The following is a 57,671-nucleotide window of genomic DNA, read 5'->3' as shown; positions in this document are numbered from 1 at the left end:
CTCGAAATCCTGCCGGCTCAGCTTCAGTTGCGACTGCGCGCGCTCGAGCGTGCCTTGCGCGGCCGTCACCGCCGCCTGGTACGGGCGCGGATCGATGACGAACAGCAGGTCGCCTTTTTTCACGGTCGCGCCGTCCTGGAACGCGACGCGTGCGAGATAGCCGCTCACGCGCGGGCGCACGTCGACCGTGTCGACCGCTTCGAAGCGGCCCGTGTAGACGTCGACGTCGTTCACGTCGCGCGCGACGGGCGCGCTGACGATCACGTTCGGCTTCGGGGCCGGCGCGGTGTCGTCCGACCGGCAGCCCGTCAACGCGAGCAATGCGGCGAGCGGAAGGGCGGCCAGCACGGCCGGTCGCGCGAAGCGCTTCAATCCTGGGTAGCTGTTCATGTTGTTCGGGGTATCGAATGACGCGCACGGCGCCGGATGGTGCGCAGTATCGTGCGTGGCGAGCGATGGATAAACGGACGCGGCGTCATAAGAACTTGTACTGCGCAGTCACGAATCGCGCGGTGCGGCGACGATGCGCGCGGCAGGGGCGTGATGCGGGAAGCGGCGCGACGACGCGCGGCCCGAATGCCGGTTCAGGCGATTCGGGCCGGCGATGCGGAGGGGACGGACGAGCGAGGGCGCGTGGCGGGCAAGGTGCTCGCGCGCGTCGACGCCGCTCAATGACCGCGATAGATCGAGTCGAGGCCGTTGGTCGTCAGTGCGCGGCCGGATGCGCTGGTGCCGGTGCCTTCGCTGCCGTAGCCGGTCGTGTCGGCTGCCGGTGCGGTGTTCGATGCCGCTTGCGCGACGGCGTTTTCACGCACGCGCTTTTCGGCGGCGAGGATCGCGACCGGATACTGGTTGTGGTCCAGTGCCGGCGTATAGCCGACGGCCGCGAGGCGGCCCATTTCGGCTTTCACTTCGGCGCGGGTCAGCGGGCGGTCATGCTGCTGCGCGAACGAAACGGCCGGCGTGGCGATGATCAGTGCGGCAAGCGTGGAAGAAACGAGCGTTTTCATCAGGGGTACCTATCGGGTCGAGTGAACCGCAACCACGTCGTCGTCGTTGCGAGTGCTGTCAATATAGGTATCCCGACGCCGCGAAAAAACGGGCCGCCGGCGAAATCATTTTTGACCTGAAATCACGAATCGGCGGTCGATGCAAACGATCGAGCCCGCACACGGCGGCCGGCCGGTCACGCGCGTCCCATGATCCGCGTGCCGAGCGAGATGCCGAGCGCGGACAGCGACGCATTGGCCGCGAGCTGAACGGCCTCCCAGCGCGACAGCGCGGCGTCGAACGCGTTGGCGGGCACGCCGCCGCGCAGCGCCTCGGCAAGACCGACCGCGTTCTCCGCCGCTTTCGCGACACCGGCGGCCGTATGCGGCCGCACGAGGCAGGCCGCGTCGCCGAGCAGCACGGCGCGGCCGAACGCCATGCGCTCGACCGCGAGATCGAGGATCGCCTGGGCGAACGGCGCCTGTGTCGCGTCGACGAGCGCGGCGAGCGTCGGTGCGAGCATCCGGCGGCCGGCGTTCACGAGTTCGAGCCGGTTGTCGTCGCGCATCGCGCCGGGCGGCAGCGAGCCGTCGCGCTGCGTGCCGTCCTGGCCGAGAAACAGCGACGGCAGGCGATCCTGCGCGAGCCGCCGGTACCAGACCCAGTTCACGCGCCGCTTGCCGGGCGCGATCGCGCCGTCGCGGCCGGGCACCAGATAGGTCAGGAACAGATGGGCGTCGCCTTGCTGGAACGTGAAGCGGTCGCGCAGCACCTGCAGCACCGGGTCGGGAAGCAGGTGCTCGTCGACGAGCCCGCGCCACGCGACATACCCCGCGTACGCGGGCCGCGCATCGGGCAGCAGCTGCGCGCGCACGGCCGAGCGGCCGCCGTCGGCGCCGACCAGCAGGTCGGCCTGCTCGACGCGGCCGTCCGAGAAGTGCGCGATCACGCGCGCACCGTCCTGCTCGAACCGGTCGAACGCGACGCCGGCGTGCAGGACGTCGGCGGGCAGCGCGCGCTTCAGCGCCGTGTAGATCACGTTCCAGGCGGTCTGCGTCTGTGGCATGTAGAAGCGCTGCACGATACGGTCGTGTTCGTCGACGTAGATCCGGTCGCCCGAATCGACGCCCGCGTCGCGCGGCACAGGCACGCCGCCGAACGCGAACGCGCGCTCGATCGGCGGCTGCAGCACGATGCCGCCGCCGCGACTGTCGAGATCGTTCGGCGATTGCTCGAACACCTTGACGCGCCAGCCGGCCGCCCGCAGCGCGGTTGCCGTGAACAGTCCGCCTACCGATCCGCCGACGACGATCGCCGACGGGCCCGAAACGTCGCTCATGATTGCTTTCCCCCGATGATTCGCCGCACGCGGCGGTTCAACCTTCCCAGTGCGCGAGGAAGTCGAGCAGCAACGCGTTCACGCGCTCCGGCTGCTCCTCCTGCGGCAGGTGTCCGCACTGCGCGATCGGCTCGGCGCGCAGGTTCGTCGCCATGCTTTCCCATACGGACTTCATGTCGAACAGCTTGCCGACCGCGTAGAAATCCTCGCCCCAGATGGCCATCGTCGGGCAGGCGATCGGGACGTCGGCGTCGACGAGATCCTGCTTCACGTCTTCCGCGTTCGCGCGATAGTCGGCCAGCGCGCCGCGCACGGCGCCCGGGCGCCGGTACGCACGCACGTACGTGTCGAACGCGTCGCCGGAGATCGCGTGCGGGTTGTAGCACCAGTCGGAGAAGAAGTGGCTCAGCCACTCGGCTTCCTTGCCGGCGATCAGTGCCTCGGGCAGGTCCGGCACCTGATGGAACAGGAAGAACCAGTACGCGCGCGCGGTTTGCGCGGTCATGTTCTGCGCGACGATGCGCGTCGGCACGTTGTCCATCACGACGAGCCGGTCGACGCGCTCGGGGAAGTCCTTCGAGAAGCGCGTGGCGACACGCGCGCCGCGATCGTGGCCGACGAGCGCGATGCGGCCGATGCCGAGCGCATCGAGCAGCCCGGCTACGTCGCGCGCCATGTTGCGCTTGTCGTAGCCGGCGGCAGGCTTGTCGGTTTCGCCGTAGCCGCGCAGGTCGGGCGCGATCACGCGGTAGCGCCGCGCGAGCGCCGGGATCTGGAAGCGCCACGCGAAGCTGGTTTCCGGGAAGCCGTGCAGCAGCACGACGACGGGCCCGCTGCCGGCATCGATGTAGTGCTGGCGGATGCCGTTCGCGGTGACGGTGTGATGCGTGATCGAAGGCGCGTCGTGGGTCATCGGGTGGTCCCTGTCCGGTTCGGTGTGCGCGCAGCCGGAGGCGGGCGCAGATGCCGTTCGAGGATAGGCGAAGCGATCGGCGCGCCGGATAAATTGTTCTGAAATCGTCTGGCGGCGCGCGCCGGCCCGGATTACGCGCGCCGGCGGCGCCGGCCGCCCGCGCCGGATGCGAGCTGCTTCAGCGTAGCGGGAGTGCCGTGGAGAAACGCATCGACCAGCCGTTCGATTTCGGTGTCGAGATCGTCGGGCACCGGCAGGCCATAGACCCACTTGCGGACGCCGAAATAGAAGATGCTCGCGTGCAGGCTCCAGACCAGTTCGATTTCCGCGTTGCGCTGTGCCTCGGTCGCCGGCGTCGCGATGTCGTACTCGTGCCGCAACTCGCGCAGCACCGGCAGGAACACGCGTTCGCGCAGCCGCGACAGGTAGCGCGTGTTGAAACCCTCGCGGCTGAGGCCCGCGAAGATGAAGGTGCGGATCCATTCGCGCCGCAGGATGGTTTGCGCGTACGCGCGATAGAACGTGACGAGCCGTTCCTGCAGCGGGACCGTGCGGTCCGCGATCAGTTTTTCCCAGTCGGAGTTCCACGTGTAGATCTCGTCGTACACGCGGTCGATCAGCGCTTCCTTGCTCGGGAAGTACCGGTACAAGAGCGGCTGGGTGACGCCGATTTGCCGCGCGAGTTCGCGCGTGCTGCCGGAAAAGCCGTGCGTCGCGAAGTGCTCGATCGCCTTCTCGACGATCTGCCGCTCGCGCGCTTCCGGCGCGAGCCGGCGGCCCGGCGTGACGGCGTTGCCGTCGGCGTCCGTCCCGCGCTCGCGGGCCGGCGTGCTGCGTTTTCTTTCGGTCATGCATCGGCTCCTGATGGCGCGCTTAAGCTATCGATCGAAAAATAACACGATCGGACCGTGCGGGCCGATCGCTGCGCCGCGGTCGCTGCGATGCGGGAGCGTTTGCCTAAGCGTACCGCGTCGCGTCGACCCCGCAGTCCGGCCGGGCGTCCGGGCGGCATATTCAGGAAAATTCAGGGCCGCCGCCATGACATTAAGACGTTCCTTAACTAGTCTTGCTTCCGAACCGCCGTTGGGACCGGACGCCAGTCGGCGCACCGGGCCGTGCGGCGCAACCGGAGCGGAACATGCGTGATCAGATCTCGCCGGACGCAGGCAGCACGTGCGCCGGCGCAACCGTCGCCATCCAGGAGGCCGGGGCATGCCGACGCAGCCGGTAACCGCGGCCGTGGCGCCCGACCACGTGCGCGGCGAGGACGTGTTTCTCGCGTCGATCGCCGGCTACGTCGACACGCTCGGCTTCGTCGCGCTGTTCGGCCTGTTTACCGCGCACGTCACCGGCAACTTCATCCTGATCGGCTCGGGGCTCGCCGGCGTCGGGCAAGGGCTCGTGATCAAGTGGCTCGCATTCCCGGCCTTCATCGCCGGCATCGTCGGCGCGCGCGTGCTCGACCACCGGATGCGATCGCTCGGCCACGGCCCGCGCGCGCGTTCGCTGTATGCACTGCAGGCCGTGCTGCTGGCCGGGTTCATGCTGGCCGGCGTGATGGCGTCGCCGATCGCGGACGCCGACGCGCCGCGCACGATCCTCTGCGGCCTGCTCGGCGCCGCGGCGATGGGTGTCCAGAACGCGCACGGCCGGCTGACGGCACGCTCGGTCGTCGCCAACACGGTGATGACGGGCAACGTCACGCAGGCGGTGATCGATGCGTTCGACTGGCTCGTGCCGCTTGCCGCGCCGGCCGAACGCGAAGCCGCGCGCGTGCGGCTGCGGCGCACGCTGCCGCCGGTCGCGGGCTTCGCGCTCGGGGCCGGCGCGGGGGCCGCGGCCTATGTGTCCGCCGCGTTCTGGGCGCTGGCGTTGCCGCTCGCGGCCTTGTGCTTCCTCGCCTACCGATCCGGCCGGCCCGACGACGGGCCGGCGTCACGCTGAATCCGCGCGCGGCGTATGGCCGCGCTTGTCATTTTCAAGGAGATTTCGATGATTGCACTGAAGTTGCGACAGGTATTGCGGATGATGGCCGCATCGACGGCCATGTTCGGCGCATTGCTGGCGAGCGCGCCGGCCCACGCGGACGAGACGCGCCTGCTCGATACCTCGTCAGGGAAGGTGCCGGCCGTCGCGGTCGGCCCGCAATACGACACGACGCACGTGTGCGTCGCGCCGGAAGACTTCGACCGCTTCACCGACAGCTTCGTCGCGACGTTCGGCGGCAAGAAGTCGCAGCAGGGCGTGTTCCAGGTCACGCCGACGCCGAGCCAGACGATGTCGCAGCTCGTGCTGACGCCGGTCGGCACGATCTCGGTGTTCGGCTTCAAGACGCCGATCCCGTATCCGTTCTGCGAGGAGCGCACCGGCTATCTCGTCACCGACATGGACGTCGCGATGAAATCGGCGCGCGCGCACGGCGCGGACGTGGTCGTCGACACGTTCCCCGATCCGATCGGCCGCGACGCGATCATCCGCTGGCCGGGCGGCGTGAACATGCAGCTGTACTGGCACACCCAGGCGCCGCACTACGACCCGCTGCAGACGGTGCCGGAGAACCGCGTGTACGTGTCGCCGGAAAGCGCGAGCAAGCTGGTGCACGACTTCGTCGCGTTCTCGCGCGGCAAGGTCGTGTCCGACGTGCGCAAGGCGCCGGGCATCGAGATCGGCCGGCCGAACGACACGTATCGCCGCATCCGCATCGAGTCGGGCTTCGGCAAGATGACGGTGCTGGCGACCGACGGCCGTCTGCCGTATCCGTTCGGGCGCGAAATGACGGGCTACGAAGTGCCGGACCTCGCCGCCACGCTGGAGAAGGCCAAGGCCGCCGGCGTGACCGTGCTGGTGCCGCCCTTCACGTCGGACGGGCGCGATGCGGCGCTCGTGCAGTTCCCGGGCGGATATGTCGCCGAGATCCACGCGCGGTCGAAATAATGGCGCATCGGGCGATGAGGCGGGCGTGGCGGGGCGTGCTGCCGGCCGCCGTGCTGGCGGGCGGCGTCGCGACGTACGCCGGGACGGCGGCCGCCGCCGAGGATACCGCGGCGCCGGCGCCGGCGCCGGCCTCGGCCGCCGGCACGACGTGCACCGCGAAGCGGCCCGCGGTGCTGTTCAACCGCTGGCAGGAAGACTGGTCGGTGCTCGCGAATCCGTGCGTGCCGCGCAAGCCGCTCGACGGGCTGAAGTACATCCCGCTCGGCGGCGACCCGTCGACCTACCTGTCGCTCGGCGCGAACCTGCGCGAGCGTTTCGAGCTGAACAACGCGCCGCTGTTCGGGCTCGGCGCCGCGCACGACGACAACTACGTGATCCAGCGCGCGACGGTGCACGCGGATCTGCGCTATGCCGGGCATTTCCAGGCGTTCGTCCAGTTCGTCGATGCGCGGCCGTTCGGCAAGGACACGGTCGGTACGGTGGACAAGGATCAGCTCGACATCGAGCAGGCGTTCGTCGCGTATGTCGATCAGCTGGGCGGCGGCACGTTCAAGGCGCGTGTCGGCCGGCAGGAGATGGCGTTCGACCTGCAGCGGTTCGTGTCGGTGCGGGACGGCCCGAACGTGCGCCAGGCATTCGACGCGCTGTGGGCGGATTACGAAATCGGCAAGTGGCGGCTGATCGGCTATGTGACGCGCCCGGTGCAATATCGCAACGACGCGGTGTTCGACGACGTGTCGAACCGTCACCTGAGATTCGACGGCGTGCGCGTCGAGCACAGCGGCGTGGGACCCGGCGAACTGTCGGCCTACTGGTCACGCTATACGCGCGACAACGCGCGCTATCTCGCCGGCGCCGGCACCGAGCGGCGCGACGTGTTCGACATGCGCTACGCGGGCAAGTCTTCCGGGTTCGACTGGGACGCCGAAGCGATGCTGCAGACCGGCCACATCGGCCAGGACACGATCGGCGCATGGGCCTTTGGCGCGCTCGGTGGCTACACGTTCGCGACAGCGCCGGGCACGCCGCGCATCGGCATCCAGGTCGACGGCGCGTCGGGCGACAAGCATCCCGGCGACGGGCGCATGGGCACGTTCAATCCGCTGTTCCCGAACGGCTATTACTTCACGCTCGCCGGCTACACCGGCTACAGCAACCTGATTCACGTGAAGCCGTCGCTGACGTTCAAGCCGGCCGGCAACGTGACGGTGCTGACCGCGGTCGGTTTCCAGTGGCGCCAGACGACCGCCGATGCGATCTACGGGCAGGGGATGCAGGCGGTTCCCGGTACGGCCGGCAAGGGCGGCGCGCGCACGGGCATGTATGCGCAGGCGCGCGTCGACTGGCTCGTCAATGCGAACGTGGCGCTGGCGGTCGAGGCCGTGCATTTCCAGGTCGCCGATTCGATTCGCGCGCTCGGCGCGCGCAATGCCGACTACGTCGGCATGGAGGCGAAGTTCGGCTGGTAACGCGGCAAGCCGCGCCGCGTCGCGCGGCTCACGGCTGCGCGCGTGCGAGCGCCTCGACGAAATCGATGAACGCGGTGACGCGCTTCGAGCCGCGCTGATTCGGCAGGTACAGCGCGGTCACGACCGAGCGCGCCGCATCGGGCGTGACGTCGTACGCTTCGAACAGCCTGCGCAGGCGGCCCGACTGGACATCGGCATCGACGAGCCAGTCGGGCAGCAGCGCGATGCCGGCGCCGTCGAGCACGGCCTCGCGCAACACTTCACTGTGATTCGATTTCAGGCGCCCGGCGACCAGCACCCGCGTCGTGCCGTGCGCATCGGCGAACGACCACGCCTGCTGGTCGCCGCCGAAGTGAAAGCGCACGCACGCGTGATCGACCAGTTCGCCCGGCGTTGCCGGCGTGCCGTGCGCGTCGAGATAGTCGTGGCTCGCGACGACATAGCGCTGGAACGTCGCGAGCTGCCGTGCGACGACCTCCGCGGAAGGCGCCGCTTCGCCGAGCCGGATCGCGACGTCGATCCGGCCGGCGACGAGATCGACGCGTTCGTCGGTGAGCTGCAGGTCGAGATCGAGTTTCGGATGGCGCGCGAGGAAGGCCGCGACATGCGGCGCGATGCGTCGCACGCCGTACGCGACCGGCACCGACACGCGCAGCGGCCCGGACGGCTCGTCGCCGCGATCGGCGACGAGCGCGTCCGCTTCCGCGAGTTCCTCGAGCAGCCGCTTCGCGCGCGCGTAGTACATGGAGCCGGCATCGGACAGCGTGACCTGGCGCGTGGTGCGGTTCAGCAACGCGGTGCCGAGCGACGCCTCGAGCGCATCCACCGCGCGCACGACCGACGAGGCCGCGAGATCGAGACGGCGTCCCGCGCTCGAGAAGCCGCCGGCTTCCGCCACTTCCACGAACGCGCGCAGCGCGGAGAATTTGTCCATGTCGTCGCCTTTGTGCATGCCGCAACGATCCGTTGCGCGCCGTTCGCATTCTATCGCCGGCCGGCAAGCGCTATCGTTGAAACTGCAATCAACAGGAGAGCGCAATGAATTCCGTCGAAGTCACGGTCACCTACGACCTCATCTGCCCGTGGTGCTGGATCGCCGAGCGCAGGCTCGCGGAGGCGATCGACGCAGCGGGGCTGACCGGTGACGTGAAGGTCAGGTTCGTGCCGTTCGAACTGAACCCGGCGATGCCGGCCGCAGGCATCGATCGCAAGGCATACCGCAGCGCGAAATTCGGCAGCTGGGCGCGCTCGCAGGCACTCGACGCGCAGGTGGCCGAGGCCGGCCGCGCGGCGGGCCTGGTGTTCGATCACGCGCGGATCGCGCGTACGCCGAACACCCGGCTCGCGCACCGGCTCGTCTGGTTCGCGCAGCAGCGCGGCAGTGCGGCGGCGCTCGTCGATGCATTGTTCGCCGCATACTTCCGCGACGGCCGCGACATCGGCGATGCGGACGTGCTCGTGGAGATCGCGGCCGGCGCCGGCTTGCCGGGCGATACGGTGCGGGCGTTCCTCGCATCCGGCGAGGGGCTTGACGCGGTGATCGCGCTCGAGACCGATGCGGTGCGCGCAGGCATTGCGTCGGTGCCGTCGACGCGCATCGGATCCACCGTCATCAGCGGCGCGCAACCGGCCGCCGTGTTTCTCGAGGCGTTGCTCGCCGCGCATCACGCGGCCGCCTGACCTGCGGCCGCCGCCGCCGGGGCCGTCGCACCCCGGTCTTCAGAACGTTTCATGTCCGGCTCAGGATTATTGCGCGGGCGGCCGGTACGCTCGACGTCGTGCGGATGTCGCTTGCCGGACCGGCAGGCGCCGCGCGACGTCGATACGCAACCGGGGAAATCGGACATGAACAGGCTCAACCGGCGCATGCATGCGCTGCGCGCGGGCGCCATGCTGCTCGTCGCATGGTGCGTCGGCCTTCTCGCATCGGCCGCGTTCGCCGCCGAGCCGGGCGGCGGCACTCAGCCGCCGGGCTTCTACCGGCAGAAGCTCGGCGACCTGACGATCGTCGCGCTGTCCGACGGTACGCATCCGTTTCCGGTCGATACGGTTTTTCGCGATGTGTCGAAGGACGAGATCCGGCGCGATCTCGATCGGGCCTTTCTCGAGCCGCCGGTGCAAGGGTCGATCAATGCGTTCCTGGTCGATACGGGATCGAAGCGGATTCTCGTCGATACGGGCGCCGGCGTGCTGTACGGCGACTGCTGCGGAAAGCTGCTCGGCAACCTGCGCGCGGCAGGCTACGCGCCCGCGCAGATCGACGAGGTGCTGCTCACGCACCTGCACAAGGATCATGTCGGCGGCATCGTGACGGACGGGCGGATGACCTTTCCGAACGCGGTCGTCCGGGTGAACGAGATCGAGGCGGATTACTGGCTCGACCCGGACCACAAGGCGCAGGCGCCGGCGTTCCTCGCCTCGTTTTTCGATGCGGCGGCCGCGTCGGTCGCGCCATATGTCGCGGCCGGCCGTTTCAGGACGTTTCGTGGCGAAGCGACGCTCGCGCCCGGCGTCCGCGCGGTGCCGATGCCCGGCCATACGCCGGGCCATACGGCCTATCTGATCGAGAGCGGCGATGCGGGACTGCTCGCATGGGGCGACATCGTGCACGTCGCGGCGATCCAGCTGCAGGATCCGGATGCGACCGTCCAGTACGACAGCGATGCCGATGCGGCGCGCCGCACGCGGCACGACGTGCTCGGGCGCGTGGTCGACCGGCGCTATCTGGTCGGCGCCGCGCACATCGCGTTTCCCGGGCTCGGGCACTTGCGCAGGGACGGGGAGCGGTACGACTGGGTGCCGGTCAACTACGACGCGACGCCGCTGCGCTGACCGAATGACGTGCGCGACGGTGTCAGCGCGTCATGCCGCGCCGCCATGCGCCGGGCGGATGGCCGACGATGCGCGCGAAGATGCGGTTCAGGTGGCTCTGGTCGGCGAAACCGCAGACGGCCGCGATTTCCGCGAGCGTCATGTCGGTCGTCTCGATCAGCTGGCGGGCACGGATCACGCGCTGCTCGAGCAGCCACTGATGCGGCGTGCGCCCCGTCGTGCGCGAGAACGCGCGGATGAAATAGCCGCGCGACAGATCGCATTCGCTCGCGACTTCCTCGATCGATACGCCGAGGTTCGCCTTTTCCATCAGCAGTTCCTTCGCGAGCGCCGTCTTGGCCGGCGACAGCAGGCCCTTGCGCTGCAGGTCGCGCGCCTGTGCATTGCCGTAGCGGCTGGCGAGATGCGCGCCGATCGCGACTCCCATCTGCTCGACGAACAGCGTATTGAGCGCGCCCGGCACGTCGAGGCTGTCGGCGACCGCGTGCGCGAGATGGCCGAGCACCGGGTCCTGCACGTCGGGCGCGCAGGTCAGGCCACCGATCGCCGTGCCGTCGTGTTCGCGGCCGAGGCGGTCGAGATAGCTGTGCGACAGCTCGATCAGCACGAAATCGAACTTGCCGTACAGGTCGGCGCGGAAATTCCGGGAAAAGTCGCGAATGTAGATCGAGTCGTGCTGGAACCGCCGCTCGGATTTGCCGGCGCCGCTGTAGATCGTGCGGCGATGCCCGCCGTTCAGCGATACGCCGATCAGGAAGCCGCGATCGCTGGCGGCCATCTCGATGCGCTCGAACTGTTCGTCGCGCATGCACTTGCGGTGGAGCGTCACGCCGCCGGCCGACCGCTCGATATCCTTGGACAACAGGCTCGACATGCATCCGAGCGTATCTTTCGGCACCGCCGCGGGCACTGCGGCGAAAGGATCTGACATGACGGAACGTCCTTCAATGGGGTACGGCATACGAGCAGTTTTACGTGCAAGTTTATACGGCACACACATCCGGCTCAGCATAACTTGAATAAATGTCCGCTTGCTGACGAAAAAATCGCCGTCCGGCCGAGCGCCGGCGCCGACGCTCGACCTGCTGGCGGAAGCGACACGTCGAACGATATCGCCCCATTTATATCCGCGCGGCCCGCGTATCCGCCGCGGGCCGAGGCGGCGGGCGCCAGTGCATTTTCGTTCAAGATTTTTATTGATATGGCGTTTAGACTCGGGCCACTTTTTGAGACTTTGCGCCCGCCTGCCGTGCAGGCCGGCGCGGACTCCCGCCCCGGTGAACCGCGTGTTCACATGGCGGTCATCGTGGGGAACCTGGAGGCGGCCATGATCCAGATCGGGAATTTGTCGGTGGATTTCGAGCAGCGCGACATACGCGACCATGGTGCGTCGTTGCGTATCGGCGCGCGTGCGCTCGACATACTGGAAGTATTGCATCGCGCGAACGGCTCCCTCGTCTCGAAGGACGACATCATGGACGCGGTGTGGCCGGGCCTGATCGTCGAGGAGAACCGGCTGCAGGTGCACGTCGCGACGTTGCGCAAGGCGCTGGGCCCGAACCGCGACCTGATCAAGACGGTGCCGGGCCGCGGCTACCTGCTGATCGCGCATCCGCCGGTCGCGCACGCGGTGGCGCCGCGCGCATCCGAGGTTGCGCCCGAGGTTGGGCCCGAGGCGGCCGCGGTACCCCATCCGGCGCCGCTCGTCGGGCGTCAGACCGAGATCGGGCAGATCGTCGACATGCTCGAGCGGGCATCGGTCGTCACGCTGGTGGGCGCGGGCGGCATCGGCAAGACGAGCCTGGCCGAGCGCGTCGCGCATGAACTGCGCGGCCGCGCCGGCGAGCGCGTGCTGTTCGTGGAACTGGCGCGCGCGGCGACGCGCGACGACGTGCTGCGCGCGATCGGCGCGGAACTCGGGCTCGACGCGGATGGCGTGCCGGCCGTCGAACGGATCGGCGAGGCCTTCGCCGCGTCGCGCGGCCTGCTCGTGCTCGACAACGCGGAGCACGTCGTCGACCTGGCGGCCGACCTCGTCGAAACGCTGACGTCGCACGCCGCGCCGCTGCGCGTGCTCGTGACGAGCCGCGAGCCGCTGCATATCTCGGTCGAGGCCGTGTTTCGCGTGAGTCCGCTGGCGGTGCCGGACGCCGATGCGGGCGTCGACGAGATCGCGCGCCATTCGGCCGTCGAGCTGTTCCTCGCGCGGGTTCGCGCGGCCACGCCCGATTGCGCGGTCGATGCGGCCGGCATGCGGCTGATCGGCGACATCTGCCGGCGCCTCGACGGGCTGCCGCTCGCGATCGAGCTGGCCGCCGCGCGGGTCGCGACGCTCGGGCTCGAGGTCGTCGCGGCGCGTCTCGACGACCGGCTGAACCTGCTGACGGGCGGGCTGCGCTCGGCGTTGCCGCGCCACCAGACGCTGCGCGCCACGTTCGACTGGAGCTACGTGCTGCTGGATGCGGCCGCGCGGTCGCTGTTTCGCCGGATGGCCTGCTTCGTCGGCCCGTTTACGTTCGATGCCGCGCGTGATGTCGCGATGGACCCGGGCATGCCGTCCGCCGAAATGATCGCGCTGCTCGGCGAGCTGGTCGCGAAGTCGCTGGTGACCGTCGAGTTCAACGGCGCGCAGGCGCGCTACCGGCTGACCGAATCGACCCGCGCGTACGCGCTCGAAAAACTGCACAACGAAGGCGAGTTCGACACGGTCGCCGCACGTCATGCGCGCTACGAACGCGAGCAGGCGGATGCCGCGATGGCGGCCCAGGCCCAGGCCGCGCATGCGGCCAGCCTGGGTGCCGGCGCGGGCATCGCGCCGCTGCGCGAACTCGCGGTGGCCGGGCCGCCGGCCGCGGAAATCGACGCGCTGGCGCATGCGTTGCTCGAGCCGGCGCGCATGCGCGAAAGTTCGATCCCGGCGAGGCGCGCGCTCGACACGCTCGATGCCGGCGCCCACGGCGCCCACGGCGCCGTCGACGCGGCACGCGAGATGCGCCTGCGCGCGGCCTACGCGGCGGCGCTGCTGCATACCGACGGCGATACGCATACGGCCGCCGCGACGTGGGACAGGACGCTCGGTCTCGCCGGCCGGATCGGCGACGAGGCGTTCGACGCGCGCGCGCTGGTCGGGCTGTGGAACACGATGCTGACGCGCTCCGACATTCATGAATCGCTGCGCTACGCGACGCGCTTCGAGCGGGCCGCGGAGCGGCGCGGCGACCGGCCGCAGCGGCTGCTGGCGGACGCGATGGTCGCGACCTCGCTGCATTACTTCGGCGAGCATGCGCAGGCGCGCGAGCGGCTGGAGGCAGCGACGGCCGAGCTGGCCGTCGCCGGCGAGCCGCCCTGTGCGCAGGCGGCGCTGGGCATCGACGTCGCGACGCTCGGCCGGACGATGCTCACGCGGCTCGTCTGGCTGCAGGGCGATGCGGAATATGCGATGCGGCTGGCCGCGCAGGCGGTCGAATCCGCGCGCCGCAGCGGCTCGGCGCCGGCATTGTGCGTCGTGCTCGGCGCCGCGGCCGTGCCGATGGCGTTGTCCTACGGCGATCACGACGCGATTTCCGATTATCTGGCGACGCTGCGCTCGACCGCCGATGCGCACGGGTTCGACATCTGGCGCAGCCATGCCGAGTGTCTCGCCGGGCAGTTCGACATGCAGGCCGGCCATCCCGGCGCCGGGCTCGCGCGGCTCGAGCCCGCGCTGCGGCGCATCGAAGCGAGCGGCTTCCGGCGTCTGCTCGCGCCGCTGGTCGTCGCCTACGCGGAAGGGTTGACGCGCACGGGTCGCGCGGCCGACGCGTGCACGAAGCTCGACGCGGCGCTCGCGCGCTGCCGCGCGCACGGCGAGCATCTGTTCGTGCCGGAACTGCTGCGCGCGAGGGGGCTGGCGACGCTCGAACAGGCCCGCACCGCCGACCCGGATCTCGCGATCGCGTGCGAAGCCGACGGGCACCGTCACCTGCTGATGGCGATTCATGCGGCGAACGGCCAGGGTGCCGCGATGTGGGCGCTGCGCGCGACGCTGGACCTGGCCGATCACCTGATCGAGCGCGGGCGCACCGCGCAGGCGTCGTCGCTGGTGGCCGACCTGTCCGGGCATGTCGACGCGCAATCGCGGGCGTTCGACGTGCGCCGCCTGGCGCGCCTGCAGAACTTCGTTCGCCCGGAGACGGCTGCGTCGACGGGCCTGACGCGCAGGCGACGCGAGGCGGCGGATGCGATGCAGTCGGCGGCGTAACGGCGTGCCGGGCCCGCGCCGGGCGCCGTCGCGTCCGCGCGCCGCGGCGCGGCGGCCTGATCGTGCAATGTTCAAGGGGGAAGGGATGGTCGGTGTATCGTCAAACCGGGTGCATGCCGCGTGCGGCCGCATGCCGGCGTTCGGCGCGAGCAGGGGGGGCTGACGGTGCTCGACACGACGGCATTCGCCGAAGCGGCGGACCTCATCGTCTACAACGGCAAGATCGCGACGCAGGACGCGCGGCAATCGTTCGTGACCGCGCTCGCGGTGAAGGACGGCCGGATCCTCGCGAGCGGCAGCGGCCGCGACGTGCTGCGCCACGCGCGCGACGGCACGCTGCGCATCGACCTGAACGGCCGCACCGTGATCCCGGGCCTGAACGATTCGCACCTGCACATGATCCGCGGCGGCCTGAACTTCAACCTGGAGCTGCGCTGGGACGGCGTGCCGACGTTGGCCGACGCGCTCGGCATGCTGCGCCGCCAGGTGCTGCGCACGCCCGCGCCGCACTGGGTGCGCGTGGTCGGCGGCTGGACCGAATTCCAGTTCGCGGAAAAGCGCGGGCCGACGGTGGCCGAGCTCAACGCGATCGCGCCCGACACGCCGGTCTTCATCCTGCACCTGGGCGACAGCGCGCTGCTGAACGCGGCCGCGCTGCGCGCGATCGGCTACGGCCGCGACACGTCCGATCCGCCCGGCGGCGAGATCCAGCGCGATCGCCTCGGCCGGCCGACCGGCATGCTGATCGCGCGCCCCGACATGGGCATCCTGCATGCGGTGCTCGAGCGCGCGCCGAAGCTCGGCCACGACGACCAGATCAATTCGACGCGGCATTTCATGCGCGAACTGAACCGTTTCGGCGTGACGAGCACGATCGACGCGGGTGGCGATTTCCAGGCCTATCCGGACGACTACGCGGCGGTCATGGCGCTCGCGAAGCGCGGCGAACTGACGGTGCGCATCGCGTACAGCCTGTTCGTGCAGCAGGCGGGGCGCGAGCTCGACGACTACGCGCGGTGGGTGACGCTGGCCAAGCCCGGCGACGGCGACGCGTTCCTGCGGATGAACGGCGCCGGCGAACTGCTGGTGTATTCCGCGGCCGATTTCGGCAATTTTCTCGAACCACGCCCCGACCTGCCCGACGCGCTCGAGGCGGAACTGGCCGCCGTGGTCCGGCTGCTGGTGCGGCACCGCTGGCCGTTCCGGCTGCACGCGACCTACGACGAATCGATCGGCCGCTTCCTGAACGTGCTGGAAGCCGTGAACCGCGAGCTGCCGTTCGACGGGCTGCGCTGGTTCTTCGATCATTGCGAGACGATCTCGGATGCGAACATCGCGCGTATCGCCGCGCTCGGCGGCGGCGTGACGGTCCAGCACCGGATGGCGTTCCAGGGCGAGTACTTCATCGCGCGCTACGGCGCGGAAGCGGCCGCGCGCACGCCGCCGATCCGCGCGATGCTGGCGGCCGGGCTGCCGGTCGGCGCGGGTACCGATGCGACGCGCATCGCGAGCTACAACCCGTTCCTGTCGCTGTACTGGATGGTGTCCGGGCGCACCGTCGGCGGCACGGCGCTTTACCCCGAATGGAACCGGCTCGGCCGGATGGAAGCGCTGCGCCGCTATACGGTCGGCAGCGCGTGGTTTTCGAACGAAGACGATCGCAAGGGCGCGCTGGTGCCCGGCCAGTACGCGGATTTCGCCGTGCTGACGGACGACTACTTCACGATCGACGAGGCGCAGATCAAGACGCTCTCCTCGGTGCTGACCGTCGTCGGCGGCAAGGTCGTGCATGCGGCCGACGAGTTCGAGCCGCTGGCGCCCCCGCCGTTGCCGGTCAGCCCCGCGTGGTCGCCGGTGGTCGAATTCGGCGGTTTCGGCCGGCGTCGTCCCGCGGCGGCGGCGTCGCTGCGCGCGGCGGGCGGCGGCGGCGCGGATGGCGCCCGCGCGGATGCCGGTGCCGTGCGCGGCCCAGCGGCGCGTTTCGCGCGGCGCCTGCAGGTGGCTGCGCGGGAAGTCGTCGAGCAGTGCGAAGCATTCGGTTATCCCGGCGTCGCCTCGTAGGCGGCAGGTCGGCGGGCCGGCGCGTGCGGCCCGATGAACAGACAATTTTCCGCCCCGGCGCGGGGCAGAAGGAGACGAGATGAGTGGAGCGCCGACGTGCGCACCCGCCGATGACGAAGTCGCCGGCGTTCGCATTCCGCGGACGCCGATGGCGATCGAAGCGGCCGAAGCGGCGTGTGCATCGTTGCCGCCGGTGCTGACCGGTCACGCATGCCGGGTGTTCGTCCTGGCGTCGCTTGCCGCGCGCCGTGCCGGCGAGACGCTCGATGCCGATGCGCTGTACGTGGCCGCGATGTACGCGAACATGGGACTGAGCCCCGCCTATTGCCGCTCGAGCGCGCGCTACGAGGTCGACAGCGCCGATGCCGCGCACGCGTTCCTGCTGCGGCATCACACGTCGCAGCGTCAGTGCGACGACGTGTGGCGCGCGATCGCGCTGCATACGACGCCCGGTGTGGCCGCGCGCGTCTCGCCGCTGGCGTGCGCGCTGGCCGAGGCTGTGGCGGCGGACCTGATGGCGAGCGGCTTCGACGCGTATTCGGCGGACGAGCGTCGGGCGCTGCTCGCCGCGTACCCGCGCGACGAAGGGTTCGGCGACGCGTTCCTCGATGCGGTCGCACGTGGCGTCGCGCACCGGCCGGCGTCGACGTTCGGCACGTGGAGCGCCGATGTGCTCGAGCGTGCCGACCCGGATTTTCAGCGGCCGAATTTCTGCGGGCGCGTGCTGGGTGCGCGCTGGAAGGACGTTTGACGGCGTCGTTTCGGGGCCGGTGGCGCGAGCTTGCCGCGGCGGCAGTTTGGCCGCCGCTGCGGTGCTCGGGCGTTCAAACGTTCACGCCCGCCGCGTCATGACGCGCATAGTCGACATAACCCGCGCGGTCGCCGCCATACCAGCCGACCGTCTTCGGCGCGGCGAGCGGCGCCTTCGCCGCGATGCGCTCGACGAGATCGGGGTTCGCGATGTAGGCGCGCGCGAACGCGACGAGATCGGCGTCGCCCGCGTCGATCAGCGCATTCGCGGCCTCCGGCGCGATGCCGCCGTTGACGATCAGCGTGCCGCGATACGCGTTGCGCGTGTTGGCGACGATCCGCGGCAGGTCCGGCTCGCCGCTCCAGCCGTTGGTATCCGCCGCGTGCAGATACGCGACGCCGGCTTCGTCGAGCATGCGGCCGACGTACGCATACGTCGCATCCGGATCCGCGTCGCGCACGTTGTTGTACTTCGCGTACGGCGAGATGCGCACGCCCACCCGGTCGAGCGGCAGCACGCCGCCGACCGCGTCGACGATTTCCTCGAGGAAGCGCGCGCGGTTCGCGACCGAGCCGCCGTAGCGATCGTCGCGGCGGTTCAGCGTCGACGACAGGAACTGGTGCGGCAGGTAGCCGTTGGCCGCGTGAATCTCGACGCCGTCGAAGCCGGCCGCCTTCGCGCGCAGCGCGGCCTGGCGGAATTCCTCGACCGTCGCGGCGACCTCGTCGGTCGTCATCGCGCGCGACGGCGTCGCGTGAATCTTCGTGTAGTAGCCGTTCTGCAACTGCGCCCACACCTGCAGCTGTTCGAGATCGTCGTTGACGCCGGACGGCGACAGCGGCGCTTCGCCGCCGAGCAGCGTCAGCGAGCTGACCCGGCCGCCGTGCCAGAGCTGCGCGAAGATGCGCCCGCCGTTCGCATGAACTGCGTCGGTGACCTGCTTCCAGCCGGCAGCCTGCTCGTCGGTGACGAGCCCGGGCGTCAGTTCGAACGCCGCGGAGGCCGGGCTGACGTTGGTCGCTTCGGTAACGATCAGGCCGGCGGATGCGCGCTGGGCGTAGTACTCGGCCATGAGCGCGGTCGGCTGGCCGCGCGAAGGCGCGCGAGAACGCGTCATCGGCCCCATCACGATACGGTTGGGAAGCGGCAGGCCGCGCAGATCGTAGTTGCCGAGCAGGGTAGACATGATGAATTCCTTTTGCGTGGAGCAGGGCGGCGCCGCGGATCGTGCGGCCGTGGCCGGTGTCGCGGCGGGCCCTGCGGAAAGTCGGAGGTGACGTGCCGGCAGCGTTCCAATGGCGCGAGCGACCCGAGCGGCGTTCGCGCGTGAACCGGTGCCGGCGCCGGTTCAAGCCTGGGCGTGGCGTTGCGCGTGCGGCCGCCCGATCACGAGGTAGTGGGCGAGCGCGACGATCGGGAACGCACCGGCGACGGCGGCGACGAGCGGCCAGCTGCCATGCTCGTACAGCGGGCTCGCGAGCGCGGAGCCGACGGCGCCGCCGACGAAGATGCTCGTCATGTACAGCGCGTTCAGGCGGTTGCGGCTCGCCGCATGCAGCGCGTAGATCTCGCGCTGGCCGAGCACCATGTTCATCTGCACCGCGAAGTCGAGCACGATGCCCGTGACGACGAGGCCGTACAGCCCGGCGCCGTGGACCAGCGCGACCGCGTACGACAGCGCACCCGCGACCAGCGCGATCAGCGTGGCCCGCACCGTATGGCCGGCATCCGCGAGGCGGCCGGCGACGGGCGCCGACGTCGCGCCGATCGCGCCGACCAGCGCGAACAGGCCGATGGCCGATTGCGACAGGCCGTAGTGACGCGTGAGCTCGACCGGCACGGCGGTCCAGAACAGGCTGAACGACGCGAACATCAGGCCCTGGTAGAACGCGCGATGGCGCAGCACCGGCATCGTGCGGACCAGATGCAGCAGCGAGCCGATCAGTTCGAAATAGGTCGCGCGGTGATCGGGCTGGCGCGACGGGATCGTCAGCGCGAGCACGGCCGTCACGAGCGTCATCAGCACGGCGGCGGCGGCGAACACGAAGCGCCAGCCGAACGCGTCGGCCACCACGCTCGACAGCGGGCGCGCGAGCAGGATGCCGAGCAGCAGCCCGCTCATGATCGTGCCGACCACGCGGCCGCGGGAATGATCGGGCGCGAGGTGCGCGGCGAGCGGCACCAGGATCTGCACGGCGACCGAGCTGAAACCGATCAGCAGCGAGATCGCGAGGAACGGCCCGGGCGTATGCACCATCGCCGCCGCCGCAAGGCTCGCGATCGACACGACGGCGGTCGTGATCATCAGCTTGCGGTTCTCGAGCAGGTCGCCGAGCGGCACGATGAAGAACAGGCCGAGCGCGTAGCCGATCTGCGTCAGCGACACGATGAGGCTCGCGGTCGCGCCGGACATGTGCAGGCTCGGCGCGATGAGTTCGGTGATCGGCTGCGCGTAGTACAGGTTCGCGACGATCGCGCCGCAACTGAACGCGAACAGCAGGATGAGGCCCTGCGTGAGCTTGGCCGCGTGCCCGTGGGGCGCGAGCGGGGTGGATTCTGCTGACATGGTCGACTCCTTCGAAAGAGATGTCGGGTGCCCGGTCGTCGGGCGGATGATGCGGTGTGGGTCGCGGCGAACCGGAAGCCGCCGCATTGCCGTCAAGATTATTGATCGATCGATAACAAGGGAATACGGTCGCCGCGCAATCGAGCATTGCGCGGCGCGCAAAGGGGGCGAATCGCGGGCGGCGTCATGCGCGCCCGCCGCGGCAGGGATCGGCCGCGAACCGCATGCCGGTGACGGCGAGCCCGGCCGCGGCGTGCGCGCAGGCGGACGCCAGTGGCGGGGAGCCTGGCCGACGCGAGCGCGCAGGTGGACGCCCGGGGGCGGCCAGATGACCGCACAACGGTTCGCCGTTCGTGTCGGGAAAGTGGTCAGGCGGCGCAGTACCGCGACCGCGCCGCCCTGAGCGGGCCACGGCCGGTCGCGACGTTCGTGGACGGCGGCCTCGCGGCCGACGCAAGGCAGCGTGACGGCGGCGGCCACGTCCGCGATGGATGGAGCCGCCGGCGATCGCGATCTTCATGATGGCCTCTCGTCGCGGGCCTCCGGCGCGGATATCGCGGATCGCGAAGCCCATGAAACAAGTCTGGATCGCGCGGGCTGAATCGTCCTAAAACGCCGCCTTAAATCACTTGATTCATGCGCTGCGCGACGCGGGCGGCCTTCAGCCTCGCTGGCCCTGCAGCGTCGGGATCTGCGCGAACAGGCCGGCGAGCCAGTCGACGAAGACCTTGAGCTTGACGGGCGTGTGCCGGTTGGGCGGATACAGGATCGAGATCGGCCGCGGCGGCGTGTTGAAATCGGTCAGCACCTCGCGCAGGCGTCCCGATTTCAGGTACGGCTCGACCAGGTACAGCGAGGTCTTGATCAGGCCGATCCCCGCGACGCCGCATGCGATGTAGGTGTCGGCGTCGTTGACCGCGACCGTGCCGCACATCTGGATGATGCGCGTTTCGCCGTCGACGACGTAGTCCCACGGCCGCGGCCGGCCCGTATCGGCCGACATGTGGCTGACCGCGATGTGCTGCGCGAGGTCGTCCACCGTATCGGGTGCGCCGCAGCGCTCGAGATACGCGGGGGCCGCGCAGGTGCAGGTGGTGAGGCTGCCGATCCGCTTCGCGACCAGTCCCGAGTCGTCGAGCGCGCCGATGCGCACGACGCAATCGACCCCCTCGCCGACGAGGTCGATCTGCCGGTCCGTCACGCCGAGTTCGACCGAGATGCCCGGGTGGGCGGCGAGGAATTCGGGCAGCGCGGGCACCATGATCTGTTTCGCCATCGCCGGCGGCAGGTTCACCTTCAGGCGGCCGCGCGGCACGTTGCGCGCCTGCGAGACGGCCGCTTCCATGTCGTCGATCTCGCGCAGCACGCCGACGCAGCGTTCGTAATAGGCCTGCCCGTCCTCGGTCAGCGAGATGCGGCGCGTCGTGCGGTTCAGCAGCCGGCAGCCGAGATGCTGTTCGAGCGTGCTCAGCAGCGCGGACACGCGCGGCGTCGTGAGCCCGGTGGTGTCCGACGCGCGCGTGAAGCTGCCCGTCTCGACGATGCGCGTGAACACGCGCATCGAAAGCAAGGTATCCATCGTTCAGAAATCTCCAGCCTGTCGGGTTGCCGGCGCCGGTCCGTGCCGGCGCGGTCGGTTGTGAGGTGCGGCTATGCGTCGATCCGTTTTCTGAGCGAATCGCCGGCGAACGGCATTTCGCGCATGCGCTGGCCGGTCGCGTCGAAGATCGCGTTGGCCAGCGCGCCCGCGGTCGGCCCCATCGACGCCTCGGCCGCGCCGAGGAACGGCGCACCGGGGCGATTGATCAGATGCACCTTGATGCTTTGCGGGGCCGAGCCGAACCGCAGGATCGGATAGCTGCTCCAGTCGAAACTGCGAATGCGCTGCGTATCGTATTGCAGCGCCTCGTACAGTGTCCAGCTGGCGGCCTGCACGATGCCGCCCTCGATCTGGTTGCGGATGCCGTCCGGCGACACGACCTGGCCGGCGTCGACCGCGACTTCCGCGCGATCGAGCGTCACGTGGCCCGTCTCCGGCTCGACCGTGATCTCGATCGCGATCGCGACGTAGGCCATCAGGTTCTTGTACTTGCCGAACGCGAAGCCGACGCCGCGATTGCGCGCGCGCGGCGGCCGCGGCCAGCCGAACCGGGCCGCGGCGAGCTGGATCACCTGCCGCGCGCGAGGGTCCTGCATGTGGCGCAGGCGGAATTCGACCGGATCGACGCCGGCCGCGTGCGCGAGCTCGTCCATGAAGCTCTCGATGGCCCACACGTTGGTGTGCGCGCCGAGCGAGCGCATCGCGGAAGTCTGCAGCGGCATCGTCGGCGAGAAGTTGTTGACGATGTGCATGTTGGGCAGCGCGTACAGCGGGATCGCGTTGCGATCGCCGCCGCCCTCGGGCTGCAGCATCGGCGTCGACGGCGCGGACACGAACGGCGGCTCGAGCATCCGCGCGGGCAGCAGCCGGCCGGCATTGACGATGCGCTCGTTGTGCGAACTGCTCCACAGCGCATAGTTCCAGTCGACGATGCGACCGCCCGCGTCGAGCGACGCGCTGAGCTCGGTGACCATCGCCGGCGTGAAGTGGTCCCACGTATGTTCCTGCTCGCGCATCCATTGCACGCGGATCGGCTTGCCGGGCATCGCCGCCGCGATCAGCGCCGCATGCGCGGCCGCATCGTCCGCGCCGTTGTGCCCGTAGCAGCCGGAACCCTCGGTGTGGATGCAGCGCACGCTCGCCTTCGGCAGCGACAGCATCTCGGCGAGGGCGTCGCGCAGCGGGTAGACGCCCTGCGAGTGGGTCCACACCGTCAGCGTGCCGTTCTCGAGATGCGCGACCGAACACGACGGCCCGATCGAGCCGTGCAGCAGGTAGTTCTTCAGGAACGTGGCGGACAGCGTCTTCGTCGCCGGCGCGGTGGGCGCATGCGTGTTGGCGATTTCGATGCGCTGGGTCGCGATCCGCTTCAGCTCCGTGTGGACCGTCGCGCGATCGGGCAGCGCGCGGCCGCCGGACCAGCGGCAGCTTGCGGCCAGCGCGCGCTGCGCGACGACCGCCTGCCATTCGCCGTGCGCGACGACCGCGAGCATGCTGCCGTTGCGCACGATCCGCACGACGCCCGGCATCTTCAGGATCGCGGCTTCGTCGAACGACTGCAGTGCCGCGTCGTACACCGGCGGCATCACGACGCGCGCGTGCAGCATGCCCGGCAGTTCCATGTCCTGCACGTAGCTGACGCCGCCCGTGACCTTGTTCGGAATGTCGACGCGCGGCAGCGACGTGCCGATCACGGTGAACGTGGCCGGGGGCTTCAGCGGCGAGGTCGGCGTTGCGTTGCGGTGCAGGTCGACGGTGCGCACCGCGTCGCCGTAGCGCATCGTGCGGCCGTCCGGCGCCGTGATGACGGCATCGGCGACGGTGAGCGTGCGCGGATCGACGCCGAACTGCTTCGCCGCGCCGTCGACCAGCAGCCCGCGCACCTGCGCGGCGGCGTTCAGCAGCGCGGAGCCGCTGTCCGCCATCGTGTGGCTGCCGGCCGTCAGGCCCTCGTCCGGCGACGCGCCGGTGTCGGCGGTCAGGAACGTGATCAGCGAGGGCTTCATGTTCAGCTCCTCGGCGGCTACCTGCAGCAACGCGGTGCGCACGCCGGTGCCGAGCTCGACCTTGCCGGTAAACACGGTGACCTTGCCGTCGGGCGCGATCTTGATCCACGCGTCGAGCAGCGGGTTGGTCTTGAGGCTGCCGGCCAGCGTTTCGGTGGCCTTGGCGACGTGGACGGCGGCGCCTTCGTCCGCGATCACGACTTCGGCGGCCGCGCGCGCGGCCGGCGCGAGGCTGAACGCGACGAAGAGCGCGCCGGAGACCATGAAGTGCCGGCGGCCTTCGTCGATGTCGTCGGGTGCGTTCATCAGATTCCCTTGCTGATCATGACCGGCGCGGCGGACGGTTCCGGCTCCGGCAGGCCCGCGACCTGGCGCACGGCGGCCAGGATCCGCATGTGGGTGCCGCAACGGCACAGGTTCGGTTCCATGTGGGTGCGCAGCTCGCGTTCGGTCGGTTTCGGGTTGCGTTCGAGCAGCGCCTGCGCACGCATGATCATGCCCGCGATGCAGTAGCCGCACTGCGCCGCCTGATGGTCGATGAACGCCTGTTGAAGCTTGCCCGGATGGTCGGCCGTGCCGAGGCTTTCGACGGTTCTGACGCGGCGCTCGCCGAGCGCGGCGACCGGAATCAGGCACGAGAACATCGGCTTGTCGTCGACGATCACGGTACATGCGCCGCATTGCCCGAGGCCGCAGCCGAATTTCGCGCCGTGCAGGTGCAGGTCGTTGCGCAGCGCGTACAGCAGCGGCGTCGACGGATCGATGTCGAGCGTGTGCCGCACGCCATTCACGGTGAGGGTGATCATGGTGCGCGGTCCTCCTTTCTGAGCTTCGCGGCGAGGGTGTCGATGCCGCTCCATGCGGGGCGATCGGAATACGTCTCGCGCAGGTAGGCGGCGAGATCCGCGATCTGCGCGTCGTCGTACTGGTCGAGGTAGGACGGCATGTAGTTCAGCGTGTCCTCGCCATGCCAGCCGATGCCGTTGAACATCATCTGGATCGCGTTGCGCGGCGTGTCGGCATGGACGGCCGTGCTGAACGCGAGCGTCGGCCGCTCGCCGATCGATTGCATCGGCGAGGCCGGCCCGTGACACTGCGCGCACGACGCCTGGAACAGCACCGCGCCGCGCTGCGCGGCCGGCGTCGTCGGGCCGTGTTCCGCGGTGGCCGTCGTTGCGGGACGCGCGGCGGCCGGCTTCTGGATGGACAGGATGTACGCGGCGATCGCCTCGACGTCTTCCGCCGGCACCGTCGCGAGATCGCGCGTGACCGGCAGCATCGGTCCGGCAGCCGCGCCGTGCTCGCTCGCGCGGCCGGTGCGCAGGTACGTGACCAGTTGCGCTTGCGTCCACGGCCGGGCCGCGTTGCCGAGCGTGTTGAGCGGCGGCGCGTCCCAGCCGTCGACGATGCCGCCGTCGAACGCCTTGCCGGCCTGTTCGCCGCCGATTGCGTTCAGCGGCGAATGGCAGGACGCGCAGTGCCCGAGGCCGTCGACGAGCATCTTGCCGCGATTCCATTGCGCGGATTGCGACGGATCGGGCTGGTACGCGCCCTCGCGCAGGAACAGCACGTTCCAGAACGCGACCAGCGGCCGGAAGTTGAGCGGGAAGATCAGGTCGTTCGCCGGCGTCTTCGTCTGCACCGGTTCGCGCGTCATCAGGTACGCGTATGCGGCCTCGATGTCCTGGTCGGACATCCGCGTGAAATGGATGTACGGAAACGCCGGGTAGAGCGGATGGCCGTCGCGGGCGATGCCGCTGCGCAGCGCGCGCGCGAACGCGGCCTGCGACCAGCGGCCGATGCCCGTGTCGGCATCCGGCGTGATGTTGGTCGCGTAGATCGTGCCGAATGGTGTCGCGAGCGGCAGGCCACCGGCGAACGGCTTGCCGTCCTTCGCGGTGTGGCACACGACGCAGTCGCCGAGCGCGACGACGCGTGCGCCCGCGCGCACGAGCTGCGGATCGAAAGACGTGCGCGCGGGCGGATCGACCGGCGCGATCGACGGCCGGACCATGATGCCGATCGCGACCGCGAGGCCGACGATCGCGACAACCGCCGCGCCGAACCAGAGTCGTTTGTGCTTCATGCGTACTCCCGGCGAGCCGGTTCCGGCGTCATGCGGTCGGCGGGGCAACGGAGCGGACGCCGGCCGTGCGGTTCGCACGCCGCGGCGCGGATCCGCTTGCCGTGACAGACGGGCCAGCGCGCGCGGCTTTGCCGACGCGTGCCGGCGCAGGAAATTGCAGCAGGGGCCGCCGGGTGGCGACGGTGCATCGCCGACCGGTTCGGCCATGACAAGCCGGTCCGGCGGCAGCGATTCGCGGCGGAGATCATGTCGTCGCTCCAGGAGAGGTGTGTCGCGCACGCGGTCCGTGGCCCGCTCGGCGACTGATGGGGGCAGTCTACGCTGGCGGCAGCGCCGTTTCCTGAAACCGCGCTGAAACGTTCTGAACGCAGGCGGCGGGCGGGTTGCGGGGCGCGGCCGCGATCGTCGGCCGTTTCGTCTGCCGTCATCTGCGCGCGATCGGTGCCGGCACCGGCGCAAGCATCGCGTGCGGTTCCTTCGCGCGCTGCGGCGCGTTGTGGACCATCGTGTATGCGTAGTCGACGCCCATCCCGTATGCGCCGGAATGTTCGCGCACGATGTTCATCACGGCATCGTAGGTTTCGTGCCGCGCCCAGTCGCGCTGCCATTCGAGCATCACCTGCTGCCAGGTGACCGGTACCGCGCCGGCCTGGATCATGCGCTGCATCGCGTACTCGTGCGCTTCCTTCGACGTGCCGCCCGATGCGTCGGCGACCATGTAGATCTCGTATTCGCCTTCGTCCATCGCGCACAGCGCGAAGGTGAGATTGCACACCTCCGTCCACAGACCGGCCGCGACCACTTTCTTGCGACCGTTCTTCGCGAGTGCGTCGCGCACCTTCTGGTCGTCCCACGAGTTCATCGACGAACGTTCGAGGACGGGCTGGTTCGGAAAGACGTCGAGCAGTTCCGGGAACGCATAGCCGGAGAAGCTCTCGGTCTCGACCGTCGTTATCGTGGTCGGAATGTCGAAGGCCTTCGCGGCCTTCGCCAGCCCGACCGCGTTGTTCTTCAGCGTCTGCCGGTCGATCGACTGCACGCCCAGTGCCATCTGGGGCTGCAGGTCGATGAACAGCATCTGGCAGTTATGGGGCGTCAGGACATCAAGTTTAGGATTACGCATGATATTGGCCTCGCGGGTCGAATGGAATGCATGACGGCGCCGGAATCGGCTGCGCCGCGCCGGGTCGACGCAGCGGGTTCGCTGAATGAAATCGCGCGCCGACGTGTCAAGCTTAGGAGCGGGAATCGGTCGGCGGAAATAAAACGTTATGAATCGGTGCCGATGCGACGTGCGCGTGCCGACGCGCGAACCGCGCCGGCAGCGCGTCAGGGCGGCGTGCCGAGGCCGAACGAGGCGGCCAGTTGCGGCCCTTTCTCGAGCAACGAGATCACGTCCGCCCGTCGTCGCACCGACCATTGCGCGAGACGCTCGACGACATCGGACGCGTCGGCCGGCAGCGCCTGCGCGAGCGACACCGCATCGCCTGCCGCCTTCGACGTGCCGGAGGCCGTATGCGGGCGCACGGTGCACGCCGCATCGCCGATCAGCACGACGCGGCCATCGACGAAGGCGGGGCTCAGCGCGTCGAAGATCGCCTGGTTGAACGGCGCGCGCGTGGCGAGCACCAGTTGCGACAGGGATGCCGGCAAGCGCGCTTGCGCCAGTTGCCGCAGCGTGCCGACGACCTCGTCGGCCAGCATCCCCGGATGCACCGACGCGTGATGGACGTTGCCGTGACGATCGGTCAGGTGGCGGCGCAGCGCCGCGCGATCGGTTTCGTTGCGATACCACAGCCAGTTGAAACGGCGCGTGCCCGGCGCGAGCGAGCCGTCGAGCGCGGGAATCAGGAAGGCCATGAACAGCTCGCCCGGCGCCTTGTGAAGGGTCATGTTCTCGACCAGCGGCGCGATCGCGGCAACGTCGAAATCGGCTTCGTCGACGATGCCGCGCCACGCGAGATAGCCCGCGAATGACGGCGCGTAGCCGGGAAACAGGTGCGTGCGCAGGGTCGAGCCCGACCCGTCCGCCGCAACCAGCACGTCCGCGCGAACGTGTTCGTCGCCCAGGTGCACGTCGACGCCCGTCGCGTCCTGCGTGAAGCCGGTGACCGTGCGGCCATAGCGGATGCGTCCGCGCGGCAGCGTGTCGCACAGCGCCCGGTAGACGGCGTCCCACGACGAGAACGGCAGCATTTCGGGTTCGTCCCGCGTGACGCTGCCGTCGCGCTCGATCCAGCGACGCCGACGCGTCGGCACGCTGATCATCTGCCGGCAATGACGGCCATGCTGTTCGAGAAACGCCATCATCCGGCGCAGCACGGCCACGCCGCCGCCCTGGCCGCGCAGCGGAGACGGCGCGCGCTCGTAGACCGTCACGTCGTGCCCGATGCAATCGAGCGTCAGCGCGGCCGCGAGACCGGCGATCGAGCCGCCGGCAATGACTATTTTCATCGTGCGTGACTCCTTGTTCGAAAGGCGGCATGGCGGTACGGTGACCCGGCTGCGCAGCGACGTTTGCCGTGCGGTGCCGACGGCTCGCCGGATGATGGCATGTCGGCCGTCGGGCTGCGCCGATCGTGCAAGCGTCGTCGCGCGAGCGCGACATGGCGGCCCGATCGCGCTAGATCCGCAGCAGCTTTCCCGCATTGCCGCCGAGTATCAGCGCGCGCTGGGCCGCGCTCAGGTCGAGCCGGTCGAGAAAGCGGACCGGCTGTTCGTAACCCATGTCGAAGCAGTAGTCGCTGCCGAGCACGAGCCGGTCGATGCCGACGTTCGCGATCAGGAAGTCCAGCACGGGCCCCGAATGGGACACCGTGTCGTAGCTGAAGCGCCGCAGATAGCTGCTGGGCTTCTGCGCGAGCCGGCGCGTTTCGGGGCGCACGGTCCAGCCCGCGTCGAGGCGCCCCGCGACGATCGGCAACGCGCCGCCGGCATGCGGCAGCGTGAAGTGCAGGTCCGGATGGCGGTCGAGCACGCCACCGAGGATCAGGTGCGCGGCCGCGATCGCCGTGTCGAACGGATTGCCGAGCAGGTTGCTCAGGTAGAAATCGCCGAGCCGTGCGCCGCCGACCGTTTGCTGCGGATGCAGGAACACGGGCAGGTTCAGTTGCTCGATGCGCGCGAAGACCGGTGCGAACGACGGGTCGTCGAGATCGCGATTGTCGATGTTGGTGCCCATGTACAGGCCGCGCACGCCCGGCAGCTGCGCGGCGCGCTCGAGTTCGTCGATCGCGTCGGTCGCGTTCAGCATCGGCAGCGTCGCGAGTACGACGAAGCGCGTCGGATGCCGCTCGTAGACGCGCGACGCGGCCGAGTTCCAGTCGCGCGCGAGCTTCGCATTGAACGGCCGGTCGGCCCAGTACGCCATCGGCACGCTGAGCGACAGCGCCTGGACGTCGACGCCGGACGCATCCATGTCCCGCAGCCGCGCGTCGACGTCGATGAACTTCATCGGCAGCGGCCCGAGGCCGCCGGCGGGCGTGCGGAACGTGAACGACGCGTCGTCGCACGTGAACGACCCGCCGAAGCGCTTGCCTTCGCCGCCGACCAGATTGCAAAAGCTTTCCGGGTAGTAGTGCGCGTGGATGTCGATCGCGCGCGGCCGCTGCAGCGGCGCGGTGGCCGATGCGGCCGGCGTGCTCGCGGTTGCGGCAGCCGGTGCCGAACGGCCGGCCAAGGCCGTGCCGGCGAGCGCGGCGAACGTGCCGAGCAGGCGTCGCCGGGCCGGCGACGGGCAGCAGGTGCAGGTCAACGTGGGATGTCTCATGAGGATGTCGACTCTTCGAATCGTGCGGCTCAGCCGCGTTGTGTGGTGCCCGTTGTGGTGCCCATTTCGCACGCGACGAGCTGGGTGTCGAACTGCGCACGCTCGTGTCGCGCGCGGGCCGAGCGATCGGTGACGGAGAACAGGACGACGCCGGCGAACGCCGCCGCCATCGAGAACAGTGCCGGGTATTCGTACGGATAGACCGCATGCGCATGACCGAGCACCGTCACCCACACCGTCGGGCTCAGCACCGTGAGCGTGACGGCGGTGGCGAGCCCGAGCAGGCCGCCGAGCACCGCGCCGCGCGTCGTGAGCCCGCGCCAGTAGATCGAGAGCAGCAGCACCGGAAAGTTCGAGTTCGCCGCGATCGAGAACGTGAGGCTGACGATGAACGCGATGTTCTGCTTCTCGAACGCGATGCCGAGCAGGATCGCGAGCACGCCGAGCACCACGGTCGTCGCGCGCGCCACGCGCATTTCCTCCTGGTCGGATGCGCGTCCGCGGCGCAGCACGTTCGCGTAGAGATCGTGCGAGATCGCCGACGAGCCCGCGAGCGTGAGTCCGGCGACCACGGCGAGGATGGTCGAGAACGCGACCGCGCAGATGAAGCCGAGGAACACGTTGCCGCCGACCGCGTGCGCGAGGTGGATCGCCACCATGTTCGCGCCGCCCGTCACGGCGCCGGACGCGTCGTGGTATTGCGGGTCCGGCGCGACGAGCGCGATGGTGCCGAAGCCGATGATCACGATCAGCACGTAGCCGACGCCGACGATGCCGGTCGCATGGAGGATGCTCTTGCGGGCAGCCTTGACGTCGCCGACCGTGAAGAAGCGCATCAGGATGTGCGGAAGGCCCGCTGTGCCGAAGATCAGCGCGAGGCCGAGCGACACGGCGGAGACCGGATCGGAGACCAGGCCGCCCGGACGCAGGATCGCCGCATGCTTCGGATGCACGCTGACTGCCTGCGCGAACAGTGCGTCGAGGCTGAAGCCGAAACGGCCGAGCACCATGAACGCCATGAACGCCGCGCCGGCGAGCAGCAGCACGGCCTTGATGATCTGGATCCAGGTGGTCGCGAGCATCCCGCCGAAGAATACGTAGACGACCATCAGCACGCCGACGACGAGCACCGCGACCGTGTAGTCGAGGCCGAACAGCAGCTCGACGAGCTTGCCCGCGCCGACCATCTGCGACACGAGATACAGCAGCACGATGACGATCGAGCTCGACGCCGCGAACGCGCGGATCGGCCGTTGCCGCAGGCGATAGGACACGACGTCGGCGAGCGTGTACTTGCCGAGGTTGCGCAGCGGCTCGGCGATCAGGAACAGGATGATCGGCCAGCTCGCGAGAAAGCCGACCGAATAGATCAGGCCGTCGTAGCCGCTCGTAAACACCAGCGCGGAGATACCGAGCAGCGATGCCGCGGACATGTAGTCGCCGGCGATCGCCCAGCCGTTCTGGAACGCGGTGATCCGGCCGCCGGCCGCATAGTGGTCGGCCACGCTGTGATTCTTGCGCGCGGCCCAGCGCGTGATGGCGAGCGTCGACGCGACGAACAGCAGGAACATGCCGATCGCGACCGGGTTGTGCCCATGTGCGATCGCCGCGGGGCCGGCCGCGAACGCCGGTGCCGTGCCGGCGGCGGCGATCGCGGCGAGGAGCAGGCGTTTCATGGCGTGTCTCCGTGACGAAGGGACGCGACGAGCGCGTCGTGGACCGAATTGGCCTGGAATACGTACAGCGCGACGAGCGCGAACGTGACGACGAACATGCCGAAGCCGACCGGGATGCCCCACGGCGTCGGCCGGCCCGGCACGATCGGCTGGCCGAGCAGCGCCGGCGAAAACGCGAGCGTCAGGATGAACGCGAAATAGAGGGTGAGCATGACGAGCGTCAGCGACCAGGCGAGCAGCCTTCTGCGCCTGACGAGCGTGCGAAAACGGGCATCGCGCAGCAGCGGATGCATGGCCTGCGGCGGCGAATCCAGGTCGGGCGCGGTGCCGGCGGTGGCCGGAAGCGGGTGGTTCACGGTGTCTCCTTGAGGGATCGGATGTCGTGGCGGCGCTGCGGACCTCGCGTCTCGTACGCGACGTCCGCCCGCGCCTGGCTCAGAAATGCGGCGGCACCGCGGTTTCCCGCATCACGACTTCCGGCGTGCGATAGCGCTCGGCCATTTCGCGCTCGGTGTCGTTTTTCAGTTGCGCCTGCATGTACGCGCCGAGATGGCGCGCGTGCTGCACGATCGCGACGCCGAAGGCGGTGCGCGTCTCGCTGTATTCGCACAGCGCGTCGAGCGTGTCGGCGCGCGTGGCGAGCGACGCGACGAGCGCGAGCGCATCGCCGGCCGCCTTCGTGACGCCCATTCCGCAGTGCGGCCGCGCGACGAACGCGGCATCGCCGAGCAGCGCGATCCGGCCGAACGCCATGCGCGGCACTTCGAGGTCGTAGATCGGCTGGAACAGCGGCTGCGTCGCGCGTGCGACGACTTCCGCGAACTGCGGCGCGAGCAGTGCGTCGGCCGCGTCCTCGAGATCGGCGAGGACGTCGCGCCGGATCAGCGTCGGCGGAATGCCGCCGGCCCACAGCTTGCCGGTCTCGTCGGTCAGCAGGTTCGGCAGGTCGGTGTCTTCGCGCGTCGCGCGATACCAGACGAAGTTGTAGCGGCGCTCGCCGGGTTGCGTGCTGTTGCCCTGGCCGGCGACCGGGTAGCCGAGGATCTGTTCGTGCGGCGGCAAGCCGAACGCGAACTTGTCGAACAGGCTCGCGTGGGTCGCTTCCGACAGCGCGGCTTCGTCGACCAGCCCGCGCCATGCGACATAGCCCGCGTATTGCAGCTGCGCGTCCGGCAGCAGCCGCTCGCGAATCGCGGAGCGGAACCCGTCGGCGGCAATGACGAGATCGGCATGCACGACCGAGCCGTCGGACAGTGTGATAGACGCGTGCTCCGGCCCGTCCGCGACGTCGGTCACGACGGCGCCCGCGTGATAGTGCTGATCGGGCAGCGCCGCACGCAGCACGTGGTACATCTTGCTCCACGCGGTGAGCGTCTGCGGCAAGCGCCGTTCCGATTCCACGGCGCCGTCCTGCGACAGCGTGATGCGCGACTCGACCTTGACGCCGATCGACGCGTCGATGCGCACGCCCGCGGCGAGCATCACGTCGAACAGTTCCGGATGCGTGACGATGCCGGCACCACGGCCCGACAGCGCCTCGGGCACCCGCTCGTAGACGTCCACGTCCCAGCCGTTGCGCAGCAGGAGGTTGGCGGCGAACAGCCCGCCCAGCGAGCCGCCCACGATCGCCGCCTTGCGTTTGCTTGCAGTGATGTTGTTCATGTCAGTCTCCGGTGGATGCGCCGGCCGATGCGGCCGCGTCGGGAAGCGCGAGGCCCTCGACCTCGGCGGCAGGGAAGTTGAGTTCGATCGTCACGCCGGACGGATCCTCGATGAAGACCTGGTGCAGGCCGAGGCTCGGCACCGTGCGGTCGCGCCACGGGATGTTCTCGGCGCGCAGCGTGCGCCACGTCGCCTCGACGCCGGTCGCGAGGAACGCGATGTGGTCGACGGTGCCGGTGCCGGCGGCCGGCAGCGCCTTGTCGCCGAGATAGGCGGCAAGGCCGTCCGGATTGGACGGATCGACGCCGATGATGTGCACGGTGCCGTAATCGGCTTCGTCGCCGCCCTTGTAGAGCCATGCGCCGGGAAAGTCGAACGGCGGACGATAGCCGCGTTTGAAGCCGAGCACGCGTTCATAGAACCGGCACGATTTCTCGAGATCGAGCGTGCGGATCGAGTAGTGCGCAAGTCTGGATACAGGCATGGGACACCTCGTGTTTATCAGTCGATAAGTTATCGTTCGATAAATTCTAGTAGAAAAGATCGGCAGGACAAAGCCGCGATCGAGCGGTGTTTACCCGCAGTGGAAATGGGTGCCGGATGCCGGCGCGCGATGCGCTACGACGCGATTTCGCCGGCCATGACTTCGTCCGCGTAGCACCATACCCAGCGCTCGCCCGGCTCGATCGAACGGGCGAGCGGATGGCCGGTTTCGTGGAAATGCCGGCTCGCGTGGCGATTCGGCGACGAGTCGCAACAACCGACTTGCCCGCAGCTCAGGCACAGGCGCAGATGCACCCACCGGCTGCCGGACTTCACGCATTCCTCGCAGTAGTCCTTGTCGGTGTGCAGGACGCGCGCTTCGCCGAGGTGACTGCAGGTGGTAGTCATCTTTCGCTCCGATGCCGGCGCCGCAGAGCGCTCGCAGCGCGGCCGGCACGAAGCTGCAAGCGGAGGCGGACAGGATTCATTGTGGACGGTCGTGGCGCGAGCGGACCTTAATTCTTATTAAACGTCGCGGCGCGATGGCGACGACGACGTACAGTCGCAAGTGCGGCCGGGGTGCAATGTCGCGGTGCGGTCGCCGGGAGGGCTTCATGACGCAGTCTCAGCATGTCAGGGTAATCGGTTTGCCGAACAGCAAGGAAGCCTACGCAATTCGCGATTTCCTGAAGCGCGGCGTGGTCGAGTACGCGTGGTGCGAACTGACGTCGGACACCGATTGCGTGCGCGAGCTGGGCATCGCGCCGCTGCGCGACGTCCGGCTGCCGGTCGTCGTCTTTCCGGACGGTACGTGCATGTACCAGCCGACGCTGCCGGAGATCGCCGCCAAGCTCGGCTGGGTCGCGCGGCCGCGCTTCATCGAGTATGACCTGTCGATCTACGGTGCCGGCCCGGCGGGTCTGTCGGCTGCCGTCTACGCGGCATCGGAAGGGTTGCGGGCCGTCGTGATCGAGCGCGATGCGGTCGGCGGACAGGCGGGGACGAGTTCGCTCATCGAGAACTACATGGGATTCCCGGACGGCATCCCGGGCGCCGAGTTGGCCGAGCGTGCGCGCCAGCAGGCGGTCAAGTTCGGCGTCGAGCTGCTGATGATGCGCGAGGGCGTGCATGCGACGTTCGTCGACGGCAAGATTCGCGTCGACCTGGCCGACGGCTCGATTCTGACCGCGCGCGCGAACATCTGCGCGACCGGCATCGAATACCGCAGCCTCGGTCTGCCGGACGAACAGCGCTTTCTCAACGCGGGCCTGTTCTATGGCGCGGGATCGAGCGAGGCGCCGATGTGCGAGGGCAAGCACGTGTTCATCGTCGGCGGCGGAAATTCGGCCGGGCAGGCGGTGATGAACTTCGCACGGCACGCGCGTGAAGTCACGATGATCGTGCGCGGCGCATCGCTCGCGGCAACGCTGTCGCGCTACCTGATCGACCGGATCGAGCGCATGCCGAACGTGACCGTCCGCTACGGCACGACTGTCGACGCGTTGCAGGGCGACGGCCGGCTCGAGGCGATCGTGCTGCGCACGGAAGACGGTGCGCGGGAAGTGCTGCCGGCCACGCACCTGTTCGTCTGCATCGGTGGTGCGCCGAACACCGAATGGGCGAGGGACACGAACATCATTCGCAACGAGAGCGGCTACCTGGTCACGGGCAGCGACCTCTACGACTGTCCTGAATTCGGGCGCGTGTGGCCGCTCGAGCGCCGGCCCTACTATCTCGAAACGAGCGTGCCGGGTTCGTTCGCGGCGGGCGACGTCCGGTCGGGCTCGGTCAAGCGGGTGGCATCGGCGGTCGGCGAAGGGGCGATGGCCGTGACCTTCGTGCACCGCTTCCTGAGCGAGGACGCGCAACGGCAGGGCGCAGCCTGAGCCGTGCGGCGGCGGCGCCGCGATGCGTCGGTCGCCGGTATCAGCCGCGCGTCGACACCGGCAGCCGGAACGTCATCACGGTACCGTGCCCGTCGCGTGGCGCGGCGTCGAGCGTGCCGCCATGCGCCTCGATGATCGAGCGGCAGATCGCGAGTCCCATTCCCATGCCGTGCGATTTCGTCGTGAAGAACGGATCGAAGATCCGGTTGGCGATGTCCGCAGCGATGCCGGCGCCGCGATCGGCGATGCGGACGACCGCATGGCCGTCCTCGACCTGCGACGCGATTTCGAGTTCGCGCTGCGTGACGAGTCCGTCCATCGCGTCGAGTGCATTGGTGACGAGATTGAGGATCACCTGCTGGATCTGGGTGCGGTCGGCCATCGCGCGCACGCCGTCGCAGTGCAGGTCGACGCGCAGCACCACCTGCTTCGCGTCGATTTCCGTTTCGGTGAGACGCAGCATGTCGCGAATCAGGTCGTCGATCGCGACCGGTGCCAGCGCGGGCGGCGTTTGGCGCGCGAGCGATCGCAACGCGCGGACGATGTCGGCCGCGCGCACGCCGGATGCACGGATGTCGTCCAGGCTCGCGAGCGCCTCGCCGAGATCGGGTTGCGGGCCGCGCAACCAGCGCATGCCCGCGCCGGCGCTCGACACGATGCTCGTCAGCGGCTGATTGATCTCGTGCGCGATCGATGCGGCGAGTTCGCCCATCACCGTCATGTGCGCGGTGCGCGCGAGCTCGGTGCGCGCGTGCCGCAGCGCGGCCTCGGTCTCCACCCGGCGCGCGTTCTCGTCGATCAGCTCCGCGTAAAGCCGCGCGGATTCGAGCGCGTTGGCCGCCTGCGGCGCGAGCACTTCCAGCATCGCGATGCGCCGCGGCGAGAACACGCCGTTGCTCAGTGCATTCTCGAGATACAGCACGCCGACCAGCGCGCCCTGTTTCAACAGCGGCAGGCAGAACAGCGAGCGCGTCGGGTGCGCGCGCAGGCTGTCGACGTGATCGGGAACGCCGTCGCGCTGCGCATTCTCGAGCACGATCGGCTTGCGCGTGCGCGCGACGGTGTTCAGGATCGACAGCGGCACATCCTGTTCGGTGGGTTCGCTGCGCGCGATGTCGACGATCACGTCGCTGCCCGCGATGCGCGCCACCGCTTCGATGGTCAGCCGGTCGCGCCGGTTGAGCAGCAGCAGGCCATAGCGGGCGCCGGCGTACACGAGCATGTTGCGCATCAGCGTCTGGATCAGGCGCTCCAGCACGATTTCTTCGGACAACGAATGGGCGGCACGCATCGCGAGCGCGAAATCGAGATCTTCGCGCGCGGACGCGGCCGGGCCGCCCGGCGACGGATCCATCACGAGGAACGGATGCTGCGCTTCCATCGCCCGCGTCTTGCCGGTCGCGCCCCAGCGCCGGTAGCACGCATGGGCGAGCCGCAACTGGTGACGGGCCTGGCCGGCGAGCCCGAGCGACGCGGCATGCTGCGCGGCCCGCTCGTGCGCGAGCGCCTGTTCGTGCACGAAGCCGTGTTCCGCCGCGAGGCTGGCCGACGTTTCGTACTGCTGCATCGCGACCACGTGCTCGCCGCGCACGCGCGCGAACTCGGCGTCGATCAGCGCGAGCTTGTTGAGAAACGTTCCGGGATTTCGCTCGCTCCACACCGCGAAGCGGGCGCGCTGGGGCGCGAAGCGTTCGAGCATGCGTTCGGGCGGCGTTGCGCCGTCGTCGCACGCGATCCCGGCCAGCACGCTGAACAGGTGGAAATCGGCAAGCATGATGTGCGCGGGCGTCGACCATGCGCTCGACGCGGCCGCATCGAGCGATGCGCGCGCCGTCGCCGCGTCGCCGAAGATGAAGGCCGCCCGGCCGGCGAGCACGTCGGTCCAGAATGCCAGGACCGACATCGGGGTCCGGGTCGAGGCACGCGCACGCCACGCGCCGATCATCCGGTCCTGGCCGAACTGCAGCGCGTCGATGAATTCCGACTGGGTGGAGACGAGATCGACGATGTCGTCGTAGCGTGCGCCGCGCGCGATCTCCAGCAGCGGGTCGATTTCGTCGCGAATCGCGGGCAGCGCCTCGCCCATCGACAACAGATCGCTGACGATGTGGTTGCAGCTGTAGCACATCCAGCGCAGCTCGGCGCTTGCATTGCCGGCCGCTTTCGCCTCGCGCGCGCGTTCGAGTGCATAGGTGAGCGGCTGGGTCCAGACGCTCACCTGGTCGAGCGCGATCAGCGTGGCGGAGCGATAGCGTTCGAAGCCGTGGCGATCGACCAGCGCGAGCGCGACCTTCGCGAATTCGAAGCCGTCTTCATACGCGTCGTGATGCTCGGCGATGCTGACGCCGTACCACGCGAGCCCCTGTACCGACGCGGCAGTGACACCGTGGCGCAGCGTCAGCCGCACCATCGTCGCGAAATGCAGCAGCATCAACCCGCCGCTCGGATAGAACATCGCGGCTTCGAGCGCGGTCAGCAGTGCCATCGTGGCTTCCACGCGCGTGTCGGTCATCACGGGCAGGTCGACCAGGTCGGCGATGGCGCGGCCGTCGAGCGCCGCGCGCACCGCATCGCAGGCCGCCGCGAGATCGGCCTCGACCGGCTCGGCGGGCAGTTCGACGCCGAGCAGCGCCAGCCCGGCCAGCGCGACGTCGATCGCTTGCCGGTAGTGCGACTCCACCGTGAGCTGGGCGGCCTTCAGCCGATGCGCCTCGGCGCGGTCGGCGGGCGTGCGCGTACGTGCCATGAGCGTGTCGATCGCGTCGGACGCCTGTGCGGTTTCGCCGGTCGCGAGCAGCAGGCCGCTGCGCAGGATGCCGATCCGGCTGGCGAGGCCGTAGTGTTGCGACCAGGCATGCGGGCCGAGCAGCGATTGCGCCGACGCAAGAAACGACAACGCACGATCGCGCGCGGCGGCCGTGGCCGCGGCCTCCGCGGCGTCGGCGAGCGCACCCGCGTATGCGAGCGCGAGCGTGTCGTCGAGCGGCACGCCTTGCGCCAGTTCGATCTGGGCGGCGAGCGCCAGCAAGGAGTCGGGTGACGGCGGGTTCGCGCGCGCGAGCATCGCGGCGGCGATCCGGGCGTGGCGCAGCGCGCGCTCCGGGCGCCCCGTGAGTGCGTAGACGGCCTCGAGGATGCGGTCGTGAGCGAAGCGCCAGCGGTCGCCGGAGAGCGACACGAGACCCATCCGGCGCGCCGGGTCCAGCCAGAAGCGGAGTTCGGCCAGCGTTTTGTCGGCGGCCGCGCGCAACAGCGCTTCGTCGATGTCGATGCCGATACAGGCCATCAGCGCCAGCAGCGTTCTCGTTTCGTGCGGCAAGCGCTGCATCCGGACCGCGAGCAGGCTCACGACGTTCTCGGTCTCGTGGCGCGCCTCGATGTCGTCCGCATTCCATTGCCACGCTTGCCGCACCGGATCGTAGCCGAGCAGCTGCTCGTCGATCAGCGTGCGCAGCAGCTGCTGGATGTAGAACGGATTGCCGCCCGTCCTGCGATGAACGATGTCGCCGAGCCCGGACAAGCGGGCCGGCGCCTCGCCGAGCATGCCGGCGAGCATCCGCGTGACGTCGGGCGTATCGAGCGGTGCCAGCGTCAGCGACGCGACGCGGGCGCGATCGAGCTGCTCGCGCAGGTGCCGGAACGCCGGCGCGTCGTCATGCGGCGGCCCGCTCCGATAGCTGGCGACGATGCAGACATGGGCCGGCGGATCGAGCGCGATCGATGCGAGGAACGCGAGCGTCGCTTCGTCGGCCCACTGGATGTCGTCCAGTGTCATGACGAGCGGCTCGCCCGGCGCCGCGAACGCGCGGAATGCATTCACGACGATCTGGCACAGATGGAATTCGGGAATCGCATCGGTAGGGTCGAACGCGACCGGCTCGACGTCGAGCAGCCACCCGGTTTCCGGGAAGATCGCCGCAAGAAGACTGGCCTGCCGGCCCACGCAGTCGCGCAGCCGCGCGGCGATCGCCGCGATTTCGTCGTCGCGCCTCGCCAGCGCGCTGCCGAACAGCGTGCGCAGCGCCTGCAGCACGGCCGCATACGGCCGCGCGGGCTGGAACCGGTCGACCGTGGCCGACGCGAACCAGGCGGTGCGCGACGCGGCGCGCGCATGACGCACGAAGTGTTCGGCGAGCGCGGTCTTGCCGACGCCGGCCGGTCCGCTGACCAGCACGAGGGCCGACTCGCCGGTGCGCGTGACGCTCTCCAGGATCCCCTCGAGCAGATGAATTTCCACGTCTCGGCCGACCGGCAGGTCGAGCGTGTGCAGACCGGCGAACGGATCGCAGCCGCCGAGCGCGAAGGGCTCGACGCGCCCCGCGGCGAGCCAGTCGTGCAGGATCCGTTCGAGATCGTGCTGCACCGCTTCACAGGACGGGTAGCGATCGGCGGGTTCCTTGGCGATCAGCTTCAGGATCAGATCGTTCAGGATGGCGGGCACGTCGCCGCGAAACGCCGCGGGCGGCGACGGTTTGATCGCGACGTGCGCGTGGACCCAGTCGGACGTCGACGCGGCCTTGTAAGGCATCGCGCCCGTCAGCAGGCGGAACAGCGTGATGCCGAACGCGTACAGGTCGGCGCGCTCGTCGACGCACGCGCCTGCCGAGACTTCCGGCGCGGCGTACGCGGCGAAATCCGTGCGCATCGTGCGGTCCGCCGCCTGTTTCGTCGCGCGCTCCCGGGCATGGGCGAACGAGCGGAGCATGACGGTGCCGTCCGCTGCGATGACGAAACTGGCCGGCTGGAGATCGCCGTGCAGCCAGCCGCGCCGATGCAGTTCCCCGAGCGTGCGGGCGGCGCCGATCGCCGTTTCGAGAAAGGCGTCGAGCGGCAGCCGGCCGTCGGTCAGCGTGTCGAACGCACGCACGTCCAGGCGCGGATGAACGAGCACCGGGCCGTCGGCCGCGCGGATCAGCGCCACCGGCAAGAGCGCCCAGGCCGGGTCCAGGATCCCGTTCAACGCATGTTCCTGCTCGAACTGCCGGCAGCGCTGGTCGAATTCCCAGCCGGTCTGGCACGCCGGCCACACGCGCCCCGTCGCGCGGTCGGTCAGGTCGAAGGTCAGGACGTCGCCCGAGCGCACCACGTTCGACAGGCGGGCACGCGCGAGCCATTCGGCATCCATTCGGTTCGTGTCGTCCGGGTTACGCAAGGGCTGATTCACGGTGGGGCGGCGGGCTGGGTGGAGGAGGTGGAAGCGGCTCGCGATGCGGGATCGGCCGGGCTCGGTCGCGCGCGTTCGGGCCGCGACCCGTGCATTGTCCGACAGCCCGCGGGATTTTGCAGTACCCGCCGCGCCCTTGAGCCCCGGCGGCCGGCCGGGGCCGGACTTAAACCTATGGATAATATTCGCGGCGCCGGTTGCGACCTACGATACGGTCACGCCTTCCGGCATGCATCGGCATGGCCGGACGGGCAACCCAGGAGCGCGTCGCCTCGCGAGGCGGCGCGAGGTGGCAGGCAGCATAAGCGAGTGCGGATCATGTACACGTTCGGACGGGTGACGGTTTCCCTTGAATGCCGCGAAGTCTGTGTCGACGGGCAGCCCCGGTATATCGGCGCCCGGGCGTTCGAGATCCTCGAACTGCTGGTGAAGGCGGCCGGCCGGCTCGTGTCGAAGGACGAGATCATGCAGGCCGTGTGGCCGAACACGATCGTGGTCGAGAACAACATCCAGGTCCACGTCTCGACGCTGCGCAAGCTGTTCGGCGGCAAGCACGGGTGGATCCGGACCGAATCGGGCCGCGGCTACCGGCTCGCGCCGCCGGCCGACCATGCGATCGGCGATCGCCCGCCGCTCGCGTTCGACTCGGCAGGCAATGTCCGCGCGAGTGCTACGCCGCGCAAATGTCCGATGATTGGCCGGGAGCAGGAAGCGGCCGAACTGCACGGGCTGCTCGATCGCGAGGCGCTCGTCACGCTGGTCGGCCCCGGCGGCGTCGGCAAGACGCATCTGGCGCTGGAGGTCGCGACGGCCTGGTCGGCGGCGCACGGGATCGAGATGGTCCGGGTCGACCTGGCCGGCCTGCGGGCCGACGCGACACTGGCGTGCGCGGTGCTGGACGCGTTCGACCTGCCGGGCGGCCCGGGCGCGGGTCCCGCCGACGTCGTCCGGGCGATCGGCGAGCAGCGCGTCGTGCTCGTGTTCGACAACGCCGAGCAGTACGTCGACGAACTGGCCGACCTGAGCGAAGCGATCGCGGACGCGAACCCGGGCGCGATACTCGTCGTGACGAGCCGGGAGCCGTTGCGGGTGGCGGGCGAGCGGGTTTATCGCGTCGGGCCGCTGTCGTTGCCGCCGGCCGGCGCGAACGCCGACGACATCGTCGCGAGCGGCGCGGTCCGGATGTTCCTGGCGCGCGCGCGCGCGATGGGTACGGATCTTCCGGCGGACGCGAAGACGCTCGACGCGATCGCAACCCTCTGCCGCCGCCTGAGCGGCCTGCCGCTCGCGCTCGAGCTCGGCGCGGCCCGTGTCGCGTCGCTCGGCATCCAGGGGCTGGCGGCGGATCTCGACAAGTCGGTGCTGTCGCTGTCCGGCGGCCTGCGCACGGCGCACCCGCGCCAGCAGACACTCAGGGCCACCATCGAGTGGAGCTATCGGCTGCTCGACGACATGGAGCGCATCGTGCTGTGCCGTCTCGCGGTGTTTCCGGATGCGTTCCGGCTCGACGCGGCCTGCGCGCTGGCCGCCTGCAACGAACTGGGTGCGGACGAGGTGCTGGACTGTCTCGTCAGCCTGGCGTCGAAATCGCTGCTGGTCGTTCATTCGGTCGGACTGTCGAAGCGCTACTCGCTGCTCGAGGTCGTGCGCGCGTATGCGCTCGAGAAACTGGCGGAATCGGGCGAAGCCGGGCGTCTCCACGCGCGCCGCGCGTCGTTTGCGGCCGACCCGCACGCGGACGCGCTGCAGCCGGCGCCGGCCGTGCCGGTCGCCGGATCGTGGGCGTGACAGCCGGGCTGCGCGGACCTGGCGCGCAGCGGCGGCGCCTGTCGATGCGGCATGAACCGCACGGCGCTCACCTCGATTGACACCATTTAGGTTTTTATTTCATGGCCCTTGTTTGCATCATCGATGACGATGCGTCGGTCCGAAAGAGTCTTGCCAGCCTGCTGAAATCGGCGGGCCATACCGCATTGCCGTTCGCGTCGGGCGAGGAATTTCTCGCGACCGGCCCGCTGGACGACGCGGCGTGCGTGCTGCTCGACCTGAAGATGAAAGGGATGGGCGGTCTCGACGTCCAGCGCCTGCTGGTGCTGCGCAACGCGGCGCTGCCGGTCATCCTGATGTCGGCGCACGGCGACGACGAGTCGGTCCGCCGTGCGCTCGCGCAAGGCGCGGTCGCGTTCCTGCGCAAGCCGTTTCCATCGGACGACCTGCTCGACCTGATCGATCAGGTCGCATCCGGCACACCGCCCGCGTGAGCGGCGCGTCCGCCGTCATGCCGCGCGCGCCGGCGTGTCCGCCCGGACTTTTCTCGGTTTATCATTCGATAATGAAGCGGATGCCTACACGAGGAATGCGATGGCGAGCACGCCGGATATGACTTCGAACCGTCACCAGGGCGCGGGCGATCCCGCGCCGATCGTCTATGTGGTCGACGACGACGAAACGCTGCGGCGCGCGCTGAGCGCACTGTTGCGTTCGGCCGGGTTTCGCGTCGAGACGTTCGCGTCGTCGCGCGCGTTCCTCGCATTCGAGCGGCCCGACGTGCCGAGCTGCCTGATCCTCGACGTGCGCCTGGCCGACGAGAGCGGACTTGCCGTCCAGGAGGAAGCGGTGCGCGCGGGCATGAACGTGCCGATCCTGTTCATGACGGGTTACGGCGACGTGGCCACCACCGTCAAGGCCATGAAGGGCGGCGCGCTCGATTTCCTGACCAAGCCGTTCGACGACGACACGATGCTCGATGCCGTCGGCCGCGCGCTGGCCAGCGACGGCGAACGCCTCGCGCGCGAGCGTGCGCTGGATGCGGTGCGGCAGGCCTATGCGTCGTTGACGCCGCGCGAACGCGAAGTGATGAGCCAGGTGATCGCGGGCCTGATGAACAAGCAGATCGCGGCGAATCTCGGGCTGCAGGAAATCACGGTGAAGGTGCATCGTGCGCAGGTGATGAAGAAGATGCAGGTCCGCACGCTGCCGGATCTCGTGCGCCAGGCCGAAGCGCTCGGCGTGCGCCCGGCGGGGGCGGGTGGCAGAGCGGGTGACTGAGCGGGTGACCGTGCAACAACGCAAAAACGTTAGGTAAGCTTAAGGGCGGCATGAAAGCGTCTGACGCCGTTCCAGCGAACGCGCGGCGCGCGTTCGTGCAGCGTCACAAGCGTCCGGCGCGACGTGCGTCGCCGGCCGGCGCGGACACCGATGTCGGCGGCGTCCATCCGCCGCCCAGCGCGCGCACCAGGCCGATCGTCGCGATGGCGAGCGACTGGCGGCTGTGAATCAGCTGGCGTTGCGCGCTCAGTGCATCGCGGTCCGCGTCGATCACCTCGAGATAGCTGACGTAGCCGTGCGCATAACGGCTCAGTGACAACCGCGCGGCCGCCTCGGTCGCGTGCGCCGCGCTGTCGTAGCGCGCGATCCGCTCCTTCTGCGCGGCGATGTCGTTGAGCGCGTCCTGAACCTCGCGCAGCGCGCCGAGCGCGGTCGCGCGATAGTTCGCGTCGGCGAGGTCCGCGCCGGCCGTCGCGGCGGCCACCGCGGCGTCGCGCTTGCCGCCGTCGAATAGCGTCTCGGCGACGCTCGCGCCGAGCCCCCACAGCGAACTGTTGCGATCGAGAAACGTGCCGAGATCGCGGCTCGCGAAACCGCCCTGCGCGGTCAGCGTCAACGTCGGCAGCCACGCGGTGCGGGCGACGCCGATCTCGAGCGACGCCGCGTCGGCACGGCGCGCGGCCGCGTAGACGTCGGGCCGTTGCGCGAGCAGCGCGGACGGCAGGCCGGGCGGCACGTCCGGCACGCGCACGCGCGATGCGGTGGGCGCGACGGCGAATGCGGTCGGCGACACGCCGGTCAGCACGGCGAGCGCGTCGACGAGGTTCTCGCGCAGCCGGCGGCTGTCCGCGAGATCGGCGCGTGCCGTATCGAGGTCGGCCGACGCGCGCAGCGCGTCGAGATCGCTCGCCGCGCCGGCGCGCACGCGCGCGGCGATCACGTCGAGCGCGGTGCGGCGCAGCTCGATCGCGCGCGCGAGCGTCGCGAGATCCTGTTCGACGAAATGGAGCGTCAGGTAGTCGGCCGCGACGTCGGTCGCCACGCGCAGGCGCACCGCCGCGCGATCCGCGTCCGCCTGCAGCACGTTCTGCCGGCCGATCTCGGCGTCGCCGCGCAGGCGGCCCCACAGATCGACTTCGTAGCTCGCGGTGAACGGCACCGACCAGTTGTGCATCGTGCGTTTCGGCAATGCGTTGTCGACCGTGCCCGACACGCGCGAGCGGCTGAACGACGGCGCGACGCCGACGGTGGGCGCCAGCGCGGCTTCGCGCACGCCGAGCAGCGCCTGCGCCTGGTCGACGCGCGCCGCGGCGGCGCGAAGGTCGGGATTGCCGGCGAGCGCGGCATCGACGAGCGTGACGAGCGGCGGCGCGCCGAACCATGCGGGCCACTCGGCGAGCGTCGCGGCGGGTGGGTTCGCCGCATCCGCATGGCGGAACGGGTCTGGTCCGACCGGTACGGGCGCAAGCGGCCGCGGCGCGATCGTGCATGCGCTCAGCAGGCAGGCCGCGAACACGGCGGCGAACGGGGCGGCGATGCGGATCATGGCTGCGCGCGCTCGGGTTGCAGCGTGACGACGACCGACAGGCCGGGCCGGATGCGCGGCTCGGTCACCGCTTGCCCGTCGAGCAGGATCTTCACGGGCACCCGCTGCGTGACCTTCGTGAAGTTGCCGGTCGCGTTGTCGGGCGGCAACAGCGAAAACTGCCCGCCGGTCGCGGGCGACAGGCTGTCGACGTGGCCGCTGAAGGTCCGCTCCGGCAGCGCGTCGAAGCGCAATTGCACGGCGTCGCCGGTGCGCACGTGTCGCAGCTGCGTTTCGCGGAAGTTCGCGACCACCCACGGGTGCGGCTCGACGAGCGTGAGCAGCGCCTGGCCGGGCGCGACGTGCTCGCCGGTCTCGACGGTCTTCTTGCCGACATAACCGTCGGACGGCGCGACGACGGTCGTGTATTGCAACTGGAGTTCCGCATCGCGCAATTCGGCGTCGTTCTGGTTCGACACGGCGGCCGCCGCCTGCCACGCGGCCTGCGCGCTGCGCCATTGCGCGTCGGCCGCGTCGATGCGCGCGCGGGCGGACTTGCGGGCCGCGTTGGCCGCATCGAATTCCTGCTGCGACAGCCCGCGCGGCGTTTCGCGGGTCAGCTCGCGGGCCCGCGCGTAATCGAGCTCGGCCTTCTCGGCATCCGCATGCGCCGACACGCGCGTCGCGTCGGCCTGCTCGACCAGCGCCTTCGCGCGGCTCGCATCGGCGTGGGCCTGCGCGACGCGCGCCCGCTGCAGCGCGACGCGCACTTCGAAATCGCGCGGGTCGAGCCGCACGAGCGGCTCGCCCGCATGCACGAACCGGTTGTCGTCCACCAGCACGCGCTCGACCGTGCCGGCCACGCGCGGCGAGATCACGTGCAGATGGCCGGTCACGTACGCGTCGTCGGTGCCGCGTTCGTGCGCATCGTATTCGTAGACCAGCAGCGCGACGAGCAGCAGCGCGCCGGCGGCGATCAGCACGACCGGCCACTTGCGCGAACGCGCGGCGGGAACGGACGGCGAGTCCGGCGGGTTCGGGGTCATGGTCGGGATACTCCATCGTACGGACGACTTTCTTCGTATCGCGCTATGCTTGCGCGAGCCTCATATGCGGGAGCCGCTCGACGATGAACACCACGTTCGCCCCCGGTGGCGCGACACCGGGGCCGGCCGCCGCGCCGGCCGCCGCGCCGGCCGCCGACATACCGACGTTTCGCTCGATCGCCGCGATCGCGTCCGTGCTGCTCGGCGCGATCATCGCGACGCTGACGTCGCGCATCACGTCGCTCGGGCTCGCCGACGTGCGCGGCGCGCTCGGCGTCGGGTTCGACGAAGGCGCGTGGATCAACACGGCGTTCACCGCGTCGCAGATGTTCGTCGGCCCGCTCGCGATCGCGGCGGCCTTCGTGTTCGGCACGCGCCGCGTGCTGCTGGCGGGCGCCTCGGTGTTTCTCGTCGTCGAAACCGTGCTGCCGCTGTGCACGAACTTCGGCACCTTCATCGCGTTCCAGAGCCTCGCCGGCTTCGCGTCCGGCGTGTTCGTGCCGCTGACCGTCGGGTTCGTCGTTCGCACGCTGCCGCCGCGGCTGATCCCGTTCGGCATCGCCGCGTATGCGATGAACCTCGAGATGTCGCTGAACCTGTCCGCGACGCTCGAAGGCTGGTACAGCGAACACCTGAGCTGGCGCTGGCTGTTCTGGCAGAACGCGCTGCTGACGGTGCCGTTCATCGTCTGCCTGCTGCTGTCGCTGTCGAACGAGCCGGTCAAGCGTTTCGTGTCCGGCATCGACACGCGCGGCATGCTGCTCGGCGCCGGCGGGTTCGCGTGCCTGTGCATCGCGCTCGACCAGGGCGAACGGCTGTTCTGGTTCCAGTCGCCGCTGATCGTCGCGCTGCTGTGCATCGGCATCCTGATGATTGCCGCGTTCCTGATCCACGAACTCACGTCCCGGCAGGCCGGGCTCGATCTCGGCTACCTCGCGCTGCCCAACGTCGCGCTGCTGATCCTGCTCGTCGGTCTCGTGCGCTTCACCGTGCTCAACACGAGCTTCATTCCGTCGGTGTTTCTCGCGAGCACCTACGGGCTTCGCCCGCTGCAGATCGGCGATACGCTGCGCTGGATCGCGATTCCGCAACTGCTGTTCGCGCCGTGCGTGGCGTGGCTGCTGCAGCGCGTCGATCCGCGCCGGCTGATCGTGGCCGGTTTCCTGATGGTGGCGGTCGCGTTCGCGCTCGGCGCGCGGCTCACGCCCGCGTGGGCCGAGCCCGACTTCATCCCGTCGCAACTGCTCCAGGCGCTGGGCCAGACGATGGCGCTCACGTCGGTCATCTTCTTCTTCGGCAAGCATGTGACGGCCGAGCACGCGCTGACGTTCGGCGCCGTCGTGCAGACGACGCGCCTGCTGAGCGGGCAGCTCGGCACGACGTCGATCGCGGTGATCCAGCGCATCATGGAGGCTACCCATTCGAATCTCGTCGGTCTGCATGTCACGCTGTCTGATCCGCAAACGCTCGCGCGGCTGCGGGCTGGCGCGGCGTCGCTCGTGTCGCACGGCGCCACCTTCGCCACGGGCGACCAGGCGACCTACGCGCTGCTCGACCGGGCGGTCCGGGTCCAGGCGACCACGCTCGCGCTCGCGGACAATTTCCGGGTCGCGATGGCGTTCGCCGTCGCGGGGGTGTTGATCGGCATCCTGCTCCGGCCGGCGCGCGCGCCATCGCCATGAGCCCCCGCCATCGCGCAGCGACGATCTTAGCGATCGCGCTCGCCGCGACGGAATGGCGCCGGGCTGAAAATTCCTGAATCTTCCTGAACGGCGCGCCGGCGCCAGGGCCGCGCGCGCCGTGCCGCAGCGCTTACGCCTTCAGGAACGCGAGCAGTTCGGCATTGATCAGGTCGGCGTTGACGACGCACATCCCGTGCGCGCCGCCGGGGATCACCTTCAGCTGCGCGTGCTTCACGATCTTCGCGGACAGGCGCGCCGAATCGTCGATCGGCACGATCTGGTCGTCGTCGCCGTGCAGGATCAGCGTCGGCACGTCGATCTTCTTCAGGTCCTCGGTGTAGTCGACCTCGGAGAATTCCCTGACGCACTGGTACTGGCCGTACACGCCGCCCATCATGCCTTGCGCCCAGAACGCGTCGATCGTGCCTTGCGACACCTTGACGTTCGGCCGGTTGAAGCCGAAGAACGGCACCGCGAGATCCTTGTAGAACTGCGAACGGTTCTCGGCGACGTTCTTGCGGATGCCGTCGAACACGTCCATCGGCAGGCCGCCCGGATTCGACGCCGATTTCACCATCTGCGGCGGCACCGCGCCGATCAGCACGGCCTTCGCCACGCGCTTCGTGCCGTGCCGGCCGATGTAGTGCGCGACTTCGCCGCCGCCGGTGGAATGGCCGATGAGCGTAGCCTCGCGCAGGTCGAGCGCATTCATCAGCGCCGCCAGGTCGTCGGCATACGTGTCCATGTCGTTGCCTTGCGACGGCTGGCTCGAGCGGCCGTGACCGCGCCGGTCGTGCGCGATCACGCGGTAGCCGTGCTGCACGAGGAACAGCATCTGCGCGTCCCACGCATCGGCGCACAGCGGCCAGCCGTGCGAGAACACGACCGGACGGCCGCTGCCCCAGTCCTTGAAGTAAATCTGCGTACCGTCTTTGGTGGTGATCGTGTTCATCGCATGGGCTCCTTGATGGGCGGAAGCGGCGTGTTTGGGGGCGGCGGCGGCAGCGGCCGGCAGCGCGGCGGCGGCAACGGCGGTCGCGCCGGCCAGCAGCATGTCTCGGCGGCGCGCCGAGGGAATGGCGTCGTGATCTGCGGGACGCATGAGGACTCCTTGAACGTGCGGTGCAATGGTGCCGCGTTGGATTTGAAGGGTTTCGGATCTGCCCGCGAGCGGCGCTCGCGCGGGCGGCCGGCGCGTTCGCGTTCGCGCGCCGGCAGGCACGCAAGGGCACGAACGAACGCCGACAGGAGGCTATCCCGCGACCGCGCGGCGCGTACTGAAATCGTGCTGAATTGTCGTGAACGCGGCCGCCGCGCGCCGCGCGAGCGCGCCCGCCAGAAAAATTAAGCCCGGCGTAAAGACTCTTCAGCGGCGGCCCGTTATCGTCGGCATCAGGTCATCCCGTCGCGGGTCTTGCCGGTTCGCGGCGGCGGATGACGCATCGCGATGCGTGCGGGTGCGAGACATCCGGCCCGTCGCCACTTGCCCGGATACGCCGCCATGGACGCCTTCAATCGCTGGGAACACGTGATGACGCTGCTCGACCCGTCGGCCGCCGCGCGCCGCCACGCGCCGCCGCCACTTCGCGACCCGGACGCCGCGTGCCGTCGCCATCGCGACGAAGTGCCGGCCGCGTCGAGCGACGGCATGCGCCGCCGGTGCGCGATCGTCGCGGCCGAGCGGCAGACCGATTCGTCGGTCCTGATATCGTGGAGCGATCCCACGCGCTTTCGCTACGACGAGCAGCGCTGGATCAGCGCCAAGTCGCGCGGCCTCGGACGCTGCGCGCTGACCGGCATCACGATCCGTGCCGGCGATGCGATCTACAAGCCGCAATGGCGCGGCGCGAAGCGCCCGGCGAACTATCGGGACGTGATCCTCACGGCCGAGCTGAACCGCTTCATCGCCAGGCTGCCGCGGTCATGACGCGGCACCCGGCGCGCCGTCCGTCGGCACCGGCCGGCGGCCGCCTTTTCACCACCGAGGGATCCGCATGAGCACGTTCACGACACGCGACGGCGTTTCGATTCACTACAAGGACTGGGGCGCCGGCCGCCCGGTCGTGTTCATTCACGGCTGGCCGCTGAATGCGGACATGTGGGACGTCCAGATGCATCATCTCGCGTCGCATGGCATGCGCTGCATCGCCTACGACCGGCGCGGCTTCGGCCGCTCCGGCCAGCCGTGGACGGGTTATGACTACGACACGCTGGCCGACGATCTCGCGACGCTGATCGAGACGCTCGGGCTGCGCGACGTGACGCTCGTCGGCTTTTCGATGGGCGGCGGCGAGGTGGCGCGCTACATCGGCCGGCACGGTACGCGGCACATCGCGAAAGCCGTGCTGATCGGCGCGGTGACGCCGCTGGTCGCGCGCCGCGACGATCATCCCGACGGGGTCGACGTTGCCGTGTTCGACGGCATTCGCTCGGGCATCGTCGCGGATCGCGCGGCGTTCTTCGAAAACTTCTGGCCGCTGTTCACCGGTTCGAACCGGCCCGCGTCGACGATCTCGCGCGCGGCGCTCGACTGGACGACGTTCATGGCGTTGCAGGCCGGCTTGAAGGGCACGCTCGATTGCGTCGGGGCGTTTTCCGAAACCGATTTCAGGGCGGATCTCGACCGGTTCGACGTGCCGACGCTCGTGATTCACGGCGACGACGACCAGACGGTGCCGCTCGCGCTGACGGGCGCCGCGACCGCGAAGCGCGTGCCGCGAGCGACGCTGAGCGTCTACGAGGGCGGGCCGCACGCGCTGTATCTGACGCACGCGCAACGCCTGAACGACGAACTGCTGGCGTTCGTCCGCGCGTGATGCGGCGGCGGAGCGACGCGGCGCGGCGGACACTGCCGGCTGCTCGCGCTCACTCCGCCCATTTCGACCCGAGCACCAGGCCGCAGAAATTCGTCCGACGATAGTCCGGGGTGCAATGCTCGGGCACCTCGGCAGCGCAAAGAGATCCGTTTCGACACCCGCGCCACGCAATGCCGTCAGCGGTCTCATGTATGGATGAATGCCAACGGCTGCATGCAACGCGGCGGCGTACGGCAATTCGGCATCGAATGCGATGCCGCGGCGCATACCGATGATAGATGCAAACGCGAACACGCGCATCGCATGCAGGAACAAAAGTTTTTTTCCCGCAACATCGGCGCAATTCATTCAAATCGCCACGGCAAGTGATTCGCGCAAAAGCAAATCAGGAATGGCGGCGCTTTTATCACACCAAACAGGTTCATTGGTGAATCGCTGTTTCGCCTGTTGCCGACGCCGGAAGCCGTGATGCGCGGCGCCGGACGAGGTGCAGCGCGAATACCGGCCTGCGGCGGACATTCACGGTTGTCGTCGATTCAAAAAATTTGCTCTTTGGCTTCTAATAATTTGAATCAATGGATGCTTAAAATGCCGTAGCATCTGCATCGCCGGTGTCATTTCCGACAGGGCATCGATGAATGGAAGGCGATTAAGAATTCAAATGATCCGGATTGGAACCCTTCACGTTTTCCTCGACAGGCGTGAAATTCGCTCGAACGGCAAACTGCTGCGAATCGGCAGTCGCGCATTCGAAATTCTCGAACTCCTGATTCGGGCGAACGGCGCGTTGGTATCGAAAGACGAGATCATGCAGCGCGTGTGGCCGCACACGGTCGTGGAGGAAAACAACCTGCAGGTGCATGTCGCCGCGTTGCGCAAGGCGCTCGCCGACAACCGGAACCTGATCATCACGGTGCCGGGGCGCGGCTACCGGCTGGTCGCCGGGCAAGCGCAAGCGCCGGCCGCGGCGCCCGTGCGTCCCGCGACATCGCGGCTGGCGCCCGCGCCGACCGCACTCATCGGCCGCGAGCAGACGGTCGCGGACGTCCTCGCGGCGCTCGACACCGCGCGCGTCGTGACGCTGGTCGGTGCGGGCGGCATCGGCAAGACGCGGGTGGCGCTCGAAGCGGCCATGCGGGCCGAAGCGCGCTTTCCGGATGGCGCCGCGTTCGTATCGCTGGCCACGGTGGCGTGCCCGCACTTCGTGCCCGACGCGCTGGCCGGCGCGTTCGGCCTCGTGCACCCGGCCGGGTCGCTGACGCTCGAAGCCGTGCTCGCCAGTGTCGCGCATCGGCGGATGCTGCTCGTGCTCGACAATTGCGAACACCTGCTCGATGCCGCCGCGCGGATCGCGACCGCGCTGACCGAGTCGGATACCGGTTTGTGCGTCCTGGCGACCAGCCGCGAGGCGCTGCGGATCCAGGGCGAGCGGCTGTGTCCGGTTCCGCCGCTCGAGGTACCCGCCGAGGGCGCCGACGAACGCGAGACCGCGGGCGCGAGCGCGGTGCAGCTGTTCTCGGCGCGCGCCCGCGCCGCCGACCCGCGCTTTCCGCTCGACGAACGCTGCCTGGCGCTGATGGCATCGGTATGCCGGCGTCTCGACGGGCTGCCGCTCGCGATCGAACTGGCCGCGGCCCGCGCGGCCGTGCTCGGCATCGACGTGCTCGCCACGCATCTCGACGACCATTTCCGGCTGCTGACCGGTGGTTTTCGCACGGCGTTGCCGCGTCATCAGACGCTGCAGGCGATGTACGACTGGAGCTATCGCCTGCTCGACGACGCGGAGCGCTTGCTGCTGCGCTGGCTCGGGGTGTTCCGCGACAGCTTCTCGATCGACGCGGTGCGCGACATCGTCGGAACGAAGGGGCTCGTCGACGCGGCGCTGCTCGACGCGATCGCGGGCCTCGTGTCGAAATCGCTGCTGAGCCTCGAGAGCGCGCATGGCGCGCCGCGCTACCGGCTGTTGACGACGACGCGCGCGTACGCGCTGCAGCAGCTCGAGAACAACGGCGAATGCACGGCCGCGGCGCTCGCGCACGCGCGCTACTTCCTGGCGCTGTTCCGGCGTGCGCCCGGCAGCGACGACGGGCGGCTCGCCGAATCGCGGCTCGACGTGATCCGGCGCGAACTCGGCAATCTGCGCGCGGCGCTCGACTGGGCGTTTTCGCCGAACGGCGACGCGCGGGTCGGCATCGCGCTGGCGGCGGTCGCGGTGCCGTGCCTGTTCGACCTGTCGCTCGTGGACGAGTGTCGCGAACGGGCGCGCGCGGCGCTCGACGCGATGCGCGATCTCGACGAGACGCCCGCGTGCGCCGACGCGCGCGTGCGGCTGCTGGCCACGTATGCGGCCGCGCTCGCGCATACGTCGGGGCCGACGCAGATCGCGCACGACGCGTGGTCGGAAGTGCATGCGCTCGGGTTCGAGGCGGGCGAGGCCGAACTGCCGCCGCGCGACGCGTAGCGCGGCGCGCCGACCGCGCATTCAGAACGTTTCAGGCCGAACACAGGACCCGGTTGGCCGGCGCGTCTACATTGCATGCGCGGGGACTGTCCGCTCATCGCTGTCGCGACGCCATCGACTGCCGGCGCAGGGTCCCCCCCCCGTCGCGAAGCACGCTCTCAGCCCATTCCAGCATGCCGAACCTGTCCGTCACGGTCGCTTACGGCGCGCCGATCGTTCTTGCCGACCTGATCGCCTGGCGGCTGCTCGGGCGCGGCCGTTCGACGACGAAAGCCGTGTGGCGCTGCGCATCGTTCGCAGCGTTGACCTACGTGCTGTTCTCGACCGGCGTGAGCCCGCTCGCGGTGCCGGCGTCGCCCGACCGGTTCGACCGGCTCGCGATCCAGGTGATCGGCGTCGCATGGTGGCTGCAGTGCGCGCTGGTGTTCAGCCTGATGCTCGATCATCTGCTGCTGCCGCGCGCATGGCGCAACCAGCGGCTGTTCCACGACATCGCCGCGGGCGCCGTGTTCGGTGCCGCCGCCGTCGCCGCGCTGGGCTACGTGCTCGGGCTGCCGCTCAGCGGCGTGGTCGCGACGTCGGGGGCGGTCGCCGTCATCCTCGGGCTCGCGGTCCAGAACACGCTGAACGACGTGTTCTCGGGCCTGGTGCTGAATACCACGCAGCCGTTTCGTCTCGGCGACACGGTGGCGATCGGCGCGCTGGAAGGGCGCGTCGTCGAAAGCAACTGGCGCGCGACCAAGCTGATCGACAGCCTCGGCAACCTGGTCGTCGTGCCGAACAGCGTCGCGGCCAAGGCGGCAATCGTCAACCTGAGCGAACCGGCGAACGTGTACGGCGTGACGCTGACGATCGAGCTCGACCCGCAAGCGCGGCCCGCCGTCGTCGTCGATGCGCTCGCGCATGCCGCGGCCAGTTCGCTGGACGTGCTCGCCAGCCCGGCGCCGATCCCGGTCGTCAAGGCGTTCAGGACCAACTCGATCGAATACGAACTCGTCTGTTACGTCGACTCGCTGCAGAAAAAGATCGACGTCCGCAACCGGCTCTACGATCTGGCCCACCGGCATCTGGCTGCCGCGGACGTCGCGCTGCGCCCGCTGACGGGCGCGCCGGCGGCACCCGGTCCGGCGTCGCGCGGGCAACGCCTGCTGCGCGCGGTCGAGCTGTTCAGGCAGCTCGACGACGCGGACCTGGCGGTGCTGGCCGATGCGCTCGCGTCACGCGTGTTCAACAAGGGCGAGGTGATCTACGCGTCGAATTCCGACGCGCGCCTACTGACGATCGTCGCGGCCGGCGTCGCGGCGGTGTTCGTGCCCGGCGCGACGGGCGATACGGAAGTCAGGCGGATGGCGCCCGGCGACGCGATCGGCCAGTCCGTCGTGCTCGCCGGCACGCAGCTGCATGCGAGCGTCTACGCGGTGACGGCCGTGACGGCCTATCAGCTGAGCAGTCGCGACCTGTCGCCGCTGATCGCGAGGAAGCCCGAACTGGGGCGGCTGATGTGCGAATCGCTCACCGAGCACATCGCGACCGAGGAGAAGATGAGGATGCCGCCGGCCGCGAGCGCGCATGCGTCGTTCAGCCTGATCGAGTGGCTCGAGAAGGAGATGAAGCGCCTGCACGATTCGTTCGGCTGACGCGGCGGGCGACGGCGGTCGCGGCCGCGAAGAGAGCGCGGTCAGGCGAGCGCGGTGAACCGGTCGACGAGATCCGGGCGGTCGAGTTGTTCGACCCACCAGTGCAGCGCGCGTCCGGCCTCGTCGCCGCGCCACGCGAGGTAGCACTGGGTCGTGTCGCGCATGCCGGTCACCTGGCGTGCGACCAGCTTGCCTTGCGCGATCGCGCGTGCCGCGATGCACTCGGGGAGCGTGCCCACCGCGAGTCCTTCGCACTGCGCGGCCAGTTTGGCGGCGAGGGTAGGGACGGCGAGATACGGCTGCCCCGCGTCGACGGCGATCGAACGCGGCGGCAGCTCGCGGGACGTATCGGAGATCGCCGCGCCGCGATGGGCGACGACCGATGCCAGCGACAGCGGTTCCGGCAGCGCCGCGAGCGGGTGGGTGGGGGCGACGGCGAACACGTGCCTGAGCGTGCCGATCGGCCGTGCCACGATGTCCGGCAGCTCGGGCGGCTCGCCCGTGGCGCCGACGACGAGATCCGCGCGGCGCGAAATCAGCGCATCCCAGGTGCCGCCGAGCACTTCGGTGGACAGTCGTAGCCGCGTGTCCATCTCGAGACCGTAGAACGTGTGCACGTACGGCCACATCGCCTCGAACGGCAGGATCTCGTCGACACAGATCCGGACCTCGGTTTCCCAGCCCTGCTGCGCACGCTGCGCCTTGCGTTCGAGCTGTTCGGCGGCATGCAGCAGCCGGCGGCCCTCTTCGACGACCACGCGCCCCGCGTGCGTGAGTTTTGCGCGGCGTCCGCTGCGGTCGAACAGCGCGACGTCGAGGTCGCTTTCGAGCTTTTGTACGAGGTAAGTCAGCGCGGACGGCACGCGGTGCAGCAGTTCGGCGGCTTCGGCGAACGTGCCGGTGCGGTCGATCGCGTCCAGTGCTTCGAGCGCTTCGAATGACAGCTTCATGGCGAATTCCACGGAGGGACGTCGGGCTGCCATGTTAGCGTCAAGCGCCGCTCGATCCAATACCGTTCAGGACGATCCATCGCGCGGCCGGGCGGCGGGACGCAACGGCATGGCGCGGGCCAGGCCGCGTGGCACCACCGTGATCGAAGGAACACGACGGCGTGGCGATGCCCGCGGACGGGCATGGCTGCATCCGGTCAACGGGCGTGCGTCACGTCGGCGTCGAATCGCGGCGCGTCGCGGCGGTGTCGGGTGCGTGGGCACCGGGCAGCGCACCGAACATGTGCTGGCTGCACTTCGCATCGCGCCACGCGGTGCCGAGCCGGATACCGCTGAACATCCGCCGCGCGACCGGCAGGATCTGTTCGCCGGCCAGGATGCCCAGCAGGCCGACGAGCGCGACGATCGGCGGCGCCGGCGACGGCACGCCGATCAGCGCATAGACGATACCGGCGAGGAGGCCGGCGAACAGCGAGGCGGTGTACGGTTTCATGGGATCCGGGTGAAATGGCGGCCGTGTAAAAAATACGGATAACTACCGATCCGGCGTCGCTTCGGCAGTCCGCGACCAGCCTATCAGGTCTTCGTGTTCACCATGGTTCGGTTCAACGAAATTCAGATCTTTTAAGCCTGAGCGTCGCGGCCCGCGCGAATCAGAATGATTAATTGGCGTGATCGGGAATTTGCGTATTGAATGATGCCGGCTGGCTGTCGAATCTCCCGGCACAGCGTATTGGCTGCCTCCCGCATGGGTCGGCGAGGCAGGCCGCATTTTTCTCCGCGTCAAAGGACATCACCGCCATGAGCAACCCGAAGCTTGAAGTACTCACTCCGCACAACAGCCAGCTGATCTTCATCGACCAGCAGCCGCAGATGGCGTTCGGCGTGCAGTCGATCGATCGCCAGACGCTGAAGAACAACGTCGTCGGCCTCGCGAAGGCCGCGAAGGTATTCAACATCCCGACCACGATCACGACCGTCGAAAGCGACAGCTTCTCGGGCCACACGTATCCCGAGCTGCTCGACGTGTTCCCGAACCAGAAGACGCTCGAGCGCACGTCGATGAACTCGTGGGACGACCAGAAGGTGCGCGACGCGCTTGCCGCGAACGGCCGCAAGAAGGTAGTCGTCTCCGGCCTGTGGACCGAAGTCTGCAACACGACGTTCGCGCTGTGCGCGATGCTCGAGGGCGACTACGAGATCTACATGGTCGCCGACGCATCGGGCGGCACGACGCAGGCCGCGCATGATTTCGCGATGCAGCGCATGGTGCAGGCCGGCGTGGTGCCCGTCACGTGGCAGCAGGTCCTGCTCGAATGGCAGCGCGACTGGGCGCACCGCGAGACGTACGACGCCGTGATGGCGATCGCGAAGGAGCATTCGGGCGCGTACGGCATGGGCGTCGACTACGCGTACACGATGGTCCACAAGGCACCGCAGCGCACCGCGACGCCGCACGAGTCGATCCCGGCCGTTCCGGCGAAGTAAGCGCGGACGGTCTGCGACCGTCGATGCCGGTGCGGCGGGTTCGATGCGAACGCGCCGCGCCGGCTCCGTTGCCGCGGACGGCGGACCGTGAACGAATCACGGATGCCGTCCGCGGCGTGTTGGCCGGGACGTCAGGACCTGCTCTCCAACCAGTCCGAGAAATTGATCGTATGGAACCCTATCTGGTTTCCCTTGGTGCGGGCTTGCTGATCGGTGTCATTTACAGCGCCATCAAGGTGCGCTCCCCGGCACCGCCACTGATTGCCCTTGTCGGGTTGCTCGGCATGGTGATCGGCGTGCAGGCCATCCCCACCCTCAAACAGCTCTTTGGCTTCTGATCGAAGCGAGGTGATGCATATGACCGCAACCGGGACTCAACCGGATCTGATCCTCCACAACGGACGATTCACGACCCTCGATCGCGCGAACCCCGTCGCGACCTCCGTCGCGATCAAGGACGGCCGCTTCGTCGCGGTCGGCAGCGACGCGGACGTGATGCCGCTCGCGGGCAGCGCGACGAAGATCGTCGATCTCGGCGGCCGCAGCGCGCTGCCCGGCCTGATCGACAACCACTGCCACGTGATTCGCGGC

47 protein-coding genes and 1 pseudogene (1 of these 48 running past the window's edge) are annotated in these 57,671 nt (G+C 69.3%); 21 read left to right on the top strand and 27 right to left on the bottom strand.

Going from position 1 to position 57,671, the window contains the following annotated elements; translation table 11 throughout:
- The 5 genes from U5A56_RS30230 to U5A56_RS30210 form a co-directional block, all read right to left on the bottom strand.
- Window positions 1-390, bottom strand: partial view of an efflux RND transporter periplasmic adaptor subunit gene (locus U5A56_RS30230; RefSeq protein ID WP_321926114.1) — the beginning only. The gene continues 846 nt to the left of window position 1, outside the view; the window shows 390 of its 1,236 coding nt (coding positions 1-390); the start codon lies at window positions 388-390; the stop codon falls past the left edge of the window.
- Between the two features lie 278 nt (window positions 391-668).
- Entirely contained in the window at window positions 669-1,010 is a 342-nt protein-coding gene (locus U5A56_RS30225) for a DUF4148 domain-containing protein (protein WP_321926112.1), read from the bottom strand.
- 176 nt (window positions 1,011-1,186) lie between these two features.
- Window positions 1,187-2,329: an FAD binding domain-containing protein gene (locus U5A56_RS30220; RefSeq protein ID WP_321926110.1), complete on the bottom strand. Its 1,143-nt coding sequence runs from the start codon at window positions 2,327-2,329 to the stop codon at window positions 1,187-1,189.
- A gap of 37 nt (window positions 2,330-2,366) precedes the next feature.
- On the bottom strand, window positions 2,367-3,242 hold the full coding sequence (locus tag U5A56_RS30215; RefSeq protein WP_321926108.1) for an alpha/beta hydrolase: 876 nt from the start codon (window positions 3,240-3,242) through the stop codon (window positions 2,367-2,369).
- Between the two features lie 131 nt (window positions 3,243-3,373).
- Window positions 3,374-4,093: a TetR/AcrR family transcriptional regulator gene (locus U5A56_RS30210; RefSeq protein ID WP_044847096.1), complete on the bottom strand. Its 720-nt coding sequence runs from the start codon at window positions 4,091-4,093 to the stop codon at window positions 3,374-3,376.
- A 361-nt stretch (window positions 4,094-4,454) separates the two neighbouring features.
- Here U5A56_RS30210 and U5A56_RS30205 point away from each other — a divergent pair, with 361 nt between their 5' ends.
- From U5A56_RS30205 to U5A56_RS30195, 3 genes are read left to right on the top strand one after another with little or no spacing between them, the layout of a single operon-like run.
- A complete protein-coding gene (locus U5A56_RS30205) occupies window positions 4,455-5,186 on the top strand; it encodes a YoaK family protein (RefSeq protein ID WP_321926106.1) in 732 nt (243 codons plus the stop codon).
- Between the two features lie 48 nt (window positions 5,187-5,234).
- Complete coding sequence (locus U5A56_RS30200; protein ID WP_321810444.1) at window positions 5,235-6,176, top strand: glyoxalase; 942 nt, start codon at window positions 5,235-5,237, stop codon at window positions 6,174-6,176.
- A 14-nt stretch (window positions 6,177-6,190) separates the two neighbouring features.
- Entirely contained in the window at window positions 6,191-7,645 is a 1,455-nt protein-coding gene (locus tag U5A56_RS30195; RefSeq protein ID WP_321926104.1) for an alginate export family protein, read from the top strand.
- Window positions 7,646-7,673: 28 nt separating this feature from the next.
- On the opposite strand, the gene U5A56_RS30190 is transcribed toward U5A56_RS30195, so the two are convergent.
- Window positions 7,674-8,579 (bottom strand): LysR family transcriptional regulator, encoded by a 906-nt coding sequence (locus tag U5A56_RS30190; RefSeq protein WP_321926102.1) that lies wholly within the window; start codon window positions 8,577-8,579, stop codon window positions 7,674-7,676.
- Between the two features lie 104 nt (window positions 8,580-8,683).
- On the opposite strand from U5A56_RS30190, the gene U5A56_RS30185 reads away from it, so the two are divergent.
- Both U5A56_RS30185 and U5A56_RS30180 read left to right on the top strand, forming a co-directional pair.
- Window positions 8,684-9,325 (top strand): DsbA family oxidoreductase, encoded by a 642-nt coding sequence (locus U5A56_RS30185; protein ID WP_044847098.1) that lies wholly within the window; start codon window positions 8,684-8,686, stop codon window positions 9,323-9,325.
- Between the two features lie 210 nt (window positions 9,326-9,535).
- Entirely contained in the window at window positions 9,536-10,477 is a 942-nt protein-coding gene (locus U5A56_RS30180; protein ID WP_321926202.1) for an MBL fold metallo-hydrolase, read from the top strand.
- A gap of 22 nt (window positions 10,478-10,499) precedes the next feature.
- Here U5A56_RS30180 and U5A56_RS30175 read toward each other — a convergent pair whose 3' ends face one another.
- Window positions 10,500-11,408: an AraC family transcriptional regulator gene (locus tag U5A56_RS30175; RefSeq protein WP_321926100.1), complete on the bottom strand. Its 909-nt coding sequence runs from the start codon at window positions 11,406-11,408 to the stop codon at window positions 10,500-10,502.
- A gap of 396 nt (window positions 11,409-11,804) precedes the next feature.
- Between U5A56_RS30175 and U5A56_RS30170 the strand changes: the two genes are divergently transcribed.
- The 3 genes from U5A56_RS30170 (at window position 11,805) to U5A56_RS30160 (ending at window position 17,529) form a co-directional block, all read left to right on the top strand.
- On the top strand, window positions 11,805-14,717 hold the full coding sequence (locus U5A56_RS30170; RefSeq protein ID WP_321926200.1) for an ATP-binding protein: 2,913 nt from the start codon (window positions 11,805-11,807) through the stop codon (window positions 14,715-14,717).
- A gap of 165 nt (window positions 14,718-14,882) precedes the next feature.
- On the top strand, window positions 14,883-16,778 hold the full coding sequence (locus tag U5A56_RS30165; protein WP_321926198.1) for an amidohydrolase: 1,896 nt from the start codon (window positions 14,883-14,885) through the stop codon (window positions 16,776-16,778).
- 79 nt (window positions 16,779-16,857) lie between these two features.
- Window positions 16,858-17,529 carry a phosphohydrolase gene (locus U5A56_RS30160; RefSeq protein WP_321926098.1) on the top strand — a complete coding sequence of 224 codons (672 nt, stop codon included), beginning with the start codon at window positions 16,858-16,860 and terminating at the stop codon, window positions 17,527-17,529.
- 73 nt (window positions 17,530-17,602) lie between these two features.
- Here the strand turns inward: U5A56_RS30160 and U5A56_RS30155 are convergent, their stop codons facing one another.
- From U5A56_RS30155 to U5A56_RS30090, 14 genes are all read right to left on the bottom strand, one after another.
- Window positions 17,603-18,715, bottom strand: coding sequence for an alkene reductase (locus tag U5A56_RS30155; RefSeq protein WP_321926096.1), 1,113 nt, complete (start codon window positions 18,713-18,715; stop codon window positions 17,603-17,605).
- 162 nt (window positions 18,716-18,877) lie between these two features.
- The gene (locus U5A56_RS30150) at window positions 18,878-20,095 is read right to left on the bottom strand and encodes an MFS transporter (RefSeq protein ID WP_321926094.1); all 1,218 of its coding nucleotides are present in this window, start codon (window positions 20,093-20,095) and stop codon (window positions 18,878-18,880) included.
- Between the two features lie 661 nt (window positions 20,096-20,756).
- Window positions 20,757-21,674 (bottom strand): LysR family transcriptional regulator, encoded by a 918-nt coding sequence (locus U5A56_RS30145; protein ID WP_044847103.1) that lies wholly within the window; start codon window positions 21,672-21,674, stop codon window positions 20,757-20,759.
- Between the two features lie 71 nt (window positions 21,675-21,745).
- Window positions 21,746-24,007, bottom strand: coding sequence for a xanthine dehydrogenase family protein molybdopterin-binding subunit (locus U5A56_RS30140; protein ID WP_321926092.1), 2,262 nt, complete (start codon window positions 24,005-24,007; stop codon window positions 21,746-21,748).
- Window positions 24,007-24,507: a (2Fe-2S)-binding protein gene (locus U5A56_RS30135; RefSeq protein ID WP_321926091.1), complete on the bottom strand. Its 501-nt coding sequence runs from the start codon at window positions 24,505-24,507 to the stop codon at window positions 24,007-24,009. The genes U5A56_RS30140 and U5A56_RS30135 overlap by 1 nt, the downstream gene beginning before the upstream one ends.
- Complete coding sequence (locus U5A56_RS30130; protein WP_321926089.1) at window positions 24,504-25,787, bottom strand: cytochrome c; 1,284 nt, start codon at window positions 25,785-25,787, stop codon at window positions 24,504-24,506. Before U5A56_RS30130 ends, U5A56_RS30135 begins: the two co-directional genes overlap by 4 nt.
- Before the next feature lie 424 nt (window positions 25,788-26,211).
- The gene (locus U5A56_RS30125; RefSeq protein ID WP_321926087.1) at window positions 26,212-26,910 is read right to left on the bottom strand and encodes a hydrolase; all 699 of its coding nucleotides are present in this window, start codon (window positions 26,908-26,910) and stop codon (window positions 26,212-26,214) included.
- 206 nt (window positions 26,911-27,116) lie between these two features.
- Complete coding sequence (locus tag U5A56_RS30120) at window positions 27,117-28,241, bottom strand: FAD-dependent monooxygenase (RefSeq protein ID WP_321926085.1); 1,125 nt, start codon at window positions 28,239-28,241, stop codon at window positions 27,117-27,119.
- A gap of 169 nt (window positions 28,242-28,410) precedes the next feature.
- Window positions 28,411-29,556 carry an amidohydrolase family protein gene (locus U5A56_RS30115; protein ID WP_321926084.1) on the bottom strand — a complete coding sequence of 382 codons (1,146 nt, stop codon included), beginning with the start codon at window positions 29,554-29,556 and terminating at the stop codon, window positions 28,411-28,413.
- A gap of 29 nt (window positions 29,557-29,585) precedes the next feature.
- Window positions 29,586-31,232 carry a cation/acetate symporter ActP gene (actP, locus tag U5A56_RS30110; RefSeq protein ID WP_321926082.1) on the bottom strand — a complete coding sequence of 549 codons (1,647 nt, stop codon included), beginning with the start codon at window positions 31,230-31,232 and terminating at the stop codon, window positions 29,586-29,588.
- Window positions 31,229-31,588, bottom strand: coding sequence for a DUF485 domain-containing protein (locus U5A56_RS30105; RefSeq protein WP_044847111.1), 360 nt, complete (start codon window positions 31,586-31,588; stop codon window positions 31,229-31,231). Before U5A56_RS30105 ends, actP begins: the two co-directional genes overlap by 4 nt.
- A gap of 79 nt (window positions 31,589-31,667) precedes the next feature.
- On the bottom strand, window positions 31,668-32,894 hold the full coding sequence (locus tag U5A56_RS30100) for an FAD binding domain-containing protein (protein ID WP_124521104.1): 1,227 nt from the start codon (window positions 32,892-32,894) through the stop codon (window positions 31,668-31,670).
- Window position 32,895: 1 nt separating this feature from the next.
- Window positions 32,896-33,378, bottom strand: coding sequence for a VOC family protein (locus tag U5A56_RS30095; RefSeq protein WP_124529611.1), 483 nt, complete (start codon window positions 33,376-33,378; stop codon window positions 32,896-32,898).
- Between the two features lie 134 nt (window positions 33,379-33,512).
- Window positions 33,513-33,785 carry a ubiquitin carboxyl-terminal hydrolase 14 gene (locus U5A56_RS30090; protein ID WP_124521100.1) on the bottom strand — a complete coding sequence of 91 codons (273 nt, stop codon included), beginning with the start codon at window positions 33,783-33,785 and terminating at the stop codon, window positions 33,513-33,515.
- A 206-nt stretch (window positions 33,786-33,991) separates the two neighbouring features.
- On the opposite strand from U5A56_RS30090, the gene U5A56_RS30085 reads away from it, so the two are divergent.
- The gene (locus tag U5A56_RS30085; protein WP_321926078.1) at window positions 33,992-35,263 is read left to right on the top strand and encodes an NAD(P)/FAD-dependent oxidoreductase; all 1,272 of its coding nucleotides are present in this window, start codon (window positions 33,992-33,994) and stop codon (window positions 35,261-35,263) included.
- A gap of 40 nt (window positions 35,264-35,303) precedes the next feature.
- Here U5A56_RS30085 and U5A56_RS30080 read toward each other — a convergent pair whose 3' ends face one another.
- Window positions 35,304-40,388: an AAA family ATPase gene (locus U5A56_RS30080; RefSeq protein WP_321926077.1), complete on the bottom strand. Its 5,085-nt coding sequence runs from the start codon at window positions 40,386-40,388 to the stop codon at window positions 35,304-35,306.
- 357 nt (window positions 40,389-40,745) lie between these two features.
- Here U5A56_RS30080 and U5A56_RS30075 point away from each other — a divergent pair, with 357 nt between their 5' ends.
- The 3 genes from U5A56_RS30075 (at window position 40,746) to U5A56_RS30065 (ending at window position 43,475) form a co-directional block, all read left to right on the top strand.
- Window positions 40,746-42,215, top strand: coding sequence for an ATP-binding protein (locus U5A56_RS30075; protein WP_321926075.1), 1,470 nt, complete (start codon window positions 40,746-40,748; stop codon window positions 42,213-42,215).
- 101 nt (window positions 42,216-42,316) lie between these two features.
- Window positions 42,317-42,688, top strand: a complete 372-nt coding sequence (locus U5A56_RS30070; protein WP_321926073.1) for a response regulator transcription factor — start codon at window positions 42,317-42,319, stop codon at window positions 42,686-42,688.
- A 118-nt stretch (window positions 42,689-42,806) separates the two neighbouring features.
- A complete protein-coding gene (locus tag U5A56_RS30065; RefSeq protein ID WP_260428093.1) occupies window positions 42,807-43,475 on the top strand; it encodes a response regulator transcription factor in 669 nt (222 codons plus the stop codon).
- 103 nt (window positions 43,476-43,578) lie between these two features.
- Here U5A56_RS30065 and U5A56_RS30060 read toward each other — a convergent pair whose 3' ends face one another.
- Window positions 43,579-45,021 (bottom strand): efflux transporter outer membrane subunit, encoded by a 1,443-nt coding sequence (locus U5A56_RS30060; RefSeq protein ID WP_321926071.1) that lies wholly within the window; start codon window positions 45,019-45,021, stop codon window positions 43,579-43,581.
- Window positions 45,018-46,046 (bottom strand): HlyD family secretion protein, encoded by a 1,029-nt coding sequence (locus U5A56_RS30055; RefSeq protein ID WP_321926069.1) that lies wholly within the window; start codon window positions 46,044-46,046, stop codon window positions 45,018-45,020. The genes U5A56_RS30060 and U5A56_RS30055 overlap by 4 nt, the downstream gene beginning before the upstream one ends.
- A gap of 83 nt (window positions 46,047-46,129) precedes the next feature.
- Between U5A56_RS30055 and U5A56_RS30050 the strand changes: the two genes are divergently transcribed.
- Window positions 46,130-47,728 carry an MFS transporter gene (locus tag U5A56_RS30050; protein WP_321926067.1) on the top strand — a complete coding sequence of 533 codons (1,599 nt, stop codon included), beginning with the start codon at window positions 46,130-46,132 and terminating at the stop codon, window positions 47,726-47,728.
- Between the two features lie 130 nt (window positions 47,729-47,858).
- On the opposite strand, the gene U5A56_RS30045 is transcribed toward U5A56_RS30050, so the two are convergent.
- Window positions 47,859-48,680 (bottom strand): alpha/beta fold hydrolase, encoded by an 822-nt coding sequence (locus U5A56_RS30045; RefSeq protein ID WP_193759869.1) that lies wholly within the window; start codon window positions 48,678-48,680, stop codon window positions 47,859-47,861.
- A gap of 549 nt (window positions 48,681-49,229) precedes the next feature.
- Here U5A56_RS30045 and U5A56_RS30040 point away from each other — a divergent pair.
- The 5 genes from U5A56_RS30040 (at window position 49,230) to U5A56_RS30020 (ending at window position 54,642) form a co-directional block, all read left to right on the top strand.
- Window positions 49,230-49,655, top strand: coding sequence for a DUF3331 domain-containing protein (locus tag U5A56_RS30040; RefSeq protein WP_321926065.1), 426 nt, complete (start codon window positions 49,230-49,232; stop codon window positions 49,653-49,655).
- Window positions 49,656-49,722: 67 nt separating this feature from the next.
- Window positions 49,723-50,544: an alpha/beta hydrolase gene (locus U5A56_RS30035; protein WP_321926063.1), complete on the top strand. Its 822-nt coding sequence runs from the start codon at window positions 49,723-49,725 to the stop codon at window positions 50,542-50,544.
- Between the two features lie 195 nt (window positions 50,545-50,739).
- Complete coding sequence (locus tag U5A56_RS30030; protein WP_321926061.1) at window positions 50,740-50,913, top strand: hypothetical protein; 174 nt, start codon at window positions 50,740-50,742, stop codon at window positions 50,911-50,913.
- Window positions 50,914-51,205: 292 nt separating this feature from the next.
- Window positions 51,206-53,005 carry a winged helix-turn-helix domain-containing protein gene (locus tag U5A56_RS30025; protein ID WP_321926196.1) on the top strand — a complete coding sequence of 600 codons (1,800 nt, stop codon included), beginning with the start codon at window positions 51,206-51,208 and terminating at the stop codon, window positions 53,003-53,005.
- Window positions 53,006-53,178: 173 nt separating this feature from the next.
- Complete coding sequence (locus U5A56_RS30020) at window positions 53,179-54,642, top strand: mechanosensitive ion channel family protein (protein WP_321926059.1); 1,464 nt, start codon at window positions 53,179-53,181, stop codon at window positions 54,640-54,642.
- Between the two features lie 41 nt (window positions 54,643-54,683).
- Here U5A56_RS30020 and U5A56_RS30015 read toward each other — a convergent pair whose 3' ends face one another.
- A complete protein-coding gene (locus U5A56_RS30015) occupies window positions 54,684-55,592 on the bottom strand; it encodes a LysR family transcriptional regulator (RefSeq protein WP_044847128.1) in 909 nt (302 codons plus the stop codon).
- Window positions 55,593-55,803: 211 nt separating this feature from the next.
- A complete protein-coding gene (locus U5A56_RS30010; RefSeq protein ID WP_044847129.1) occupies window positions 55,804-56,085 on the bottom strand; it encodes a XapX domain-containing protein in 282 nt (93 codons plus the stop codon).
- 308 nt (window positions 56,086-56,393) lie between these two features.
- Between U5A56_RS30010 and U5A56_RS30005 the strand changes: the two genes are divergently transcribed.
- From U5A56_RS30005 to U5A56_RS29995, 3 genes and pseudogenes are all read left to right on the top strand, one after another.
- Window positions 56,394-57,080: a hydrolase gene (locus U5A56_RS30005; protein ID WP_044847130.1), complete on the top strand. Its 687-nt coding sequence runs from the start codon at window positions 56,394-56,396 to the stop codon at window positions 57,078-57,080.
- 170 nt (window positions 57,081-57,250) lie between these two features.
- Window positions 57,251-57,418 (top strand): DUF1427 family protein, encoded by a 168-nt coding sequence (locus tag U5A56_RS30000; RefSeq protein ID WP_044847131.1) that lies wholly within the window; start codon window positions 57,251-57,253, stop codon window positions 57,416-57,418.
- 19 nt (window positions 57,419-57,437) lie between these two features.
- A pseudogene (locus U5A56_RS29995) lies at window positions 57,438-57,671 on the top strand (amidohydrolase); the annotation flags it as partial.

The organism is Burkholderia sp. BCC1998 (assembly GCF_905339875.1).
Taxonomy (GTDB): Bacteria; Pseudomonadota; Gammaproteobacteria; order Burkholderiales; family Burkholderiaceae; genus Burkholderia.
This window is presented reverse-complemented; position numbering and strand designations above follow the sequence as displayed.

Coding starts and splice junctions, on each gene's coding strand:
- U5A56_RS30075 (WP_321926075.1), top strand. CDS start 40,746: ATGTACACGTTCGGACGGGTGACGGTTTCCCTTGAATGCCGCGAAGTC.
- U5A56_RS30010 (WP_044847129.1), bottom strand. CDS start 56,085: ATGAAACCGTACACCGCCTCGCTGTTCGCCGGCCTCCTCGCCGGTATC.
- U5A56_RS30090 (WP_124521100.1), bottom strand. CDS start 33,785: ATGACTACCACCTGCAGTCACCTCGGCGAAGCGCGCGTCCTGCACACC.
- U5A56_RS30055 (WP_321926069.1), bottom strand. CDS start 46,046: ATGACCCCGAACCCGCCGGACTCGCCGTCCGTTCCCGCCGCGCGTTCG.
- U5A56_RS30125 (WP_321926087.1), bottom strand. CDS start 26,910: ATGCGTAATCCTAAACTTGATGTCCTGACGCCCCATAACTGCCAGATG.
- U5A56_RS30005 (WP_044847130.1), top strand. CDS start 56,394: ATGAGCAACCCGAAGCTTGAAGTACTCACTCCGCACAACAGCCAGCTG.
- U5A56_RS30160 (WP_321926098.1), top strand. CDS start 16,858: ATGAGTGGAGCGCCGACGTGCGCACCCGCCGATGACGAAGTCGCCGGC.
- U5A56_RS30115 (WP_321926084.1), bottom strand. CDS start 29,556: ATGAGACATCCCACGTTGACCTGCACCTGCTGCCCGTCGCCGGCCCGG.
- U5A56_RS30120 (WP_321926085.1), bottom strand. CDS start 28,241: ATGAAAATAGTCATTGCCGGCGGCTCGATCGCCGGTCTCGCGGCCGCG.
- U5A56_RS30155 (WP_321926096.1), bottom strand. CDS start 18,715: ATGTCTACCCTGCTCGGCAACTACGATCTGCGCGGCCTGCCGCTTCCC.
- U5A56_RS30030 (WP_321926061.1), top strand. CDS start 50,740: ATGAATGCCAACGGCTGCATGCAACGCGGCGGCGTACGGCAATTCGGC.
- U5A56_RS30095 (WP_124529611.1), bottom strand. CDS start 33,378: ATGCCTGTATCCAGACTTGCGCACTACTCGATCCGCACGCTCGATCTC.
- U5A56_RS30050 (WP_321926067.1), top strand. CDS start 46,130: ATGAACACCACGTTCGCCCCCGGTGGCGCGACACCGGGGCCGGCCGCC.
- U5A56_RS30170 (WP_321926200.1), top strand. CDS start 11,805: ATGATCCAGATCGGGAATTTGTCGGTGGATTTCGAGCAGCGCGACATA.
- U5A56_RS30035 (WP_321926063.1), top strand. CDS start 49,723: ATGAGCACGTTCACGACACGCGACGGCGTTTCGATTCACTACAAGGAC.
- U5A56_RS30080 (WP_321926077.1), bottom strand. CDS start 40,388: ATGGATGCCGAATGGCTCGCGCGTGCCCGCCTGTCGAACGTGGTGCGC.
- U5A56_RS30135 (WP_321926091.1), bottom strand. CDS start 24,507: ATGATCACCCTCACCGTGAATGGCGTGCGGCACACGCTCGACATCGAT.
- U5A56_RS30205 (WP_321926106.1), top strand. CDS start 4,455: ATGCCGACGCAGCCGGTAACCGCGGCCGTGGCGCCCGACCACGTGCGC.
- U5A56_RS30185 (WP_044847098.1), top strand. CDS start 8,684: ATGAATTCCGTCGAAGTCACGGTCACCTACGACCTCATCTGCCCGTGG.
- U5A56_RS30215 (WP_321926108.1), bottom strand. CDS start 3,242: ATGACCCACGACGCGCCTTCGATCACGCATCACACCGTCACCGCGAAC.
- actP (WP_321926082.1), bottom strand. CDS start 31,232: ATGAAACGCCTGCTCCTCGCCGCGATCGCCGCCGCCGGCACGGCACCG.
- U5A56_RS30195 (WP_321926104.1), top strand. CDS start 6,191: ATGAGGCGGGCGTGGCGGGGCGTGCTGCCGGCCGCCGTGCTGGCGGGC.
- U5A56_RS30150 (WP_321926094.1), bottom strand. CDS start 20,095: ATGTCAGCAGAATCCACCCCGCTCGCGCCCCACGGGCACGCGGCCAAG.
- U5A56_RS30210 (WP_044847096.1), bottom strand. CDS start 4,093: ATGACCGAAAGAAAACGCAGCACGCCGGCCCGCGAGCGCGGGACGGAC.
- U5A56_RS30200 (WP_321810444.1), top strand. CDS start 5,235: ATGATTGCACTGAAGTTGCGACAGGTATTGCGGATGATGGCCGCATCG.
- U5A56_RS30130 (WP_321926089.1), bottom strand. CDS start 25,787: ATGAAGCACAAACGACTCTGGTTCGGCGCGGCGGTTGTCGCGATCGTC.
- U5A56_RS30145 (WP_044847103.1), bottom strand. CDS start 21,674: ATGGATACCTTGCTTTCGATGCGCGTGTTCACGCGCATCGTCGAGACG.
- U5A56_RS30100 (WP_124521104.1), bottom strand. CDS start 32,894: ATGAACAACATCACTGCAAGCAAACGCAAGGCGGCGATCGTGGGCGGC.
- U5A56_RS30225 (WP_321926112.1), bottom strand. CDS start 1,010: ATGAAAACGCTCGTTTCTTCCACGCTTGCCGCACTGATCATCGCCACG.
- U5A56_RS30180 (WP_321926202.1), top strand. CDS start 9,536: ATGCTGCTCGTCGCATGGTGCGTCGGCCTTCTCGCATCGGCCGCGTTC.
- U5A56_RS30220 (WP_321926110.1), bottom strand. CDS start 2,329: ATGAGCGACGTTTCGGGCCCGTCGGCGATCGTCGTCGGCGGATCGGTA.
- U5A56_RS30020 (WP_321926059.1), top strand. CDS start 53,179: ATGCCGAACCTGTCCGTCACGGTCGCTTACGGCGCGCCGATCGTTCTT.
- U5A56_RS30045 (WP_193759869.1), bottom strand. CDS start 48,680: ATGAACACGATCACCACCAAAGACGGTACGCAGATTTACTTCAAGGAC.
- U5A56_RS30000 (WP_044847131.1), top strand. CDS start 57,251: ATGGAACCCTATCTGGTTTCCCTTGGTGCGGGCTTGCTGATCGGTGTC.
- U5A56_RS30140 (WP_321926092.1), bottom strand. CDS start 24,007: ATGAACGCACCCGACGACATCGACGAAGGCCGCCGGCACTTCATGGTC.
- U5A56_RS30065 (WP_260428093.1), top strand. CDS start 42,807: ATGACTTCGAACCGTCACCAGGGCGCGGGCGATCCCGCGCCGATCGTC.
- U5A56_RS30040 (WP_321926065.1), top strand. CDS start 49,230: ATGGACGCCTTCAATCGCTGGGAACACGTGATGACGCTGCTCGACCCG.
- U5A56_RS30070 (WP_321926073.1), top strand. CDS start 42,317: ATGGCCCTTGTTTGCATCATCGATGACGATGCGTCGGTCCGAAAGAGT.
- U5A56_RS30025 (WP_321926196.1), top strand. CDS start 51,206: ATGATCCGGATTGGAACCCTTCACGTTTTCCTCGACAGGCGTGAAATT.
- U5A56_RS30085 (WP_321926078.1), top strand. CDS start 33,992: ATGACGCAGTCTCAGCATGTCAGGGTAATCGGTTTGCCGAACAGCAAG.
- U5A56_RS30190 (WP_321926102.1), bottom strand. CDS start 8,579: ATGGACAAATTCTCCGCGCTGCGCGCGTTCGTGGAAGTGGCGGAAGCC.
- U5A56_RS30060 (WP_321926071.1), bottom strand. CDS start 45,021: ATGATCCGCATCGCCGCCCCGTTCGCCGCCGTGTTCGCGGCCTGCCTG.
- U5A56_RS30175 (WP_321926100.1), bottom strand. CDS start 11,408: ATGTCAGATCCTTTCGCCGCAGTGCCCGCGGCGGTGCCGAAAGATACG.
- U5A56_RS30015 (WP_044847128.1), bottom strand. CDS start 55,592: ATGAAGCTGTCATTCGAAGCGCTCGAAGCACTGGACGCGATCGACCGC.